35 protein-coding genes (1 of these 35 cut by a window edge) are annotated in these 43125 nt (G+C 54.7%); 17 read left to right on the forward strand and 18 right to left on the reverse strand.

Annotated features, from left to right (window positions below):
* Positions 1 to 109 carry the 5' portion of an ABC transporter substrate-binding protein gene (locus ABYP33_RS00265; protein ID WP_373086929.1) on the reverse strand. The gene continues 1511 nt to the left of window position 1, outside the view, so the window shows 109 of its 1620 coding nt (coding positions 1-109); its start codon is at positions 107 to 109; its stop codon lies beyond the left edge, outside the window.
* Between the two features lie 9 nt (positions 110 to 118).
* Positions 119 to 853 carry a hypothetical protein gene (locus tag ABYP33_RS00270; protein WP_373086931.1) on the reverse strand — a complete coding sequence of 245 codons (735 nt, stop codon included), beginning with the start codon at positions 851 to 853 and terminating at the stop codon, positions 119 to 121.
* A gap of 782 nt (positions 854 to 1635) precedes the next feature.
* Between ABYP33_RS00270 and xdhA the strand changes: the two genes are divergently transcribed.
* The 11 genes from xdhA to ade are packed head-to-tail and all read left to right on the forward strand — an operon-like array spanning position 1636 to position 14364.
* Positions 1636 to 3126, forward strand: a complete 1491-nt coding sequence (gene xdhA / locus ABYP33_RS00275; RefSeq protein WP_373086933.1) for a xanthine dehydrogenase small subunit — start codon at positions 1636 to 1638, stop codon at positions 3124 to 3126.
* Entirely contained in the window at positions 3119 to 5503 is a 2385-nt protein-coding gene (gene xdhB, locus ABYP33_RS00280) for a xanthine dehydrogenase molybdopterin binding subunit (RefSeq protein ID WP_373086935.1), read from the forward strand. The genes xdhA and xdhB overlap by 8 nt, the downstream gene beginning before the upstream one ends.
* The gene (gene xdhC / locus ABYP33_RS00285; RefSeq protein WP_373086937.1) at positions 5500 to 6339 is read left to right on the forward strand and encodes a xanthine dehydrogenase accessory protein XdhC; all 840 of its coding nucleotides are present in this window, start codon (positions 5500 to 5502) and stop codon (positions 6337 to 6339) included. The genes xdhB and xdhC overlap by 4 nt, the downstream gene beginning before the upstream one ends.
* Positions 6329 to 7723 (forward strand): allantoinase AllB, encoded by a 1395-nt coding sequence (allB, locus tag ABYP33_RS00290; RefSeq protein ID WP_373086939.1) that lies wholly within the window; start codon positions 6329 to 6331, stop codon positions 7721 to 7723. The genes xdhC and allB overlap by 11 nt, the downstream gene beginning before the upstream one ends.
* The gene (gene alc, locus ABYP33_RS00295) at positions 7720 to 8757 is read left to right on the forward strand and encodes an allantoicase (protein ID WP_373086941.1); all 1038 of its coding nucleotides are present in this window, start codon (positions 7720 to 7722) and stop codon (positions 8755 to 8757) included. Before allB ends, alc begins: the two co-directional genes overlap by 4 nt.
* A complete protein-coding gene (gene uraD, locus ABYP33_RS00300; protein ID WP_373086943.1) occupies positions 8754 to 9269 on the forward strand; it encodes a 2-oxo-4-hydroxy-4-carboxy-5-ureidoimidazoline decarboxylase in 516 nt (171 codons plus the stop codon). Before alc ends, uraD begins: the two co-directional genes overlap by 4 nt.
* Positions 9270 to 9279: 10 nt before the next feature.
* Positions 9280 to 9621, forward strand: coding sequence for a hydroxyisourate hydrolase (uraH, locus tag ABYP33_RS00305; RefSeq protein ID WP_373086946.1), 342 nt, complete (start codon positions 9280 to 9282; stop codon positions 9619 to 9621).
* Complete coding sequence (locus ABYP33_RS00310) at positions 9622 to 10125, forward strand: ureidoglycolate lyase (protein WP_373086948.1); 504 nt, start codon at positions 9622 to 9624, stop codon at positions 10123 to 10125.
* Complete coding sequence (gene guaD, locus ABYP33_RS00315) at positions 10122 to 11435, forward strand: guanine deaminase (protein ID WP_373086951.1); 1314 nt, start codon at positions 10122 to 10124, stop codon at positions 11433 to 11435. Before ABYP33_RS00310 ends, guaD begins: the two co-directional genes overlap by 4 nt.
* The gene (locus tag ABYP33_RS00320; protein WP_373086953.1) at positions 11432 to 12622 is read left to right on the forward strand and encodes a urate hydroxylase PuuD; all 1191 of its coding nucleotides are present in this window, start codon (positions 11432 to 11434) and stop codon (positions 12620 to 12622) included. The genes guaD and ABYP33_RS00320 overlap by 4 nt, the downstream gene beginning before the upstream one ends.
* Positions 12623 to 12648: 26 nt before the next feature.
* Positions 12649 to 14364, forward strand: coding sequence for an adenine deaminase (gene ade / locus ABYP33_RS00325; RefSeq protein WP_373086956.1), 1716 nt, complete (start codon positions 12649 to 12651; stop codon positions 14362 to 14364).
* A gap of 14 nt (positions 14365 to 14378) precedes the next feature.
* Here ade and ABYP33_RS00330 read toward each other — a convergent pair whose 3' ends face one another.
* From ABYP33_RS00330 to ABYP33_RS00405, 16 genes are all read right to left on the reverse strand, one after another.
* A complete protein-coding gene (locus tag ABYP33_RS00330) occupies positions 14379 to 15326 on the reverse strand; it encodes an isopenicillin N synthase family dioxygenase (protein WP_373086958.1) in 948 nt (315 codons plus the stop codon).
* 171 nt (positions 15327 to 15497) lie between these two features.
* Positions 15498 to 16586: a BMP family ABC transporter substrate-binding protein gene (locus tag ABYP33_RS00335; RefSeq protein WP_373086961.1), complete on the reverse strand. Its 1089-nt coding sequence runs from the start codon at positions 16584 to 16586 to the stop codon at positions 15498 to 15500.
* A 227-nt stretch (positions 16587 to 16813) separates the two neighbouring features.
* Positions 16814 to 18160 carry an 8-oxoguanine deaminase gene (locus ABYP33_RS00340; RefSeq protein WP_373086963.1) on the reverse strand — a complete coding sequence of 449 codons (1347 nt, stop codon included), beginning with the start codon at positions 18158 to 18160 and terminating at the stop codon, positions 16814 to 16816.
* Between the two features lie 9 nt (positions 18161 to 18169).
* Positions 18170 to 19096, reverse strand: a complete 927-nt coding sequence (locus ABYP33_RS00345) for an ABC transporter permease (protein WP_373086965.1) — start codon at positions 19094 to 19096, stop codon at positions 18170 to 18172.
* Between the two features lie 12 nt (positions 19097 to 19108).
* Positions 19109 to 20197, reverse strand: coding sequence for an ABC transporter permease (locus ABYP33_RS00350; RefSeq protein ID WP_373086967.1), 1089 nt, complete (start codon positions 20195 to 20197; stop codon positions 19109 to 19111).
* Entirely contained in the window at positions 20191 to 21810 is a 1620-nt protein-coding gene (locus ABYP33_RS00355) for an ABC transporter ATP-binding protein (protein ID WP_373086969.1), read from the reverse strand. Before ABYP33_RS00355 ends, ABYP33_RS00350 begins: the two co-directional genes overlap by 7 nt.
* 435 nt (positions 21811 to 22245) lie before the next feature.
* Complete coding sequence (locus ABYP33_RS00360) at positions 22246 to 22908, reverse strand: TetR/AcrR family transcriptional regulator (protein ID WP_373086972.1); 663 nt, start codon at positions 22906 to 22908, stop codon at positions 22246 to 22248.
* Between the two features lie 175 nt (positions 22909 to 23083).
* Entirely contained in the window at positions 23084 to 24454 is a 1371-nt protein-coding gene (locus ABYP33_RS00365) for a uracil-xanthine permease family protein (protein WP_373086974.1), read from the reverse strand.
* Positions 24455 to 24464: 10 nt separating this feature from the next.
* Positions 24465 to 25181, reverse strand: coding sequence for a hypothetical protein (locus tag ABYP33_RS00370; RefSeq protein WP_373086976.1), 717 nt, complete (start codon positions 25179 to 25181; stop codon positions 24465 to 24467).
* Positions 25182 to 25564: 383 nt separating this feature from the next.
* The gene (locus tag ABYP33_RS00375; RefSeq protein ID WP_373086979.1) at positions 25565 to 26023 is read right to left on the reverse strand and encodes a hotdog fold domain-containing protein; all 459 of its coding nucleotides are present in this window, start codon (positions 26021 to 26023) and stop codon (positions 25565 to 25567) included.
* Positions 26024 to 26134: 111 nt separating this feature from the next.
* On the reverse strand, positions 26135 to 26902 hold the full coding sequence (locus ABYP33_RS00380; protein WP_373086981.1) for a PepSY domain-containing protein: 768 nt from the start codon (positions 26900 to 26902) through the stop codon (positions 26135 to 26137).
* Between the two features lie 3 nt (positions 26903 to 26905).
* Positions 26906 to 27517 (reverse strand): FMN-binding protein, encoded by a 612-nt coding sequence (locus tag ABYP33_RS00385; RefSeq protein ID WP_373086983.1) that lies wholly within the window; start codon positions 27515 to 27517, stop codon positions 26906 to 26908.
* Between the two features lie 2 nt (positions 27518 to 27519).
* A complete protein-coding gene (locus tag ABYP33_RS00390; protein ID WP_373086985.1) occupies positions 27520 to 28737 on the reverse strand; it encodes a porin in 1218 nt (405 codons plus the stop codon).
* 214 nt (positions 28738 to 28951) lie between these two features.
* Positions 28952 to 29284 (reverse strand): Grx4 family monothiol glutaredoxin, encoded by a 333-nt coding sequence (gene grxD, locus ABYP33_RS00395; RefSeq protein WP_373086987.1) that lies wholly within the window; start codon positions 29282 to 29284, stop codon positions 28952 to 28954.
* A 325-nt stretch (positions 29285 to 29609) separates the two neighbouring features.
* Entirely contained in the window at positions 29610 to 31172 is a 1563-nt protein-coding gene (locus ABYP33_RS00400) for a hydantoinase B/oxoprolinase family protein (RefSeq protein ID WP_373086990.1), read from the reverse strand.
* 115 nt (positions 31173 to 31287) lie between these two features.
* Entirely contained in the window at positions 31288 to 33684 is a 2397-nt protein-coding gene (locus ABYP33_RS00405) for a TonB-dependent receptor (protein ID WP_373086993.1), read from the reverse strand.
* Positions 33685 to 33909: 225 nt separating this feature from the next.
* Here ABYP33_RS00405 and ABYP33_RS00410 point away from each other — a divergent pair, with 225 nt between their 5' ends.
* The 6 genes from ABYP33_RS00410 to ABYP33_RS00435 all read left to right on the forward strand — a co-directional run.
* A complete protein-coding gene (locus tag ABYP33_RS00410) occupies positions 33910 to 35070 on the forward strand; it encodes an iron-containing alcohol dehydrogenase (RefSeq protein ID WP_373086995.1) in 1161 nt (386 codons plus the stop codon).
* A 172-nt stretch (positions 35071 to 35242) separates the two neighbouring features.
* Complete coding sequence (locus ABYP33_RS00415; RefSeq protein ID WP_373086997.1) at positions 35243 to 36433, forward strand: aspartate aminotransferase family protein; 1191 nt, start codon at positions 35243 to 35245, stop codon at positions 36431 to 36433.
* Positions 36434 to 36461: 28 nt separating this feature from the next.
* A complete protein-coding gene (gene argF, locus ABYP33_RS00420; protein WP_373086999.1) occupies positions 36462 to 37376 on the forward strand; it encodes an ornithine carbamoyltransferase in 915 nt (304 codons plus the stop codon).
* Between the two features lie 136 nt (positions 37377 to 37512).
* Positions 37513 to 38589 carry an ABC transporter ATP-binding protein gene (locus ABYP33_RS00425; RefSeq protein ID WP_373087001.1) on the forward strand — a complete coding sequence of 359 codons (1077 nt, stop codon included), beginning with the start codon at positions 37513 to 37515 and terminating at the stop codon, positions 38587 to 38589.
* Positions 38590 to 38980: 391 nt separating this feature from the next.
* Complete coding sequence (locus tag ABYP33_RS00430; RefSeq protein WP_373087003.1) at positions 38981 to 41878, forward strand: ribonucleoside-diphosphate reductase subunit alpha; 2898 nt, start codon at positions 38981 to 38983, stop codon at positions 41876 to 41878.
* Between the two features lie 87 nt (positions 41879 to 41965).
* Positions 41966 to 43125: ribonucleotide-diphosphate reductase subunit beta (locus ABYP33_RS00435; RefSeq protein WP_373087005.1), on the forward strand; the 1160-nt coding region annotated here is incomplete at its 3' end.

Raw genomic sequence — 43125 nt, forward strand, 5'->3', positions numbered from 1 at the left:
TTTCATTGCGCCCCGCCGAGGCGTTTAGCGAGCCGAGCAAAGCGGCCACAAACGCTAAGGCCACCCACCCTCGGGCCAACCTTTGAAAATAATGTTTAGTAATATTCATCACCGCCCCCTACCACTTCATCTTGTATTCAAGGCCCACCGCCAGATTGTTCACATCGCTGCGGCGGTACTCATTCACTCGGTATTCAGTAATCGCATAGAGGTTTTCGACCAAGCGTAAACCCAGCTGAACTTCACCCACTGCCGGATCACTCGGCACCGTGTCGGGCAAGTCCTCATTAAAGGTGTGATCAATAAAGCCCGCTAAGTACAAGCGGTCGCTGAGATAGGGAAATTTCATGGCAAACACATGCTCCATTTGCCAGACATCAGCCTCCACATCGTCGATTTGCACCGCGTGGAAGTTAATGGAATAACTCAAATTAATCGCTTTAAAAAATGAGGCCAAAAAGGTGATGTCATTCAAGCGCCAGCGGAAGCCGAGACGCAAGCGATCATTATCGATACCACTGCGCATATTGGCCTGCACGGTGAGATCAATAGAGGCAGTGTCAGTAACCCTCCAGCGCAAATTCTGCTCGGTGTAGTAGCTTGCGGTATCACTTAACTCATTGTCACCGGGCTGATTGCCAATATTGGTCAGACTAAAATAAGAGAAACGATTAGGCAGGGAGGCGGCAATATTCAGCGTAAACACATTGTCGCTGTCGACATCAGACATATAGGGGTAAAAGTTAAAATCTAAAAACCCGCCACTGGAATTTTTAACCTCCCCCGCTGATGCCGCCGTAGCAAGAAAAAATAAACTGAGGGCAAACAAACCGTTTAAATACTTAGTTTTCACGATACGCATCTCCTGATGATGGACGGGCCTCGAGAATGAAGACCTCTACTCATCGACCCTAGTGCAAGCGCTGCGCCATGGCGGAGAAAACCTTAATATATTGATTTAATTAACTATTATTAAAATAAAATATTTTTAATACCATTAAATTGTCGCGTATTGCAACACAGCAATTTGACTATGGGTGCGAAATCCGACACCCACAAACTCCGTCTCTGGAAGCTCGGTTCAATACTCCGCGCTAACACTCTCGACCAGCTAAACGGAGGCAAAAGATGGCGTTGTTAGAACCCCACATAAATAATATAGAAACAACGGTGCAAGCAAAGCCTGCATAAATGTTTTCTATCTAAAGATAATAATAAACGAGTGAAAGCCCGCCTAGTTATGATCTCAACAATGTTGCTGTAGAGCAGAATCATCGCAAATAGCCCAATATGGTGTTGGTTCGCACCCGATCATGCTTTTAAGGCTTTGTTACTCAAGCCCTCGCGCCGAGCCCACACGGCACTATGCTCACCGACAATAAAACGCCAACCACCAAAATAACTGACCAAATAGTCAGCTTTTATTGACAACACACAAAAGCTAACTAACAATAAAACCTGCCCACATGGACAGGTTATTGCATGTGCCACATTTGATCACCACCAAAACTTACTGAACTAAAAGCCCGATCACTGAAAAACGCGCCACTTTTCAATGCCGTATTGCAGTTTCTTTTAGTCGAGGCAAATAGTTAGCCATGTCAGATCAAGATTATTATCAGGAGATAACGGCTTGTGATTCGCTTCTTATTACATGACAACCCGCATCAGATCGACGAAATCGCGCCAACAATGAGCGTCTTAGACTATCTCCGCACCAGCCTTGGGCAAACAGATTGCAAGGAAGGATGCGCGGCTGGCGACTGCGGCGCCTGCACGATAGCCATCGGCAGCCTCGGCGAAACGGGCATCCACTATCACGCTGCAAATGCCTGTATCACCCCACTGGCGAGCCTCGACGGTCGGCAGCTACTCACCGTAGCCCACCTTCGCGAACAGCGGCAAGACGCAACAGCCGAACAAGACCTTCACCCGGTGCAAGCCGCCATGGTCAATTGCCACGGTTCACAGTGCGGCTTCTGCACACCGGGCATTGTGATGTCGCTGTTTTGTTGGTGGCATGCGGTCAAACGCGGCGAGCTCACCGCCGACCGCCACAGTATTGAAACCGCGCTGTCGGGTAATCTATGCCGCTGTACCGGCTACCAGCCTATACTCAAGGCCGCCGTTCAAGCCTTGGCGGCTGACGAAGAAGACCAATTCCTCGCGCGCGAAAGCCAGCTTTTTACCCAGCTACAGGCACAGCAAGCAAACAGCAGCAGCTGCCAAGGCCCGCTCGGCCATTTTTTATTGCCCACCAGCCTAGGCGAACTCAACACCCTTATGGCCGACAACCCTAATGCTCAACTGATTGCCGGCGCCACCGACCTCGGCTTGAGCTTTACCCAACAACTACAGTCGGCTGAATTGCTGATCTACACCGGACGGGTCGCGGAGCTGCAGCGCTGCGAGCAGTGCGAAGACGCCATCCATGTCGGCGGCGCGGTGACCTACAGCCGCGCCCTGCCCCTGCTGCGTCAAGCTTTTCCCAGTTTTGCCAATATGATCGGCCGCTTGGGCTCCCTGCAAATCCGCAACCAAGGCACGCTAGCGGGCAATATCGCCAATGCCTCACCAATCGGCGACAGCCCACCGGTATTAATTGCCCTTAACGCGCGCCTGCAGCTCAGTAGTTGCAGCGGCAACCGCGAAGTAGCCATCAGCGATTTTTTCAGCGGCTATCGGCAGACTGTAATGCGCTCTGATGAGTGTATTGTCAGCATCGTAATTCCCACCTTGAAAAACGGCGAGATACTCAAAGTCTATAAAATTTCAAAACGCGTCGAAGACGATATTTCGGCGGTGTGTATGGCCCTGTGGCTGCGCTGCGACAACGCCATCATAACCGAGATTCGCCTCGCCTTTGGCGGTATGGCCGCCACCCCCGCGAGGGCAATGCTGACCGAGCAGGCACTGCTCAACCGGCCCTTTGATGACCTCAGTATCAATGACGCCAAACAGGCACTTATGCTGGACTTCAGTCCCATTGACGACGTTCGCGCCAGTGCCGCCTACCGGCTGGCGGTGGCTGGCAATTTGCTGAAGCGCGCCCAATTAGAAATGAGTAACACCGCCAATATCGACCTGTTTAGCCTTGCCGACAGCGGAGCGTCTCACCATGCGTAGCCTACCTGCTAGCAAGCCCTACTCCCAAAGCCAAGTCAGCCCGACTACTCACGGCCACAGTGTCGCCCATGAAAGCGCCGTTAAACATGTCAGCGGCGAGGCCCTGTATGTGGACGATATCCGCGAGCCGAAAGGCTTACTGCACGCCGCTGTCGGACGCAGCCCAGTGGCCGCTGGCCGGCTCCGCGCCATGGATTTGTCCGCGGTGCTTAGCCACCCCGGCGTAGCGGCGGTGCTCACCCTCGACGACGTACCAGGCCATATCGATATCGGCCCCGTTTTCCCCGGCGATCCGGTCTTGGCCGCTGGCACCATTAATTATCACGGCCAACCGCTGTTTGCAGTCGCCGCCGATAGCTTACTTAATGCCCGCCGCGCCGCGCTATTGGCGGTATTGGAGATTGAGGCCAGCGAGCCGCTGCTAGACCCCCAGCAGGCCATTGTCGAAAACCGCACGGTGCGCCCCGTACACCAAATGCAGCGCGGCGATGCCTCTGCCGCCATCGCCGCCGCGCCCCTCGTGCTGGAAAGCCAGCAGATAGTCGGCGGCCAAGAACATTATTACTTGGAAGGCCAAGCGGCCATGGCAACACCGACCGAAGACAATAGCATGCTGATTCACTGCTCCAGCCAGCATCCGAGCGAAGTGCAAAAGCTGGTGGCCGAAGTCTTAGACCGACCTATTGCGAGCGTAACCGTGGAAATGCGCCGTATGGGCGGCGCCTTCGGCGGCAAAGAAACCAATGCCGCTCAGTGGAGCTGCCTAGCCGCACTATTGGCCCACAAAACGGGGTGCCCCGTTAAACTGCGCCTGCCCCGCGCCGACGATATGATGATGACCGGCAAGCGCCACCCCTTTGCCAACCACTACCGCATCGGCTTCGATCCCCAAGGGCAACTACTGGGCGCGGACATTACCGTTATCGGCGACTGTGGCTGCTCTCCGGACCTGTCCGACGCCATTGTCGATCGCGCGATGTTCCATGCCGACAACGCCTACTACCTGCCAGCCGCTAAAATTACCGGCCATCGGGCTTTCACCAACACCGTGAGCCACACCGCCTTTCGCGGTTTTGGCGGCCCTCAGGGCATGATGATTATCGAGCGGGCAATGGATGATATCGCCAGAGAAGTGGGCAAAGACCCGCTCGACGTTCGCAAGCTCAACCTCTACGCCGCACCCGACCGCAATACCACCCCCTATCAACAAAAGGTCGAAAGCGACACCTTACCGCGCTTGATCACGGAGCTGGAACACAGCAGTGATTACCGCGTTCGGCGCGCGGCCATTCGCCAGTTTAATGCCGACAGTAGCGTCCTCAAAAAAGGCTTGGCACTGACCCCCGTAAAGTTCGGCATATCTTTTACCGTCCAGCACCTCAATCAAGCTGGCGCACTGATTCACATCTACACCGACGGCAGTATTCAACTCAACCACGGCGGCACCGAAATGGGCCAAGGCTTGAACACCAAGGTCGCACAGGTGGTCGCCGAAGTACTACAAGTCGATTTAAACAGAATTCAAATCACCGCCACCCACACCGACAAAGTCCCCAACACCTCGCCCACCGCGGCCTCCAGTGGCACCGACCTCAATGGTCAGGCCGCGCTGGCCGCGGCCACCACCCTAAAACAACGACTCAGCGAATTCCTCGCAGAAAAACACGGACTTGCGGTGGCAGCCATCCGTTTTCACAACAACCGGGTGTACTTCGGTGCCGACAGCATCAACTTTACCGAGCTTGCTCAGCAGGCCTATATGGCGAGGGTCTCACTGTCCGCCACCGGTTTCTACCGCACCCCAAAGATTCACTACGACCGCAGCACCGCCAGCGGCCGACCATTTTTTTATTTTGCCAACGGCGCCGCGGTGTCTGAAGTCCTCGTCGACACCCTGACCGGCGAATACCGCGTAAGCCGCGTCGACATCCTCCACGACGTCGGCCGCAGTCTAAACCCCGCACTGGACATAGGTCAGATCGAAGGCGGCTTCATTCAGGGCATGGGCTGGCTGACCACCGAGGAATTGCGCTGGGATAATGCTGGCAAGCTGCTCACCACCGGCGCCGCCACCTACAAGATTCCCACCGCCGCCGATATCCCCGCCATTTTTAATGTTGCCCTGCTACAAGATCAGGCCAACGAGGAAGCCACCATCTACCACTCCAAAGCCGTCGGCGAGCCACCGCTAATGCTGGCCATTTCAGTGTGGTCAGCGCTGCGCGATGCCATCAGCAGTCTGAGCGACTACCGTATCAGCCCAGCGCTAGACACCCCAGCCACCCCAGAGCGGGTATTTTGGGCCATTCGCCATACCGAACAGGCCTACACAGCCAAACCCGCTGCGCAGCCACTGAGCGAGGGCCCGCAGCCATGATACAGCCGCCCCCGCAACACTGGAGCGCCGCCGCCGCCAGCTGCCAGCAGTACGGCCATGCCTATGTCCTTATTACCGTGTTAACCGTACACGGCTCCGCGCCGCGCCCCGCTGGCAGCAAAATGCTAGTCACCAGCAATGAGCAAGTCGACACCATTGGCGGCGGCCATTTGGAATACGCTGCCATTGCCCAAGCCCGACAACTATTACAAGCCAACATCGCGGTGCAACGAATTGAGAAATACCCACTCGGCCCCAGCTTAGGCCAATGCTGTGGCGGTCGTGTAAGCTTGCTCTATGAATGTTTTGCCAGTGCCGCGGCAACCGTGGCGGTCTTCGGTGCAGGCCATGTTGGCCGCGCGCTGGTGGGCATACTGGCGCAATTGCCCGTGCAAGTGCGCTGGCTAGACAGTCGCGTTGACGAGTTTCCCGATGTTATTCCCAGTAATGTGCAAGGCATTGTGGCCGAGCAGCCGGAAAACGAAGTTGCCACACTGCCAGCGGCAACATTTGTTGTCGTCATGAGTCATCAACACCCCCTTGATTACGCCGTCGTCAAGGCCGTACTGGATCGCGGCGATGCCGCCTACCTCGGCGTGATTGGTTCACTCACCAAGGCACGACGGTTCCGTATGCGCCTCGCCCATCAAGGCTACTGCCAAGAACACATCGATTTTATACAATGCCCGATTGGCAACTCCAGTGTGCCAGGAAAACGGCCCATGGAAGTGGCGGTATCCGTCGCAGCAGAGCTGATCGCCCATTACCACCACTGCCGCGCGCGGTTAATCCCGCCCGCAGCACCTCACCTCGCTGAGCTATCTAATGAGCATTGATATCGCCCTGCGCGCCCAGCGAGTGATCACCCCCGAGGGTGAACGCCCCGCCACCGTGGTCATCAGCAACGGCATCATTAGCGCTGTCGCCAGCTACGACTACCAGCCCGGCTGCCCAGTGAGGGAAGTTCGAGAAGCTGTGCTACCAGGTCTTGTGGACAGCCACGTCCACATCAATGAGCCCGGCCGCACTGACTGGGAAGGCTTCGACTCCGCCACCCACGCGGCAGCGGCGGGCGGTATCACCACCCTAGTGGACATGCCGCTGAATTGTATTCCGGTAACCATTTGCGCCGGAGCCCTAACTGAAAAGCTGGCCGCAGTGGACGGCAAGCTATGGGTGGATTGCGCCTACTGGGGCGGCGCCACCGCCGACAATCTGGCGGCTCTGCCCGATTTACTCGCCGCAGGGGTGATGGGCGTAAAATCATTTACCATCCATTCCGGTATCGACGAATTCCAAGCGGTGAATGAGGCTCAGCTGCGCAGCGCAATGCGGCTATTGGCCAAAGCGGGACTTCCCCACTTGGTGCACGCCGAGCTCAACCGTCTCGGCGACACCAGCACCAACATCGGCCAGTCCTATCAGCGCTTTCTGTCCTCTCGGCCCCAGCGCTGGGAACACGACGCTATCGCCATGGTAATCCGCGTTATGACCCAGCTGCGCGATGAGGGCTTGACGCCTCGCGCCCACATTGTTCACCTCTCCGCCGGCGACGCCCTGGCGATGATCGCCGAGGCCCGCGCTGCGGGCCTGCAGCTCTCGGTGGAAACCTGCCCTCACTACCTCACCCTCTGGGCAGAGGCAATTCCCGACGGCGCGACCCTGTTCAAATGTTGCCCACCAATCCGCGAGAATGCCAACCGCAACCAGCTTTGGCAGGCGCTCAAAGACGGCGTCATCGACTGTATCGTCTCCGACCACAGTCCTTGCACCCCGCAACTTAAGAACATTGAATCAGGGGACATCGAAAACGCCTGGGGCGGTATTTCGGCCCTGCAATTTGGGCTCAGCCTAATCTGGACCGAGGGCCAGAGCCGGGGCTTCACCCTCAGCGACATCGCCTTGCTGATGGCGCAAAACCCTGCCGAGCTGATTGGCCTAAGTGGCCGAAAAGGCTGTATCGCAGAGGGCTACGATGCCGACTTTTGTTTTTTCAACGATCAACAGCAACACACGGTGAGCGCCGACAGCATCCGCCACAAGCACAAAATTAGCCCCTATATCGGCAAAGTGCTACGCGGTAGGGTCACCGAAACGTGGCTGCGGGGCGCCGCTATTTACCGCGCCGACAACTACGTGGGCAAAGCCCAAGGCCGCAGCATTTTACGCAAACAACATCACGCCAGCACCAGCGACACATCGCAAAACGAGGAATTATGAGCACAAGCGAAACCACGCCCACAAGCCCCTGGTCACTGACCCACATCGACCTCCTCAGCGAGCGCTATGGCGGTCAAGTTTTAGACTGCAATGACGAGTTCTTTGCCCAGGCCAGCAATCTACTCAAACGCAGCGAGCCCGTTTTTATTGAGGACAAATACACCGACCGCGGCAAATGGATGGACGGCTGGGAAACCCGGCGCCGCCGCAGCGAGGGTCACGACTGGTGCCTGCTGCAACTGGGCATTCCCGGTCGCATCTGCGCTATCGACGTCGACACCCGCTTTTTTAAAGGCAATGCCCCCAGCCATATTGCCATTGACGCCTGCTGCTGCAACGAGCCCACACCCAATAGCAATACGGTATGGCAGACCTTGGTGGCCAAAAGCCCAGTGCGGCCCCACAGCCGAAATAATTTTGCGCCTGAGAGCAGCGTGACGGGAACTGACAACTGGACCCACCTGCGCTTGAACATCTTCCCCGACGGCGGCGTGGCGCGGCTGCGAATCTATGGCGAGCCGCAGGTCGACTGGTCGTCGTTACTGCCCAATGAATTGGTGGACCTCGCGGCCTGCGCCAACGGCGGCCGCGCCATTGCCTGCTCAGATATGTTTTTCAGTCCCATGAATAATCTGCTCGCACCTGGGCGGGGCATCAATATGGGCGATGGCTGGGAAACACGGCGCCGCCGCGGAGCGGGTAACGACTGGGTGATTATCAAACTCGCCAGTCCAGGCAAGCTGGGCAGAGTGGTCGTCGACACCTGTCATTTCAAGGGAAACTATCCCGAGCGAATCTCCCTCGAGGGGACCATGAGCGATCGTGAAGACCTAAGCGCTGAGGATATTCCGTGGACGCCAGTCATTGCCGGCACGCCGGTACAAGCCCACCGCGAACATGTTTTCCAGCGCGAGTTGCTCGCTACCGAGGCCTTGTTCAGCCACGTCCGCTTGAATATTTTTCCCGACGGTGGCGTCAGCCGGCTGCGGGTGTTCGCCTACCCAGACACCGGCCACAAAGCAGCACAGTCATGAGCGAACAGCCACGTCTCGCCCATTTCAACGCCCTACCGGCAGCGCAAGCAGAGCAGCTGATCAGCCAATGCTGCGCCGCCAAGCGCTGGGCACAAGCCATGGTCGAAGGCCGCCCCTACACCGACCTCGCCACCCTGCTAAACGCCGCCGAGCACATATGGGCAAGCATGACCGAAGCCGATTTGCTGGAGGCCTTTCTCGCCCATCCGCAAATCGGCAATGTCGACAGCCTCCGTGAGAAATACGCCAGCACCAAGACCCTCGCGGCTGGTGAACAGTCTGCGGTAAACAACGCCGAGGAAGCCGTACTCACAGCTCTCTGCGAGGGTAATCAGCGCTATATTGAACGCAACGGCTTTATTTTTATTGTCTGCGCCACCGGTAAAAGTGCCGCGCAAATGCTGGCCCTACTCAGCGAGCGACTGGCGAATAGCCGAGTGCAGGAACTGCAAATCGCGGCCGAAGAGCAGGGCAAAATTACCGCCCTGCGCCTCAACAAACAATTTTCATAAGGTGAGCACTATGAGCCAGATCACCACCCATATTCTCGACACCGCCATGGGTCAGCCCGCCGCGGGGGTCAAACTGAGCCTCCAGCAGCTCAAGGCTGGGGAATGGCAGGAAATCGGCCACGGCCTCAGCAACGACGACGGCCGAGCACCGATGCTATTGCCCAAACAGCGGGTATTAACTGCAGGCAGCTACCGCCTGTGTTTTGAGACCGGCGCCTATTTCGAAGCGCGTGGTCTGGCGGCTTTTTACCCCTCGGTAGACATCGTTTTTGTCGTCGACAACAGCGGCAGTCACTACCATATCCCACTGTTACTCAGCCCCTATGGCTATTCGACCTACCGAGGCAGTTAAATGCACAAAATCATTGAACCCCTGAGCTCAGCGGCTTTTCGTGCCTTTGGCGATATTATTTCGGTCGCTGATGCAGCTCGACACTACCCAATTAATCGCGGCCACAGCGAGCGTTACCACGATTTGGCGACGCTGGAATTGACCGCCAATAACGGCCGCGCCGCGGTGAGTATTTTCCGCAGCACACCGCTGCCGCTGCCGCTGACCATCACTCAGCTGGAGCGCCACCCCCTGTCTAGCCAGGCCTTTGTACCCCTCGGTAGCGAACCCTACCTACTGGTAGTCGCACCCGCTGGGGAGCTGGACGAAACCGCCATTCGGGTATTTCTGGCTCGGCCCGACCAAGGGGTGAATTATCACACCGGCACTTGGCACCACTTTAGCTTGGCGCTCAATACGGTCAGTGATTTTCTGGTGATCGACCGTGTCGGCGAGGATCCCAACTGCGACGAGCAAGCCCTGCACACGCCCTTCACCCTGTCGTCAGCGGAGATATTCCCATGAGTAATTCTAGGGCGCTACGCGGCCAAATACTGCATTTTTTAGATGACCCAGCAATGCATGGCGAAGCCGCCTGGCAAAGCCTTGATGACGGTATATTGTGGATCGAAAACGGCTATATCCGCACGGTGGGCGACGCGGCTGGACTGCTGGCACAGCTGCCCGCCGACCTGCCACTACAGCATTTCCCACATCACTTAATTATTCCAGGCTTTATCGACACTCATATTCACTACCCCCAAACCGAGATGATAGCCGCGTATGGCAAGCAACTCCTGAGCTGGCTGCAAACCTACACCTTCCCCACCGAAATGCAGTTTGGCGACCCTGAATACGCCAGCCAAATTGCGCGTATTTTTCTTAAAGAATTACTGCGCAACGGCACCACCACCGCGCTGGTATTTGCCACAGTGCACCCCGAGTCGGTGGACGCATTTTTTAATGAGGCCCAAGCACTGGGGCTGCGGATGATTGCCGGCAAGGTAATGATGGATCGCAACGCCCCACCTGAGCTCTGCGATACCGCCGCCAGTAGCCTCAGCCAATCCCGAGACTTAATCCGCCGCTGGCACGGCGTCGATCGCCTGCAATACGCGGTCACGCCGCGTTTCGCCCCCACCAGCAGCGAGCAGCAACTGCTGAGCGCCGGCGCCCTGCTCAAGGAGTTCGACGACCTCTACCTGCACACCCACTTGTCAGAAAACCGCGACGAAATGGCGTGGGTGGCAACACTGTTTCCCGAGGCGAAAAACTACCTCGACGTCTACGATCGCGCCGGGCTGCTCAGTCGCCGCAGCGTCTTTGCCCACGGCATTCACCTCAGCGCAGGCGAGTGCCAGCGGCTGGGCGAAAGCGGCGCGGCCGTCGCCCACTGCCCAACCTCCAACCTCTTTCTGGGCTCAGGTCTGATCAATCTAGAGCAGCTACGGGCGCACGGTGTACACATCGGACTCGGCACCGACGTGGGTGGTGGCACCAGCTTTTCCATGCTTAAAACCATGGACGAAGCCTATAAAATACAGCAACTGCGCGGCGCCACCTTAGAACCCTTCCAGGCCCTCTACCACGCCACCCTCGGCGGTGCTAGAGCCTTAGACTTAGAGGGCACCGTCGGCAATTTTCTGCCGGGCAACGAGGCCGATTGCATTGTCCTCGACTTACACGCCACCCCACTGTTGCAGTTTCGCAGCCAATATTGCCCAACATTAAAAGAGCGGCTGTTTATGCTCAATACCCTAGGTGACGACCGAGTCATTGAATGCAGTTATGCCATGGGCTGCTGTGTCCACCACCGCGACGGAGAAACACGATGAGCGCCTACACCTTGGACTGGTTAAACCTACTGCTTAGATGGATACATCTGATCACCGGCATCGCCTGGATTGGCGCGTCATTCTACTTTGTGTGGCTAGACAACTCGCTAGAGGAAGCCTCGGCGGAGAACAAACAAAAGGGCCTCGCCGGCCAGTTGTCGTCCATCCACGCCGGCGGCTTTTACGAAGTGGGCAAATACCAGCTGGCGCCCCCGGAAATGCCCACCCATCTGCACTGGTTTAAATGGGAGGCCTACAGCACTTGGATCAGCGGTTTCCTGCTGTTAAGCCTCATGTTCTATGTCGGCGCCAACAGCTATCTCATTGACAATAGCAAGCTGGTCTTACAGCCTTGGCAGGCCATTGCCATCAGCCTGACAACCCTCATTGGTGGCTGGCTGATCTACCACCTTCTCTGTAAAAGCCCGCTGGCCAACAATAGCTGGCTGCTGGCCGGAGTGCTGCTCGCCTTTATCACCGGCCTCAGCTGGGGGCTGGGCCAGATCTTCAGCGCCCGCGCCGCCTACCTGCACATTGGCGCATTAATTGGCAGCTGCATGGCCGCCAATGTGTTTTTTGTGATCATGCCTGGGCAGCGCGCCCTCGTCGCCGCCGTGGCCGCAGGCCGGCCGCCAGCCCCCAAACACGCCAAGGCCAGCAAGCTGCGCTCAGTACACAATAACTACCTTACCCTGCCCGTGCTGTTCCTGATGATCAGCAACCACTACCCCATGACCTACGGCCATCCCCACGCATGGGCGGTGCTACTGGCCATTCTGCTGATTGGCGCGTGGACCAGACACTTTTTCAACCTCAGGCACAAGGGTGTTGTTCGGCCCAGCATTCTGGTCAGCGCGGCCATCGCCGTAATTTTATTAGCGTGGGCGATGGCACCCGCGCCGCTGCCCGCCGTGGATGCAGATCAAGCGCTGGTCAGCGACCAACAGGCGCTGAGCATTGTGCAGCAGCACTGTAGCAGCTGTCACAGCGCCGCGCCCCACGATGAGATGTTTACTGTTGCCCCCGCCGGGGTCATGCTCGACACTCTCGCCGAAATTCGGCAATGGGCGCCGCGTATTCGGGCCCGCGCCATTAACAGTCGCGACATGCCCTTTATGAACAAAACCGAGATGAGCGACGCAGAACGGGCGACCCTCGGCCAGTGGCTACAGCAAGCAACGCCGTAAACAAAAAGTACACGTGAGAAAATAGCATGGCCAACGCTCAGCATATCGCGCGAATTATCGACCAAGCCCTAGGCAGAACACCCGCCGACCTGGTCATTCGCAACACTCGTTTTCTAGAGGTGATCAGCGGTAAATTGTTCCACGGCGATATTGCCATCTGCGGCGACCGCATTGTCGGCACTCAGGAGTCCTACCACGGCGTAAAAGAGATCGACGGCAGCGACCTGACGGTGGTACCGGGCTTTATCGACACCCATGTGCACTGCGAATCCAGTTTGGTAACACCATTGGAATTTGACCGCTGCGTGCTCCCCCGCGGCACCACCACCGCAATTTGCGACCCCCACGAAATTGCCAATGTACTGGGCAGCGAGGGCATTCAGTATTTTATGCGCTGCGCCGAGCAGAGCTGCCTGGATCTGCGCGTTCAGCTGTCGTCCTGCGTGCCCACCACCGAGCTGGAAACCGCCGGTGCCCGCCTTAGCGCCGCCGACCTAGTGGCGCTGCGAGATCACCCCAGCGTGATTGGCCTCGCCGAGTTTATGAATTACCCCGGCCTACTGGCCAAAGACCCCCAAGTATTAGACAAGCTCGCGGCGTTTCAGGGCTGGCATATCGACGGCCACGCGCCCTTGGTGCGGGGCAAAAATCTCAATGCGTATCTGGCCTGCGGTATTTGTACCTGCCACGAAACCACCTCCGCCGAGGAGGCCCGCGAGAAGCTGAGCAAGGGTATGCATGTATTAATTCGCGAGGGTACCGTGTCTAAGGATCTCGCCGCGCTGGCTCCTTTATTAGATGCCCGCACATCCAACGCCATGGCCTTTTGCACCGACGACCGCAATCCACTGGATATCGCCGAACAGGGCCATCTCGACTACCTGATTCGCCGCGCTATTGCGCTGGGCATTGCCGAGGGGGACGCCTACCGCGCTGCCACGTGGTCGGCAGCCCGCGCCTTCGGCCTGCGCGACCGCGGTCTAGTGGCACCGGGCAAACGCGCGGATTTGGTCTTGCTCTCCGACTACCGATGCTGCGAAGTTCACAGCGTTGTCTCGGCGGGAAGACTAGTCAGCCCTGAGCTATTTGCCCAGCGCCAAACCATCGACCCAGTGGGCCTAAACAGCGTCAAGCGCGCCATCGTTAGGCCACGGGACTTCCTGATGCCCGCCACCACGGGCGACAGCACTATCGCGGTAATTGGCGTTAATGCGGGCAGTATTGTCACCGATCACCGCCGCCTGCCACCACAGATTCGTGACGGCTACTATCAGGCCGACACTCGTCGGGACATTCTCAAAGTTTGTGTCCTGGAGCGCCACGGTCACTCTGGGGATATCGGTCGCGGCTTTGTACAGGGCTTTGGCCTACTGCGCGGCGCCCTAGCCTCATCGGTAGGCCACGACAGCCACAATCTTTGCGTGCTGGGCAGCCAAGACGACGATATGGCCGTGGCCGTCAACCGTCTAATTGACATCGGCGGCGGCTTTGCCATTGCTTTAGACGGTCAAATAATAGAGGAATTGCCCCTGCCAGTAGCTGGGTTGATGAGTCTGGCGCCCTATGAAACCGTCCATCAACAGCTAGCCGCGCTGCGCGATGCGGTGCAGGCGCTGGGTTGTAGTCTGCCCGAGCCGTTTTTGCAGCTGGCCTTTCTGGCACTACCGGTGATACCCCACCTAAAAATTACCGACCAAGGCCTGGTTGATGTGGATAATTTTTGCCTGCTGAACACCGGCTGAAACAGCCACTCTCATCACGGCTGCTGACGGTGATCATAGGTGGCATCCAGACGCCCGCGCAGATAATCGGCGCAGCTCACCGGCGGGTATTTAGGCGGCTGATCCGGGAAAATATGCTGCGGGTCAATCTGGGAATCGGGGTTAACCTCAAGAAAAAATGCGATGGAATAGCGTTCGCGCTCGGGTGGCCTAACGCGATGGGCTGTCGAGACATATGTATCATTGCTCCAGCGCATTAAACAGTCGCCTATATTGCAAATAAAAGCACCGGGAATACTGGGCGCGTCAATCCACTCACCCTGCCGAGTTAACACCTCTAAACCCGACACCCCATCGGTGGCCAATAGAGTAATATTGCCATAGTCCGTGTGGGCACCCGCGCCACCATCTCGCCGCCTGACCTGGCCAGCAGAAGCGGGATAGTGCAATAACCGCAGGGTGGCAATAGGGTTGTCGAGGTGCTGTTCAAAAAACTGTTCAGGCAAGCCGAGGTCGAGACTGAGGCCGCAATGCACGGTGCGCCCGAGTGCAAGACAAGCCGCAAAGTAATCCAACATAAGCCCTCGCCAGCCCGGCAGTGCTGGCCAAAAATTACTGCCCCGAAACGCCTTGCCCGCCAATACGTCGGGGTGGTCTTCGGCAAGATCGACACCAATATTAAAGGCCTCTTTCATATCTGCACCCGCCTCGGGGTTGAGCCTTTCATCTGCCAAGCCGATATAACCGCGGTTATGGGGTGAGCGCTTAATAGAGAGCTGTTGTTTTTCCGCCACAGTTAGCGCAAAAAAACGCCGTGCCTCCTCAAATAATTGGGTCATCATGGCCGTGGGCAGGCCATGATCGCTGATGTAAAAAAAGCCGACCTCGCGACAGGCGCGCCCTATTTGATCAGCAATCTGCTGACGCCGCTCAGAGCTCCCGTCGACGAGGCCAGCAATGGAAACAAGTGGTATTTCTTGCATGGCGTTTTGAGCTACTCCTTTCTGTGCATTTTGCTAAATCATCTGCGATGTTCATCACTCAAGCAGCGAAACACCACAATATGATTAAACGAACACCTAAAACCGAGCGGGCGGCAGCCGCCGAGTAAAGTCAAGCATTCAGCACTGCGCCCAGCCCCGTTCAGGAAAGCGTTAATGGGGAATACTGCCCTCCACCCCTTCAACATAATAATTCATGCCCGCTAGATCCTTATCAGCCATCACCTCGCCCGCAGGCACGGTTATCTCGCCGGACTGGTCCTTAATTGGCCCGGTAAAGGGGCTAAAGGAACCGTCCTTTATGGTGGTAATCAACTCATTCGCATGGGCGGCGACTGCCTCAGGCACAGCGGGACCGAAACTGGGTACCAAGATCATATCTTCTTTCATACCACCCCAAAAATCCTCAGATTTCCAGTTACCCTCCATCACACTCTGCACAGTGTGAATGGTGTACCAGCTCCAGTCGTCGATAACCGACATCAAATGGGCATTGGGCCCAAAATGAGACATATCAGAGGCTTGACCGACGGCGTATTTACCTCGGCGCTCCGCTGCCTGCATTGCAGCGGGGCTGTCGGTGTGCTGAAGAATGACATCCACGCCCTGATCCATCATAGCATTGGCAGCATCGGCTTCTTTACCTGGGTCAAACCAAGTATTCACCCACACTACTTTTAACTCCGCTTCAGGATTATATTTACTCAGTGCCAGCTGCACCGCATTAATATCGCGTATCACTTCAGGGATAGGGAAAGATGCGATATAGCCGATTTTGTTGGTTTTGGTTACCTGCGAAGCTACATAACCGGCGATATAGCGACCTTCATAGGTGCGCGACAAATACGTGCCTAAATTTTTGCCCAACTTATAGCCGGTGGCGTGTAAAAACACGGTTTTGGGAAACATTTTGGCCACTTTGGCAGTGGGGTTCATAAAGCCAAAAGAGGTGGTAAAAATCACCTTGTTACCAGATTTGGCCAAATTGCGGATCACCCGCTCGGCATCTGCGCCTTCGGGAACATTTTCCACGTAGGTGGTTTTCACCTTGTCGCCAAAATGTTCCTCTAGAGCAACCCGACTCTGATCGTGCTGATAGCTCCAGCCATGGTCACCAATCGGGCCTACATAGACAAAGGCCACTTTAAAGGGCTCGTCAGCATGGGCAGAAAGCCCAGTAAAGCCACACACTAAGATCGCCGCTGTCGCCAGTAGCCAAGTTTTTATCCTCGAATAATTCATCTGTTCTGTGCTCCAACTCGCAGTGTTAATAATGCAGATTCGAATACCTGTCCAGTCGATCAGGTTTTTAATAGCAAAAACCTGACCAACTTGACAGCTTTTAAAATAATCATTACTTTTCAAGACCCTAGAAAACAACTTATTCTGCAGCTAAAAATACCCTGCGCCAAACTGATGCAGCACTGCTGCCGCCGTGCGCGAAAAGGCAGCCAACAAACCAAGACTTACTAGCTTGCAGCAAGCAAACGACGCGCTAGGCGACCGTGTTTATGCAGCAATCGCGGCAAATCCAGACCCAAAATAGCGCCATCAATCACCCGCCACTCGCCGGCCACCAGCACTCGATCTGCCCGCTGGGCACCGCACAGCAGCAGCGCCGCCAAGGGATCATGGCTGCCAGAAAACCGCATTTCATCGAGTTTGAACAAGGCCAAGTCAGCTTGCTTGCCCACGGCAATGGCACCAATATCCTCCCGCCCCAACACCGCCGCGCCTCCCGCGGTAGCCCAGCGCCAGGCATCAAAATGGCTAACCCGAGCCGCCCCGTAGCGCAAGCGCTGCAACAACATGGCTTGGCGCACTTCACTGATCATATTGGAGCCGTCATTCGAAGCGGAACCGTCCACCCCCAAGCCTAACGGACAGCCCGCGGCTTCCAACTCTAAGCTTCGACAGATGCCCGATGCCAACACCATATTGGACGAGGGGCAATGGCAAATACCAACGCCGGCCGCACCCAAGCGCTGCACTTCAGCGTCGTCAAAATGAATGCCGTGAGCCAGCCAACTTCCCTTTTTTAACCAACCGACCGAGGCCAAATAATCCACCGTGCGCATGCCAAACTGCTGTAGGCAAAACGCCTCTTCGTCCAGTGTCTCGGCCAAATGGGTATGCAGACCAACACCGTACTGTTCGGCGAGAACCGCGCTTTCGCGCATGATCTCGCGACTAACGGAGAACGGCGAACAAGGCGCCAGCGCAATCCGGGTCATCGCGCCAGCGCCAGCGTCATGGTAGTGTTGTATGAGCCGCAGACTATCGTCGATGATCTGCGCCTCGCTCTGTACCACCGACTGCGGCGGCAGGCCACCATCGTCCTGTCCCAGCGACATCGAACCACGTGTCAAGGTAACCCGAATACCTAGGCGCTGCGCCACCGCTACTTGAACATCAATAGCCTGGGCGAGGGCATCGGAAAAGACATAGTGATGATCGACGGCGGTAGTGCAGCCCGACGCCAATAGCTCTGCCAGCGCTAAGCTGCTGGACACCTCGATCATCTCCTCGCTAAGCCCTGACCAAATGGGATACAGCGTTTGCAGCCAAGGGAATAATTCTTTGTTTAGCGCCGCCGGTACCGCCCTCGTCAAGGTCTGATAAAAATGATGGTGGCAATTCACCAAGCCTGGCACCACGACGTGTTCACGGGCATCAAAGACCTCATCACAGGGCGTAAGCGGCGCCTGCCCTGCGCCCAGCATTTCAATAATGCGGCCCTCTTCAATAACCAAGCCGTCACTGGCTTCGCCTTCGCTTAGTATGGCCAAGGGCTGCTTTATCCACAAACGAGTCACACGCCACCCCTATGAGGATTTATAAAACGGCTGACCCAGCGAGACTGGCGCATAAAGGCGGTTACGGGTCGGGTTACTCGACAACAGCACCAGCACCACGATGGTGGCAATATAGGGCAACATGGCCAGCAAACTGGGCGAAAAAGCCAAACCAAGGCCTTGTGCAACGAGATGCAGAATGCTGGCCAGCCCGAACAAATAGGCCCCCAGCATGACTCGTTCAATACGCCAACTGGCAAACACCACCAGTGCGAGGGCAATCCAGCCCCGCCCCGCACTCATATTTTCCGCCCACAGCGGCGTGTAAGCCAAGGACAGATAGCCGCCAGCTAAGCCTGCCATGGCGCCACCAAAAGTCACCGCCAAATAGCGAGTGCGCAGCACCGGCAAGCCAATGGCGTTGGCAGAGTCGGGGCTCTCGCCCACCGCTTTAACAATCAGCCCCATACGCGATGCCTTAAAAAACCAGAACAGTAAACCGGTCATTGCAAAAGACAAATAGACAACAAAGTCTTGGCGGAACAAGGCGCCACCGATCAGCGGAATCTCACTGAGTATGGGAATAACAATAGGCTCAAGACCGGTCACCGGCCTGCCTACGTAATTGGCGCCGATAAACGCCGATAGGCCAGTACCAAAGATAGTCAGCGCCAAACCGCTGGCGTATTGGTTAGCATTGAGATGCAAGCTCAGCACGGCGAATAACATCGACATCAGCACCCCGGCCAAAATGGCGCAGAGAAAGCCCAGCAGTAAATTTCCGGTTAATAACGTGGTGATGAAACCAGCGACAGCCCCCACCAGCAACATACCTTCTTGGCCCAAATTGAGCACACCGCTTTTTTCACAGACGGTTTCACCCAAGGCCACCAACAACAGCGGCGTACCCGTGCGCACCGCGGCCTGCAACACATTGTAAATAAGATCGCTATCCACAGATATTCTCCCTCAGGACGTAACAACAGTGGCCGGCACCGGCAGTTTTCTGTGCCAGCGCAGGCGATATACAATCAGGGCATCACAGGCCAATAAGTAAAAGAGCAGCATGCCTTGGAACATTCCCGTTAACGCCAGCGGCAAATTCAGTTCTATTTGCAGCATTTCACCGCCCATAAACAGTAGCGCCATCAGCAAGCTAGCCAGTAACACCCCCACCGGGTGGAGACGACCAAGAAAAGCAACAATAATGGCAGCGTAGCCGTAACCCGGTGAAATATTGGGCACTAATTGACCGATGGGGCCCGCCACTTCGGCCACCCCCGCCAGTCCAGCCAAACCACCGCTAATCAGAAATACCAACCAAATCAGATGTTTTTCGCTAAAACCGGCCATGCGCGCCGCGCGGCTGTCGCGCCCCAATACGCGGATCTGAAAACCGAGAAAACTGCGGCCCATCAGCAGCCAGACGGCAGCGCCGACAAACAGTGCAATAACAGTTCCCTGATGGACCCGCGTTGCATCCACCAAAATAGGCAGGCGCGCGGCGTCGGCAAAAACCGCGGATTCCGGGAAATTATAGCCATGGGGATCTTTGAGAGGGCCGTGGACAAAATACTGCAGCAGATTAAACGCAATATAGTTGAGCATAATGGTGGTAAGAATTTCATTGGTGTTAAAGCGGGTTTTCAATAGTGCCGCCAGCCCCGCCCACACCATGCCCGCCAATATGCCGCAGAGCAATACCGCCGGTAGCAGCCACGCGCTATCACTGTCGGTAAACTGCACCGCCAGCGCGCTGCCCGCCAAACCACCCATCAACAATTGCCCCTCAGCGCCAATATTCCAAACATTGGCGCGATAAGCCACCGCCAGGCCTAAGGCACAGAGCAGTATCGGTGCCGCCTTAACGCAAAGTTCTGCCAGGCCATAGGCATCGGCAATCGGCGTAATCAGAAATGTTTTAAGCGCATGCAGTGGCGGCTGCCCCAAGAGACTGAACACCAGTGCGCCGGTAAGCAGCGTTAGCAAACCCGCCAGTACTGGCGACAGGTACGACATCCAGCGCGAGGGTTCAGGTCGGCGCTCCATAATCAGCATGGCTGAATCTCCTTTGATACTTGCGACGCTGCGCTGCCTGCGTCCTCGCCATAGTCAAAATCGCCAGCCATCCAGCGCCCCACCTCTTCGATGGTGGTCTCTGCGGTGGCTTTCTGGGGCGACATACGGCCATCAAAAATCGCGCAAATGCGATCGGATATCTGAAATAATTCGTCAATATCCTCCGACACCACCAGAATAGATGCCCCCTGATCTCGCAGACCAATCAAAGCCTCGTGAATAGCCACCGCCGCGCCGATATCAACCCCCCAGGTGGGGTGGGCAGTAATCAGCAGCTTAGGGTTTTGCAGAACCTCGCGGCCAATAATAAATTTTTGTAGGTTGCCCCCAGACAAGCTGCGCGCCTCGCTGTGACTACCCGCAGCCTTAACCTTAAAGCGGGTAATAATCTGATCGGCAAACGTCACAACCTTCTCTGACTGAACCATGCCCCGCCGAACTAAGCCCTGCATAAAACCCGTGAGCAAGCCATTTTCGCGCAGATTCATATCCGGCACGGCACCTCGGCCCAGACGCTCTTCCGGTACAAAAGCCACCCCCATACGGCGGCGCGCATCGGGGGGCAGATGACCTATGGCTGCATCTGGCAGGCAAATACTGTCGCCGTTTTTCACCGGTTCCTCGCCACTGAGCGCGGCCAGCAACTCCTCCTGCCCATTGCCAGCAACACCGGCAATGCCGAGAATCTCACCGCGACGCACCTCAAAGGCAAGGTTTTTCAGGGTCGTGCCAAAGGGGTCATGAGTGGCTTTATTGAGCCCCACCACCGAGAGGAACGGCGTTTCGGCACGCACTTTAGTGTAAGTGGTTGAAATCGGTGTACTGTCGCCCACCATCATCCGCGCAATTGATGAGGTGGTTTCCACCCCTAGCACACAAGCGCCAGACACCCGCCCGGCCCGCAATACCGTGGCCTTCTGGCACAGTGCTCTGACCTCGTGCAGCTTGTGGCTAATAAACAGAATACTGCAGCCCTCAGTGGCGAGCTGACGCAGCGTGACAAACAAAGTATTCACCTCTTGGGGCGTAAGCACCGAAGTCGGCTCATCCAAAATCAGCAAGTGAATGTCTTGTACCAAACAGCGCACAATTTCCACCCGCTGGCGCTCACCGATAGACAAGGTGTGCACCAGGCGATCAGGATTCAATCTCATACCATATCTTGCCGACACGTTGCTGATCCGTTCCCCCAGTGCCCGCATTTCCTTAGCAGGGGTGCCCAGTGCTAAAGCGATATTCTGAGTGACCGTGAGGGTTTCAAATAGGGAAAAATGCTGAAATACCATGCCAATGCCTAATCTACGGGCATGGCTGGGGTCGCTAATACGCACCGATTTCCCACGCCAATAAATTTCACCGGCATCAGGTTTAACCAAGCCGTAGATCACTTTCATCAGCGTGCTTTTACCTGCGCCATTCTCCCCCAGCAAAGCATGTATCTCCCCCGGTGGGATATCGAGGTCAATGCTGTCATTAGCCAAGCAGCCAGGATATTGCTTGCTGATCCCCCGAAGCGCCAACCGCGAAGGGAATTGCAATAACTCGTCCCCATTAGCCGGCAAATGCCTGTCTATATACTGCGCTGTGCTCATCGCATCCCCCTATTGACACCCGACGGAATTGCCCAGTGTTGCGTGTGAGCCCACTGCCAGCGCGCTCCCTGAAAAGCAAGCGCAGTCGCCGATAGCACACTGACAGCTTGCCTGTTGTCTTGCATGCAATAACCTGTCCACCCAGACAGGTTTTATGCTTGTAAGCGACACTACAAAGGGGGAAACAGCCGCCGCAACACGACCAATAAAGACAGAATTTTCCTTTTAAAACAATAAATTAAGGAGGGAAAGCACGCTATCGCCACGCGCTTTTAATGACCGCAGCCAGTCACGCTATCAGTAACAATCTATAGCGACATAGGACAAGGGGAGTTAAGTGGCACCACAAAAAAGCACAAAACATTGTAGCGCACTAATTTGGCACTATTTATTAATTATCAATTCCGCTATTACAGCTATTGGAGCACTAGCCGTCTAGGTCACGGCTACAACATCCTCAGCGCCTATGCCACGGATAATCACCCGCGACAAAGCCTCGGTAGCCGCCGCAAACTCCGCTTTACCCAGTTTTTTAATCCCCATTGCAGAGGTAATCTGAACATCAAAATCGGAGTAGTGCTGGGTGGCGCTCCAAATGAGAAAAATAATATACGCGGGTTCAATAGGGTCAATTTTCCCCTGTGCCGCCCACAAACGAAATACCTCAGTTTTGCGTTCAAACCAATCTTGGTATTCGTCATTAAAATAATCATTTAGTCGCGGTGCGCCAGATAAAATTTCCTTGGCAAAGACTCTTGAGGCCAAGGGATACTCTTGGGCAAAATGCATCTTGGTCGCGATATAGGCACGCAGAGCCGTCGCCGGTGTTTCATTGGCATCAAGTTCGTTCAGGGCACCGTCCCAAAGGTCGATAATATTGCTTAGGACTTCCGCATAGAGTTGCAGTTTATTTTTAAAGTAATAGTGGATATTGGATTTTGGCAAACCTGCGCGTTCAGCGATATTGTTCATTGTCGCACCCTTGAACCCATTTTTGGCAAACTCTTCCTCGGCGGCAGACAGGATCAGCTGCTCATTGTGCTGACGGATACGCCCAGCAGGTTTGTCATTACGGTGCGATACAATGTCCAACAGCATAACAGGCTCTTCATTATGGTTTAGGTTCAGCGGGGTTGCCCGCCAACCATTATACCCCAGTGTTGTCTTGAGTTAAGGTCATACTGCATATCCACTGCAATCAACTTTTTCAGCCAAGACAACACCTCGACTACCCGCGTTCACTGCAATCGCGCTGAAGTGCTCCGTTCCTTGTTTACGCGGTGTGACCGCTGACCGCCTCGTGACGCGCCCCGGGCAAGATCAAGCTAAGTATGATCGCCGCAAGTCCACCAGTGGTTACCGGTGAACCAAAGACATTGCCAACCCATTTAGGCGCCGCGTCGAACACCCCCGGCACCATACTGACTCCCAAACCCACCCCAAATGCCACCGCCATAATTAACATTTTACGGCGATCCAGATCCTCGCTGGCCAATATCCTTACCCCTGCCGCCGCCACGGTGCCAAACATTACTAGGGTAGCGCCGCCCAATACGGGCTTAGGAATTTGCTGCAAGACCCCGCCGATGACTGGGAACACACCAAGTAAAATGAGTATGCCCGCGATGTACATACCGACATGACGACTGGCAATGCCAGTAAGCTGAATCACACCGTTGTTCTGACTAAAAGTGGTATTGGGAAAGGTATTGAACATCGCCGCCAGCGCCGAGTTAATGCCGTCGCCGAGCACACCGCCCTTGATACGCTTTAGGTAGGTGTCGCCACTGATCGCCTGCTTAGAGATCAGGCAGTTTGCCGTGATATCCCCAGTCGACTCAATCGTGGTAATAACATAAATTAAGGCAACCGGTAAAAAAGCCGCAAAATCGAAACTAAAACCAAAGCGAAACGGAATGGGGATACTGACAATAGGCAGACTCCCAAGATGCGAAAAATCCAGCCGTCCCATAAAGCCCGCCACCACAAAACCAATGGCTAAACCCACCACAATTGCAGACAAGCGCAGCCACTGGTTCGAAGATCCATTCAAGGCAATAATAATTAGCAACACCAAGAGGCCTAAACCCACATTGCTTAAATCACCAAAATCGTCAGCCTTAAATCCACCCGCTAAGTCTGTCATACCCACTTTAATCAGACTCACACCAATAATGGTAATAACAATACCAGTGACCAGCGGCGTGATGATTCGAGTAAGTCGATGCATAAACTGACTGAGTATAATTTCGACAAATGCTCCTAAAAAGCAGATACTAAAAATCAGCGATAGGATTTCCTCTGGGCCGCCGCCTTTCGCCTTGGCGATAAAGCCAGCGGTGAGCACCGCGCCTAAAAAAGCAAAGCTGGTGCCCTGCACACAAATCATTCCCGTGCCAATAACCTCAAAGGGGCGACGCGCTTGAATGAAAGTACCAACACCCGACACTATCAAAGCCATACTGATTAGGTAGGGCACATATGCCCCAAGACCAAGCACGCCACCAATAATAAGCGTCGGTGTAATAATGCCAACGAAACTGGCCAGTACATGCTGAACGGCGGCAAAACTGGCTGTAACAATTTTAGGCTTATCATCTAAAGCGTAAATCAGCTCCGATGGCGCCGTATCTTCAATAGCCATGAGCGGTCCTCTAGAAGTGGGCTTTCAATAGAAAGCAGAGATTTTCCTCGTCAACGCCGTCAATCCCAAACTTATTGGTCCAGTAGGCGTATTCAATTCCGATATACACGGGCGCTTTAGTGCCTAATAGTTTTCCTGCATTCCACTTCAGCTGCGAGGTGAAATTAGTTTCCGCTTCATTCGTGTCGCTGGACGTGGAGTAATCAAGGAAGCCATCGTAGAGAAACCCTGCCCCAGCAATGTCAAATGGCAGCCCCCAAGTAACAGTCAGCTGCTCATCGTTGTCCCATAGATCATTGCTGGCCTGATACAAATTAATATCAAAATACTTAAAACCCGGCACGTTAAAGGAAAAGCCGACGCCATAAAGATAGTTGTTGAAACTGTCACCACCCTCCCAGGTGGTAGCAATGAGTATGCCCTTCAAGGGCCCCGCGCTAAACGCGCTGCCAAATAAGGACGACAAACTCAAGCGCGGTGAAAGTTCAAAGTAATTACTCACGGTTTCGTCGGAGTAAGTGAGATGATCCATGAAGAAAAAAGTGTCACCCCAACTATGACCACTGGCGTGCTCTACAGTCAGTACCTCACGTTGATTGTCCCCCACTTCATAATCACTACCGTTGAGGTAACTTAGACTGAAATTGCTCCAAAGCTGTTCAGCGGATGCCGTGGAGGACAAACACACTGCACCACATAGGGCGATAAAAAATGACTTGATACACATTGTTGCTTCCCCTCGTTAATAGTTCAAATATCAAGGCTGGGATTCACGCCCAGAAAAACCTGTCTACCTGATCAGGTTATTTCAGCGCATGCACAAAGCTGGCCAGTTGGACAGGTTTTGTATTCTGGCAGCGTAAACTAGCTGTAAATTTGCGGGGATATTTTATTTTTTAACAATGACATAGCGTGGATTAATACTGCTTATTCAAGACGGCGAACAGCCCTACGAGATCACCTGCTCGGCCAACGCCGATAAGTTGCAAACCGTGGCTGAGGGATATCAACGGGCATAAACTGCGCAGAGTCGTGCTGTTTTGGGGCAGGAACTGAACACGTTAGAGATGCGTTTTTTTTGCGGCGGACAACGGTCGACCGCCGCCCGGCCTATTTTGCTGGCGACACGTGAATCGCGATCTCGGCATCAAACACCACCTCGCCCGCTTCGTTCTTCACCTCGACAATCACCGGCACTGAGCCTTTTTCGCCGGGCACGATCTCACGCATGGTGGCGTAACTCCGCAACACACCTTTGGCGCGACCTAAGTAGCGCACGGTCATACCAGCAGGAATCCAGCGCATCCCCTCGGGCAGCGACACCATACTCACCACGCCAGCGCAGACCTCTGCCAAGTTACACAAGGCAATCGCATGTACGCTGCCAATATGGTTATGAATGGCCCGGTGCTCTTTAATGCGCACCACCGCATGACCAACGTCCAGTTCTTCAAAGCAGGGTTTAATTGTTGCGAAGTACGGCGCTTTAAGACAAACCGCCTTGGAAAATGTCCATTTACCGGCGGGATAGGGCGACAGCTTGCGCCACATTTTCAGGGTTGTGTTCATTACGGTCACTCCAAGGATAACAAGCTAGACCGTAGCACGAACGAGTAAAATCGCCATTGACCGCCAGCGTGCACTGCCGCGCTGCGCCGGCCAATGGTGGCTTGCTTAGACTTACGATGGCCGCTTCCAGCGCCCGGGTTTGCTCACCCAAACCCAGACACCACTTAACGCAATAAGAAGTAACGCAATTGCCGCCAAGTCCATAATGTAGACGCCAATAGAGCCAAACAAGCGGCCGCTGTGTAAATCGAGCAACAGGCGCTCCCAGCTCAAACCACTGCCGCGATACTGATCTAGAAGACTGCGTTGAATAATGGGCGGCGCCAGCGCTGGCGCGGCCCAAGCCACGCCCTCAACACTCATGGCTGAAAACATAAAGCTGCGGGGGTCAAAAGCAATCACGCCAGCGGGAGTGCGCAGCAATACTGCCTCACCATCCAGCGCCAAGGCCTCCGCACCGCGAGGCAAACCCAGCGACTCGCTAATATCGTCGAGCTTCTCGCCCGCAGGAGTAAAAAGCTGTAGGCGTCCAGCACATAACACGGCAATCGTGTCTGGCAACACCACCACTCCTAATAACGGGCTATCACAACTGCCAATTTGAGTTTCCGCCAGATAGAGACCATCACCAAGCTGACTCAACCAAGCACCGCTGTTAAGGGGTTTATTTAAAGGAAAGCTGCGCAGAACCGGCGAGGGAATGCCGTAGTGCTTTAATAGCCACCCTTGTTTTAAAGGCTTTTTATCGAGCCCCCAGTCGTCGCTGTGATTAATGGCAATGCCAGTGACAACCAACACTACAACAAAAAGCGCTGCCACCACACCAATACGGCGATGCCAACGCAATAACAACATTCTAAAAATACGATAAGGGCTCACTACTTATTCCGCTGCGCTAATGTCAGCTGAAGCTTGTACCGCATCTGCAAGGAGTAATGCAATAAGTGTGACTTGTTTTACCGCCCTAACCGATAAAGTAGCGCCGGTGATACCATCGACATGCTGGCTTAATACATCGCGTTCAGCGAGCTCTGCACCCCGAAACTGCTCAGTAAAAAAGCTGTGCCGAACCTCCCACCCCCGACTCTCGCGAAAGGCCAGAATCTCAACTCGCGCCACACTTGGTCTCGCGCCGCCCGAATCAACGACAACGCCAATGGTAATCGGCATCTCCTTGCCGATTTCTTCCAATATCCACGCGGTCCTCGAACCCAGTTGCCAATAACGCACCCGCAACAAGGGGAAGTCTTTACCGCGAATCGCCTTTATTCGCGCCTTCAACGCCGGCGTTAACCAAAACACCTTAGACTCCGGCTCGGCGTCATCACCAAAACCCAAGCCGAAAAATTCGTCCACCGTTAAATACTGTCCGGCACTGGCCGCCTGTACCAACGGTGTCGCCATACACTGTAAAACTAAGAGCACGCCAAAAATGACAGCAGCGGGCATAAGCCCGCTGCGTCGTTTTGGCATTTTATAGTGGCTAATGGCCAATATCAGAAGCTCCAGCCTAAACCTAGGTTGATTGAGTCGTCATCTTTCGCGCCGTCTTGCTCAGACACGTCGGCCTTAATAACCACGCTTTTGGTCAGCCAATAGTTAACACCCACATCGATTTGCTCAATCTCAGTATCAGCGCCACTATTTGCGCGGTTATCCCATTCGCCTTGACGCACAAATACGCCAACCGCGGGGGTGAGTTTGTAAGAGGCCTCAACATACTGACCTTCCTGCTTATCACTGCCATTGGCAACAAAGCTAGTACCGTTAATATCCCACTCGGCGGCAAGCGCAGTCAGCGTCAGATTCTGCCACTGGTAGCGAGCCTGCAACTCAATTAAATCGGCCTCGCCGTCATCACCCGCGCCCTGGGTAACATCTTGCTGGTGCTGATAGGTCGCCGCCAGCTCTAAACCACTGATGCCGTTAAAGACCAAGCGACCGGTGTAAGCCAGGTCTTCTGCAGTTGCCTTGGCCGACTTTTGACGACCGCCACGGATAGCGCCGTTGCCAGTAGGGTCAATTTTTAAGCCGCTGTGCAGCGCCGCGTTGTAGCGAAGGCCAGGCAGAATTTCGCCGCTGACCATGACACCAGTTTCCCACCACGTAGCAGGCAGAATTTCTTTTTCGACGTTATTGCGCTCAACCCCATAGAAAGTATCTGGCTCGTGGGTTTCATTGATGATGCCCACCGGCACCAAGAATTGCCCCATAGTCAGCGTATGGCCTTGGGTGAAGTCCCACGCAATGTAGGCTTGCTCTAGCTCTACTTCGCCAGGCCCAGTACTGCCACAATCTAATTTTTGGCCATCAACAGCCGTCACGCCATTGCAGCTCGTATCTACTGAAAGGCCATGTTCAAGCTCTACTTCCGAGAAAAACCGCACGGTATCGCTGAACTGATGACCAACAAAAAGAACAAAGCGGTGAGCATCAACCTTGTCATCTTTGTCTTTAAAGTGGTTAAAGTGATGCTCGCCATAACCGCCAATGGTAGTGCGATTAGCCCAATCGGCAACGGTTGCTGTTTTTTCTACCGCATCGGCTGTTGCATTAATTTTGCTGTCTGCTTGCCTTTGCTCGGCGGTCAAACGTTCAATTTCGCGCTGCTGCTGTTTGATAATTTGCCACATTTCGGCGTTGCTCGGTGCAGTCTCGGCATAGGCAGCAAAGGGCAGCCCCGCAATGGCCGCGGCTAATACGGTCTTCTTCATTGAAAACTCTCCAGTCTCAGTAACGCGGAATCTCACGGCCCGCTTATTTTTAAGATAAACGCCAAATATCAATGGCATCATTGCAAAACGCGGCAAAGCATAGCAAGTCGCAATCTAAATGCAAAGCATTCCCATTACTATTTATCCCTGCAGACATAAAAAAAGCCCGATGACAAAATCATCGGGCTTTACATAAAACAATCTACAACGAGATTTATTCAGCGCTAGGGGCGGCTGCAGCCGTTTCCTGGACCAAGGTTTTCAGTTCGCCGCTTTCATGCATTTCACAAATAATATCGCAGCCGCCAACCAACTCGCCAGCAACCCACAGCTGTGGAAACGTCGGCCAATTCGCAAACTCGGGCATTTTTGCGCGGATATCAGGGTTAGACAGAATATCCACAAAGGCAAAACGCTCGCCGCACTCCATAAGCGCCTGCGACGCCCGCGCAGAGAATCCGCACTGAGGCTGGTTAGGCGAACCTTTCATATAAAGAATAATAGGGTTAGCTGAAATCTGCTGCTTGATTGCTTCAATTGTGTCCATGGACCACCTACTTGTTTGATAACAGTGATAAGACCTGATTGACGCGAGGCACTTATCGGAAAGAATTCGCGCCATTCTAGCAATTCCGCGGGCAAAAGTAATGGCCCGACAACCCCTGAATGCTGGACGGGAGACGGGAGACGCTAGGAACGGTCGGAAGTCTGGCGCCTGGCGCCGGACGCAAAAGCCAAAATCAGCCAAGCCAATGGATGCTAAATTCGGTTCTGCATGCGCTAATTCACTAAGGCCATCTGTCGTTGATTTTAGCGTTTCACATCTCCCGTCCAGCGTTTAGCCGCGCCACGTAATATGGCTTCGTCAGACATCAGACTTCCGACGTCAGACGCCCCAACCCACCCCAGCCTCCCCCGCCGGGGGTCTCTATTCGCAGTACATCACCGGCTACAGCACTCATGCTGACCTTGGCGGGCAACTCTTGGCCATTAAAGCTGTTTTTGCCGACCGCACCGTCGCCGCCACCCGCCAAACCCCAAGGAGCAAGTCGGCGGCGTTCGGTGAGCAGGGTGAACTGGGTGGGCGTTAAAAATTCAAACTCGCGAATTAGTCCTTCGCCGCCGCAATATTGACCTGAGCCACCGGAATCGTGGCGTAATTCATAACGTCGCACTCGCAGGGGGTAGTGCATTTCCAAACTCTCTACCGGTGTATTCAGGGTGTTGGTCATATGGCTTTGCACCGCGCTCAGCCCTGCGCCACTGGCGTGGCCGCCCATACCACCGGCGATGGTTTCGTAATAGTCCCAGTCGCCCCCGGCGCCGCGCCCCCCCATAGCCACATTATTCATGGTGCCCTGACTGGCCGCGGGAATGAGATCGGGGGCAGCTTGCGCCAGTGCGCCCAATACCGCATCGCTTATGCGCATTGACGTTTCAACATTGCCCGCCGCCACTGCCGCTGGCCGCTGAGCATTAAGCAGACAACCCAGCGGCGCACTTATACGAATGGCCCGAAATAAGCCCGCGCAAACCGGCACTTCATCGGGCATTAAACAGCGAAACACGTAATACACTGCGGCGGCAACGACCGACAGCGGACAATTGATATTGCCTTCAACCTGCAACGCCGTGCCGCTGAAGTCGACCACCACGCCTTTGACACTTAAATCAATTGTTACCGCTATAGGCAGCTGCAAATGGCCAAAGCCGTCGTCATCCATGTAATCGGTAAATGCAAAGCTGCCACGGGGCAATTCGGCCAAACGCCGCCGAGCAATAACTTCGGCGTAGTCTTGCAACTGATTTACCGCCACGCCGAAGGGCACGGCTAAGCCAGTAATGACTTCATTTAAACGCTGCAAACCCGTGCGATTAGCGCTAACTTGCGCAATAAAATCGCCGTGCTGCCCTTCGCCAAACCAGTCATCTAGCAAATTTTTAGCTAATATTCCGGCGCGAACCAATACGGTGGGCGGAATCACCACACCCTCTTCGTCCAAGGTTTTGGATAAGGGCATGGAGCCCGGCGCCGACGCACCGATATCGGCATGATGGGCACGATTAGCAACAAAAGCCAGCAAGGCACCGCTGGCGTCAAAGCACGGCGCAATTACAGTAACATCGGGTAAATGCGTGCCGCCAAGAAAGGGATCATTCACTACCACCATATCGCCCTGCTGCCACTCGCAGGCATCGACAATATCTGCCATGGCGTAAGCCATGCTGCCAAGATGGACTGGAATATGCGCCGCTTGGGCACACAAATGACCTTTGGCATCGAATATGGCGCAGGAAAAATCGAGGCGATCTTTGATATTTGGCGAGAACGCCGTGCGTTGCAGCACCGCGCCCATTTCCTCGCACACCGACTCCATGCGGCTAACAAACAAACCGAGTTTAACGGGATCAAGCTTGGGAGGTGATGCAGCCATGATGGGTGTCCAGCGCGGTAAAAACGTCATTATCACGAATATTCGCGAACATACCAATCACGCACAAACGAAAACGGCCCCGAAGGGCCGTCAACATAAATGGCAAACAGTGGTATTAGAAACTATAGCGCGCACTCAGGCCAATGGTACGCGGTTGATTAACATGATGACCAACCCGCGCATTACCGCCGCGTTCGGTATCAATAGACAGCTCCGCTCTCTCATTGGTCGCATTACGTACAAACAGTGCCGTGTCCCAGTTGTCGTTGCGAACACCCAAGCGCAGGTTCACAATTTCGTAGCTGTCCATTTCGCGATCATAGCCATAAGTCGCCTGAGTTAGCGGACCACCTACATTGGGATACAAGGTCGCCACGCCCTGACCATTATTATTTTGGTCAGAGATCTTGGTATAGCGCTCACCCACATTTTGATAGGTCGCATTGGCAAAACCCTCCCAGCGATTAAAAACGGGGAAGTAATAGGTCACCGACGCCGCGAGCTCAAAGCCCGGTGCAGTCGGCAAATCATCGCCATCTTGACCGCCCACAACCGCCAACACTGAACCCTCTGATTCCACATCGGAGTCCAGCTCAGCCTCCACAAAGCTCGCTGACATGCCAAACTCCAAATTGCTCAGCGGCCGCATGAACAGCTCCATCTCAACGCCACTACTGTGGGCTTCATCAGCGTTGTAAATTAAACGCGAGGAACACGAACCGGCATCGACGGTAACTTGCAGATCCTTGATTTGGGCATGAAAAGCCGACACATTAAAGGTACCCGCGCCGCCCATGAAATTGGTTTTTGCGCCAACTTCATAGTTAGTGACAGTTTCGTCGTCAAAGTCCCGGTTGTTGCCGTAAATTTGCTCATCATTATTGCTTGAGCTACACAGTGGCACGTTAAGGGGGTCGTTATTGCCACCTAAGCGAAAGCCCTGGGACACCTGAGCATTTAACATGACATCGTCGTTCAAGGCATGGCGCACAATAACCCGCGGCGAGACCCCGTTAGAACTCACCACACTGCGGTCGTCGATAATCGCCGCGGTATAGATCCCGTCAAAGCTAAGCACGCGGGTTTCTTCATAATCAAAATAACGCGCGCCCACCACCAACATGGTTTTATCAGTTAGGTCATAAGACACTTCACCAAAGATCGCATATTGATCCAATTGATAGGGAATATCAGAGTAATAGAGTTCATCCGTACTCGCCCGCTGTCCTGCTGTTGAACCCGAGAGGTCGGGGTGCTGAGGATTACTCGCCTCAAAACCATCAACAAACAACGACTGGCTGTAATGCCGCTCCACTTCACTATAAAACACCCCCGCTACCCACTGCATCGGGCCATCGAAACCGCTCAACCGCAATTCTTGGGTAAGCACCTCTGCCGACGTCCGGTCGTACAGCGGCGCATCCAGCAAATAGACTGACGGGGCCTCGCCGTAGGAACCACCAGTAATACTGGAGTTCAGTGCGGTTGCGTCCCTAACCACCAACACATCGCGGTCGGTGTATGAGCTGACCGAGGTCAAGCTCAACTGATCGTTAAAATCATAATTCACGGTAAGGTCGAACAGCGCAAAATCGTCCTCAAAACGCTCTTCTAACTGAGTGTACTGCTCATAATCACCCAAGGTAATTGCCGGGCGAGTGGTGGTATAGGGGTTGGCTAACAGATGGTAGTCGTCTTCACGGTTGAAGCCGTCCATATCAATTTTTTGGAACACCACCTTCGGGGTAATGCTTAAGGCATCACTTGGCTGAAACAACACCGCCAGTCGTCCGCCCTCGCGCACGCCCTCGTTCACATCTTCATTAACGCTGCCGCCTGGCTGCACGGCGTCAATAAATCCACCAAACTCCTGATAATAGCGCACCATCCGCAGGGCGACCCTGTCATTCAAGGGCACGTTTAAATGGGCTTTCACACTACCGCCATCGCTGCCATGGCTAATCGTTTCTGCGTCGCCCTGAATCGAACCGCTGACGCCATCAAAGTTCGGCTGCTGGGTGATATAGCGGATTGTCCCAGACAAGGAACCCGAACCAAACAAGGTTCCCTGCGGTCCGCGCAACACTTCTACGCGATTCATATCGTAAAAATCCAAGTCCGGCGTAAACAGTGACATAGAGATCACCGATTCATCCATGTAGACCCCAACCTGCTCTTTCACACCGGGCTGGTCGCGAACAATTTGCCCGGCAGAAATGCCGCGAATAGCAACCTGACTCTGACCGGGACCTAAATTTTGTATGGATATACCAGCGACATTATTCGCCATCGACTCCAAATCGGTTGCGCCACTCTGCTGTAATTTTCCCTCGGTCATCGCGGCCACAGAAAACGGCACGTCCTGCAAAGTCTCGGACTGCTTACGCGCCGTCACCAACACCTCTTCAATCATGCGCGTTGATTCTGCATGGCTTAACGGCGCGCCAGCGGCGAGCCCCATCGCCACAGATACGCCAATAAAGGCATGCCCAGAGCGTCGTTTATTTATCATATTGTTATCCCCGTACTTAATGTGTTTCTTATTGGGTAAATTGCCGTGCTAATTAAGCACTCAGAGCCGATATCAATGATCAATACGAATTGACTCCCTCTTGGTATAGCAGAGCAATAGCAAAACGCACTCATTTAGCGCGAAAAAGTATTCACCGTCAACACTGGATTTGTGTTTCCAAGCAACTCGGGATTAAATGACTCGCAGAATAAATAGGAATCTTTTATGACCGCTAATATTAACCTGCCCCGAATACTGCGCATTGGCGCGGGTGCCAGCCGCCTACTGCCCGAGGTACTCGACAAGCTGAACCTTAAGCAACCGCTCTTAGTCACCGACGCGTTTATCGTCGGTCTTGGCTGGCTGGACACGCTCGAAACCCAACTCAGCGAAAAAGGTTTTAGCCACAGCCGGTTTACCGGCGTTGTTCCCGACCCAACCAGCGCTGCGGTTACCGCTGGCCTTGCAGTATTACGCCAAGGTGAATATGACTGCGTGGTCGCATTAGGTGGTGGCAGCTCGATAGACACCGCCAAAGCTATCGCCGTTATGGCCCACCGCGACCAGCCGATGCGCCACTACAAAGTGCCTAATTCAATAGATGATGGCCTGCCCGTTATCGCCATACCGACCACCGCAGGCACCGGCTCAGAAGCCACCCGCGCCGCCGTCATCACCGACACCGACAGCCAAGAAAAAATGCTGTGCATGGGCCTCGGCCTAATGCCCATTGCCGCGCTGGTCGATTTTGAATTGACCCTGAGTATGCCCTGGCGCTTAACCGCTGACACCGGCCTCGACAGCCTCTGCCATGCACTGGAGGCCTACGTGAGCAAAAAGGCCAACGCACTTACCGATACCATTGCCCTAGCGGCGATGACGGCCATCAACACCCATATTCGCACCGCCTGCCAACAGCCCGACAACCGCGAAGCGCGGGAAGCCATGATGCTGGCGGCAACCCAGGGCGGTATCGCTTTTTCAAACTCATCGGTCACCCTGATTCACGGCATGAGCCGTCCGATTGGCGCGCTTTACCATGTACCCCACGGTCTGAGTAATGCCATGTTATTAGCAGATGTAACCGCATGGTCGATCAGCGGCGCCCCTACCCGCTACGCCGACTGCGCCCGGGCCATGGGCATGGCCGAGCTGAGAGACAGTGACACCACCGCCAACCAGAAACTCGTCGCGGGCCTGCGTTTGCTCTGCAGCGACCTCAAGGTCCCCAGTCCCGGCGAGTTTGGAATAGACGCACACGCATGGCAGCAGTCGCTAGAATTAATGACCCAGCAGGCGCTGGATTCCGGCTCTCCCAATAATAATCCACGTATCCCCAGTGCCGCAGAGATTAAAGATCTCTACCAAAAAGTGTGGGGCAATTAATTCATCACGCCTTTACCCGCCGCAGGCCTAGAAATCCCTGCGCATTCCTTATATTATTGAGGGTCTGACTAGGCAGCGCTGGCTGCCTTTTTGCGTTTTAAATCCATTGCACTGCTATATTTGTGCCTTATTTGCGGTTAAACCTGCTTATTTGGCACGCGGAGATCTGTTGATGACACAGCCGGCTTTAATGAACACCTATGGGCGTCTTCCGGTAACATTTACCCGGGGCGAAGGTGTGCGACTGTTTGATACGCAGGGCAAAGCCTACCTCGACTGCATCAGTGGCGTTGGCGTTAACTCTTTGGGGCACGCGCACCCAGCCTTAACCGAAGCCATTCAGTCACAGGCTGGCCAACTGCTGCACACCTCCAATTTATACTCAGTGCAAAAGCAGGAAGAACTCGCTGCCGCCCTGTGCGCGATTAGCGGCATGGAAAACGTGTTCTTTTGTAATTCCGGCGCCGAAGGCAATGAAGCCGCCATTAAGCTAGCGCGGATGCACGGCCACAACCGCAATATCGATATTCCCCATGTGATTGTAATGGATCAGGCGTTTCATGGCCGGACCTTGGCCACGCTAACAGCGTCGGGCAATCGCAAAATTCAAGCGGGCTTTGAACCCTTAGTGCGGGGCTTTATCCGCGCGCCCTTTGGCGATCTTGCCGCACTTGAAAATATTGCCGAGCACAACGACAGCATTGCCGCCGTGCTCATTGAGCCAATTCAAGGCGAAGGTGGCATTCACACCTTGCCCGCCGGTTTCCTTACTCAGCTGCGGGCACTGTGCGACAAACACAACTGGCTGATGATGTTGGACGAAGTGCAGACCGGCAATGGTCGGACCGGTAAATACTTTGCTTACCAGCATAGCGACGTAATGCCTGACGTGGTGGTGACCGCCAAAGGTCTAGGTGGCGGAGTACCGATTGGTGCCTGTCTTGCCCATGGCAAAGCGGCGGCACTGTTTCAGCCAGGCAATCACGGCTCTACCTTCGGCGGTAATCCGCTGGTGTGCGCGGCCGGGCTCGCGGTAGTAAACACATTGAACACCAATGGCATGATCGACACCATTGCCGACAACGGCCGCTATATTCTCAGCGCCTTAAAGGATCAACTGGGCGATGTTGCCCACGTAAAAGACATTCGCGGCCAAGGCCTGATGATCGGCATTGAGCTGAGCAGCCCCTGTGCCGGACTGGTTGCCCAAGCCTTAGAAAAAGGCCTGCTGATCAATGTCACTTCAGAGCGGGTGGTACGCTTACTGCCGCCGCTAATCATTAACCAGCAAGAAATAGATGCGCTGCTCGCCACACTGTGTCCACTGATTCGTCAGTGGCCAGCTCAGTCCAGCGCGGCATAAGGCCGGTTCAGCAGCAAAAGGTAGCCGTATGGCATTAAGACATTTTTTAACCCTCATGGATTTGAGCCCCGCTGAATTAGAGACCCTAATGCAGCGTACCATACAACTCAAAGCCGAGCACAAAGCCCGCAAAACCAGCGTGCAATTTCCCAATCATGTATTGGGCATGGTGTTTGAAAAAGCCTCTACCCGAACTCGTATCTCGTTTGAAGCGGGGATGGCACACTTAGGCGGTCATGCCATCTTCCTGTCGCCACGCGACACCCAGCTCGGTCGTGGCGAACCGGTGGAAGACAGCGGCCGAGTCATCTCTTCAATGTGCGACATCATCATGGTGCGCACCTTTGAGCACAGCATTATTGAACGCTTTGCCGCGTACTCTAGCGTGCCGGTGATCAACGCACTAACCGACGACCACCACCCCTGCCAACTGCTAGCCGACATCCAAACCTTTATCGAACATCGCGGCAGCATCAAGGGCAAGCAAGTGGCATGGATCGGCGACGGCAATAATATGTGCCAGTCTTATATTCACGCCGCCATACAGTTCGACTTCACCCTAAAAGTCGCCTGCCCCGAGGGCTTTGAACCCCGCGCCGACATCGTTGCCAAGGCCGGTGGCCGCGTTGAAATATTCCGCGAGCCCGCCGATGCCGCCCGCGGCTCAGATCTTCTCGTGACAGACGTCTGGGCCTCGATGGGCCAGGAAGAAGAAAAAGCCGAGCGCCGCCGCGAACTTGCCGGCTACCAAATTAACAGCGCACTCATGGCCCACGCCAACCCAGACGCACTCTACATGCACTGCTTACCCGCCAAGCGCGGCGAAGAAATCAGTGCCGATCTCATGGACAACCCCAAGACCGTGATTTGGGACGAGGCGGAGAATCGCCTGCATGCGCAGAAGGCATTGATGGAGTTTTTGTTGTTAGAGGCGCGGGCCTAATGCTTAGCTTAACGCTGGACGGGAGACGGGAGACGCTAAGGCCTGACGGCTACGCCGTAGACTCAGCATTGCGCGGCAAAGCCGCGCCCGCTTTTGCATCTCCCGTCTCCCGTCTAGCATCCAGCAGCCTCTAGCCGTGCTGCAAATAAAAAGCATCCAATGCCAATATGAAGGCGTCTCCGTTGTCGACGACGTCAGCTTCCATGTTAACGACGGCGACATTTGCAGTTTGCTCGGCCCCAGTGGTTGTGGCAAAACAACCATCTTGCGCGCTATTGCGGGCTTTCAACCGCTCACCAAAGGCTCGGTTACGCTGCGCGGTAACTGCCTGAGCGAACCCGGCAGTATGATTACCCCCGAGCTGCGTAGCATCGGCATGGTATTCCAAGATTACGCCCTCTTCCCGCATTTGAGCGTGTACGACAATATTCGCTTTGGCCTCAACAAACAGAGTCGCCAGGCACAGCGCCAAAAAGTCATGCAATTACTGGCGCTAGTGCGCCTTGAGGGTGTCGAGAATCGCTTCCCTCACGAACTCTCCGGCGGCCAACAACAGCGAGTTGCACTGGCTCGCGCCTTAGCGCCCAGCCCAGACTTACTGCTAATGGACGAGCCTTTTTCCAACCTCGACGCCGAGCTTCGTAAACGCCTCAGCCTCGAAGTGCGCGACATCATTAAAGAGTTAGGTATTAGCGCCATACTCGTAACCCACGACCAGCTCGAGGCCTTTGCCTTCAGCGACAATATTGGCCTGCTCTACAACGGCAAGCTGCAACAATGGGACACCCCGTTTAACCTCTACCACGAACCCAGCAATCGCCTCGTCGCCGACTTTATCGGCGAAGGCAGCTTCTTGCCCGGCGTCATCGGCACCGAGCTGAATACCGTTACCACCGAGCTTGGCACATTAATGGGTAACCGCGCCTACGCTTGGCCGCCCGGCACCCCGGTAGAAATTTTACTGCGCCCCGACGATATTGTGCTCAGCGACTTTGGCGGCATCAGCGCCACCATTGAAAAAAAGGTGTTTTCAGGTAGTGCCACGCTCTACACTCTGCGCCTGCCTACCGGCAGCCAAGTTGAAGCACTACTGCCCAGTCACCGCGATTTCGCTATTAACGAAAAAGTCAACATCAACACCGAGGCCGACCATCTTATTGCCTTTGGCCGCGAGGAATTACACCACGGCGAACACAAGCCAAGAAGTAGCTAAAAAACTTTTCCTTATGCGTAATCCGTCTACCTCGCCTGTGAATGTACTCACCACCTCAGTACGGCGCTGAAAAGCCCGCATTACGGGCAATTAATAATTTAGCGGTTTTCACCCACTACTTACTCACACTTTATCCACAGAAGACCCACAGCATCTTGTGCTTGCGAAATCATGAAAACCGCATTATCTTGTATCCCAGATTCACCCAAACCCTATATATAGGGTTTTTCACCCAAGCCTTATAACAACTATTTACATTTTCGGGATAACTTCCGCACTTGTATTATTTGGCTATTTCGCAAGCCCTCGCCTCCCGCACTGGGAACTCACGAGGCAACTATAAGACTGACGTAGAGCAGTTTTAAGACATCAAGCAAGGGCCAGAGACATCATGCAAACCCAACAAGACACTCGCACCAGCGCCACTGGCGCCCCCCCGCAGCACGCTAGCGACGCCGAACTTAAAGCCACTGCACCCGGCCAACTCCGTGTCATTAAACGCAACGGCTCCGTCGTGAGCTACACCGACGACAAAATCAGCGTGGCAATCACCAAGGCCTTTTTAGCGGTAGAGGGTGGCAACGCTGCCGCCTCTACTCGTATCCACGAGACCGTTGTTAAACTGACCGAACAAGTCAGTGCCACCTTCAAGCGCCGCATGCCCTCTGGCGGCACGATTCATATTGAAGAAATTCAGGACCAAGTTGAACTGGCACTGATGCGCAGCGGCGAGCACAAAATTGCCCGTGGCTATGTACTGTATCGCGCCGCCCGCGCTGAAGAGCGCAGCCAGCTGGCACCGCTTGGTGAAAAAGTACACCCCAGCATTCGCGTCAAACACCCAGACGGCACCGAGTCGCCGCTGGATGTAGGCCGCTTAGAATTTATCGTACAAGAAGCCTGCGAAGGCCTGAGCGATGTCTCTGCCCAAGAAGTGCAAGACGAAGCCCTTAAAAGCTTGTACAACGGCGTACCCCAAGAAGAGGTCAATACCTCACTGGTCATCACCGCCCGCGCCATGGTTGAAAAAGAACACAATTACAGCCTAGTTACCGCCCGCTTGCTGCTCGACAAACTCCGCGCCGAAGCCCTGAGCTTTTTAGAGGTTGCCCAGAGCGCCACTCAGCACGACATGGCTATTTACTACCCGCAGGCACTGCCAATCTACCTGCGCAAAGGTGCTGAGCTTGAGCTGCTGGATCCACGCCTAGAAACCGAATACGACGTTGCCGCGCTCGGTGAAGCCATCAAGCCAGAGCGCGATATGCAATTCCATTACCTTGGCCTGCAAACCCTGTACGACCGCTATTTTATTCACAGCAACGAAGTGCGCATTGAATTGCCACAGATCTTCTTCATGCGCGTTGCCATGGGTTTGGCCATGAACGAAGAAGACCGCAATGCCCGCGCCATTGAGTTCTACGACCTACTCAGCTCCTTCGATTACATGAGCTCAACGCCAACCCTGTTTAATGCTGGCACCCTGCGTCCACAACTGTCGTCTTGCTACCTGACGACTGTGCCTGACGACCTGCACGGCATTTACGGCGCAATTCAAGACAACGCCATGCTGTCTAAATACGCTGGCGGCCTGGGCAACGACTGGACCCCAGTTCGCGGCCTCGGCGCTTACATCAAAGGTACCAACGGCAAGTCTCAAGGCGTTGTCCCCTTCTTAAAAGTGGTTAACGACACCGCCGTTGCCGTAAATCAGGGCGGCAAGCGCAAGGGCGCAGTATGTGCTTACCTAGAAAGTTGGCACATCGACATCGAAGAATTCCTCGAGCTGCGTAAAAACACCGGTGACGACCGTCGTCGCACCCACGACATGAACACCGCCAACTGGATTCCTGACTTGTTCATGAAGCGGGTTTTCCAAGACGGCGACTGGACCTTATTCTCGCCCAACAATGTACCTGATCTGCACGATTTGTACGGCAAAGCCTTCGAAGAGCGCTTTGAACACTACGAAGAACTGACCCGCAAAGGTGAGATTAAACTCTATAAGCGCGTTAAAGCCGCTGACTTGTGGCGCAAGATTCTGTCTATGCTGTTTGAAACTGGCCACCCATGGATCACCTTTAAAGACCCATGTAACCTGCGCAGCCCACAGCAGCACGTTGGCGTGGTGCACTCGTCCAACCTGTGTACAGAAATCACCCTGAACACCAGCAAAGACGAGATCGCGGTATGTAATCTTGGCTCGGTTAACCTTGCCCAGCACATCGGCGACAACGGCCTAGACCTCGCTAAAGTAGAGAAGACCGTTAAGACGGCAGTACGCATGCTCGATAACGTTATCGACATCAACTACTACAGCGTGCCACAAGCTAAGAACTCCAACTTCAAGCACCGCCCTGTTGGCTTGGGTTTGATGGGTTTCCAAGACGCCCTTTACAAACAACACCTGCCCTACTCCTCTGATGAAGCGGTAGAGTTTGCCGACCGCTCTATGGAAGCGATCAGCTACTACGCGATTAAAGCGTCTAGCGATTTGGCCGCCGAGCGTGGCAGCTACCAAAGCTACGAAGACTCTCTGTGGAGCCGTGGCATTCTGCCCATCGACTCGGTAGAAATCCTGGCGCAAGAGCGCGGCACCGATTACATCGAAGTAGACCGCAGCCAAACGCTAGACTGGGACAGCCTGCGTGAAGTTGTTAAAGCTCAAGGCATGCGTAACTCGAACGTCATGGCCATTGCGCCAACCGCCACCATTGCTAACATCACGGGCGTGTCGCAGTCGATCGAACCGACCTACCAAAACCTGTACGTTAAATCGAACCTCTCTGGCGAATTCACCGTAGTGAACCCCTACTTGGTTAAAGACCTGAAAGCGCGCGGCTTGTGGGACGCCGTCATGGTTAACGACCTTAAATACTACGAAGGCTCAGTAAGCAAAATCGACCGTATTCCAGACGACCTAAAAGCGCTGTACGCCACCGCCTTTGAAGTGGAACCGCGCTGGTTGGTCGACGCCGCAAGCCGTCGTCAAAAGTGGTTAGATCAGGCGCAGTCATTGAACCTATACATAGCCGGCGCCAACGGCAAAAAGCTCGACATCACCTACCGCATGGCGTGGTACCGTGGCCTCAAAACCACTTACTACCTCCGCGCATTGGCTGCGAGCTCCACCGAGAAATCCACCGTTTCTCAAGGCTCCATGAACAAGGTTTCATCACAATCGGCTGCACCTAAACCTGCTGCCACCGCGTCTGCCGCTGCACCGCAGGCCGCCCCCGTACCGCTGGCCTGCTCACTGGATGATCCAGACTGCGAAGCCTGTCAGTAAGCGTATAGGGGCCGCTGGCCCCTTCGTCTGGCGTCCGACGTCAGGCGTCTGACGAAAAACACGTATAAAGAATATTGAGGTTATAAAATGTTAAGTTGGGATGAGTTCGATAAAGAAGAAGCACCGGCCAAAGCGCCCGCTGCCAAACCCCAAGCCCCAAAAGCAGCTGAGCCTGTGGTTTCTGCTGCCCTGAATACTATGAATAGCGAAGATAGCGCTGGCGTTGTTGATCAAGCTATTCTCGACAAAGCCAATGCCGCCATAGAGCACCTCGACGTGGCCGCCGGTTTAGAAGAACTGGAAATGGGCGCCGCCCGTCTGCGGGTAGAAGACAAGCGCATCATCAACTGCCACCTCGACCTCAACCAGCTCGTACCCTTTAAGTACGACTGGGCATGGCAAAAATACCTCGACGGCTGCGCCAACCACTGGATGCCCCAAGAAGTAAACATGACTGCCGACATCGCCATGTGGAAAAACCCAGAGGGCCTGACCGACGACGAGCGTCGCATCATCATGCGTTCACTGGGTTACTTCTCAACCGCCGACTCCTTGGTTGCCAACAACTTGGTACTGGCGGTATACCGCCACATCACCAACCCAGAGTGCCGCCAGTACTTGCTGCGCCAAGCCTTTGAAGAAGCGATTCACACCCACGCCTACCAGTACTGCGTAGAGTCGCTGGGCATGGACGAAGCCGAAGTCTTCAACATGTATCGCGAATTGCCCTCCATCGCTAAAAAAGCGGCGTGGAGCCTGCAGCACACCCAAGCACTGGGCGACCCCAACTTCCACACCGGCACCCCAGAAACCGACCAGGAACTGCTCCGCAACCTGATTGGCTTCTACGCCGTCACCGAAGGCATCTTCTTCTACTGTGGCTTCACCCAGATACTGTCTATGGGCCGCCGCAACAAAATGACCGGCATCGCCGAACAGTTCCAGTACATACTCCGCGACGAGTCTATGCACCTGAACTTTGGCATCGACATGATCAACCAGATCAAACTGGAAAACCCACACCTCTGGAACGAAAAATTCCAAGGCGAAGTGACCCAAATGATCGTCGAAGGCATGCAGCTCGAAATCGAATACGCCAAAGACTCAATGCCCCGCGGCGTACTCGGTATGAACTCCGGCATGATGGAAGAATACCTCCAATTCATCGCCAACCGCCGCCTAAGCCAGCTCGGCTTAAAAGAACAATTCCCCGGCGCGCAAAACCCCTTCCCATGGATGAGCGAAAT

The sequence above is a fragment of the Zhongshania sp. genome (assembly GCF_041584495.1).
GTDB lineage: Bacteria > Pseudomonadota > Gammaproteobacteria > Pseudomonadales > Spongiibacteraceae > Spongiibacter.

What these genes read in the sequence shown, in the direction of transcription:
- xdhB (WP_373086935.1), top strand. Translation starts at nt 3,119, where the DNA reads ATGCGTAGCCTACCTGCTAGCAAGCCCTACTCCCAAAGCCAAGTCAGC.
- xdhC (WP_373086937.1), top strand. Translation starts at nt 5,500, where the DNA reads ATGATACAGCCGCCCCCGCAACACTGGAGCGCCGCCGCCGCCAGCTGC.
- allB (WP_373086939.1), top strand. Translation starts at nt 6,329, where the DNA reads ATGAGCATTGATATCGCCCTGCGCGCCCAGCGAGTGATCACCCCCGAG.
- alc (WP_373086941.1), top strand. Translation starts at nt 7,720, where the DNA reads ATGAGCACAAGCGAAACCACGCCCACAAGCCCCTGGTCACTGACCCAC.
- uraD (WP_373086943.1), top strand. Translation starts at nt 8,754, where the DNA reads ATGAGCGAACAGCCACGTCTCGCCCATTTCAACGCCCTACCGGCAGCG.
- uraH (WP_373086946.1), top strand. Translation starts at nt 9,280, where the DNA reads ATGAGCCAGATCACCACCCATATTCTCGACACCGCCATGGGTCAGCCC.
- ABYP33_RS00310 (WP_373086948.1), top strand. Translation starts at nt 9,622, where the DNA reads ATGCACAAAATCATTGAACCCCTGAGCTCAGCGGCTTTTCGTGCCTTT.
- guaD (WP_373086951.1), top strand. Translation starts at nt 10,122, where the DNA reads ATGAGTAATTCTAGGGCGCTACGCGGCCAAATACTGCATTTTTTAGAT.
- ABYP33_RS00320 (WP_373086953.1), top strand. Translation starts at nt 11,432, where the DNA reads ATGAGCGCCTACACCTTGGACTGGTTAAACCTACTGCTTAGATGGATA.
- ade (WP_373086956.1), top strand. Translation starts at nt 12,649, where the DNA reads ATGGCCAACGCTCAGCATATCGCGCGAATTATCGACCAAGCCCTAGGC.
- ABYP33_RS00330 (WP_373086958.1), bottom strand. Translation starts at nt 15,326, where the DNA reads ATGCAAGAAATACCACTTGTTTCCATTGCTGGCCTCGTCGACGGGAGC.
- ABYP33_RS00335 (WP_373086961.1), bottom strand. Translation starts at nt 16,586, where the DNA reads ATGAATTATTCGAGGATAAAAACTTGGCTACTGGCGACAGCGGCGATC.
- ABYP33_RS00350 (WP_373086967.1), bottom strand. Translation starts at nt 20,197, where the DNA reads ATGCTGATTATGGAGCGCCGACCTGAACCCTCGCGCTGGATGTCGTAC.
- ABYP33_RS00355 (WP_373086969.1), bottom strand. Translation starts at nt 21,810, where the DNA reads ATGAGCACAGCGCAGTATATAGACAGGCATTTGCCGGCTAATGGGGAC.
- ABYP33_RS00360 (WP_373086972.1), bottom strand. Translation starts at nt 22,908, where the DNA reads ATGCTGTTGGACATTGTATCGCACCGTAATGACAAACCTGCTGGGCGT.
- ABYP33_RS00365 (WP_373086974.1), bottom strand. Translation starts at nt 24,454, where the DNA reads ATGGCTATTGAAGATACGGCGCCATCGGAGCTGATTTACGCTTTAGAT.
- ABYP33_RS00370 (WP_373086976.1), bottom strand. Translation starts at nt 25,181, where the DNA reads ATGTGTATCAAGTCATTTTTTATCGCCCTATGTGGTGCAGTGTGTTTG.
- ABYP33_RS00375 (WP_373086979.1), bottom strand. Translation starts at nt 26,023, where the DNA reads ATGAACACAACCCTGAAAATGTGGCGCAAGCTGTCGCCCTATCCCGCC.
- ABYP33_RS00390 (WP_373086985.1), bottom strand. Translation starts at nt 28,737, where the DNA reads ATGAAGAAGACCGTATTAGCCGCGGCCATTGCGGGGCTGCCCTTTGCT.
- grxD (WP_373086987.1), bottom strand. Translation starts at nt 29,284, where the DNA reads ATGGACACAATTGAAGCAATCAAGCAGCAGATTTCAGCTAACCCTATT.
- ABYP33_RS00400 (WP_373086990.1), bottom strand. Translation starts at nt 31,172, where the DNA reads ATGGCTGCATCACCTCCCAAGCTTGATCCCGTTAAACTCGGTTTGTTT.
- ABYP33_RS00405 (WP_373086993.1), bottom strand. Translation starts at nt 33,684, where the DNA reads ATGATAAATAAACGACGCTCTGGGCATGCCTTTATTGGCGTATCTGTG.
- ABYP33_RS00410 (WP_373086995.1), top strand. Translation starts at nt 33,910, where the DNA reads ATGACCGCTAATATTAACCTGCCCCGAATACTGCGCATTGGCGCGGGT.
- ABYP33_RS00415 (WP_373086997.1), top strand. Translation starts at nt 35,243, where the DNA reads ATGACACAGCCGGCTTTAATGAACACCTATGGGCGTCTTCCGGTAACA.
- argF (WP_373086999.1), top strand. Translation starts at nt 36,462, where the DNA reads ATGGCATTAAGACATTTTTTAACCCTCATGGATTTGAGCCCCGCTGAA.
- ABYP33_RS00430 (WP_373087003.1), top strand. Translation starts at nt 38,981, where the DNA reads ATGCAAACCCAACAAGACACTCGCACCAGCGCCACTGGCGCCCCCCCG.